At 71.9% G+C, this 55,505-nt stretch carries 55 protein-coding genes (2 of these 55 running past the window's edge); 30 read left to right on the top strand and 25 right to left on the bottom strand.

Going from position 1 to position 55,505, the window contains the following annotated elements; all coding sequences use genetic code 11:
• Positions 1-2,133: the 3' portion of a S8 family serine peptidase gene (locus ACIBST_RS04765; RefSeq protein WP_397169139.1), read on the top strand. It extends 942 nt beyond the left edge of the window; the window shows 2,133 of its 3,075 coding nt (coding positions 943-3,075); its start codon lies off the left edge, out of view; it ends in the stop codon at positions 2,131-2,133.
• Positions 2,134-2,397: 264 nt separating this feature from the next.
• On the opposite strand, the gene ACIBST_RS04760 is transcribed toward ACIBST_RS04765, so the two are convergent.
• Positions 2,398-4,311 carry an aminotransferase class I/II-fold pyridoxal phosphate-dependent enzyme gene (locus ACIBST_RS04760; protein ID WP_397169138.1) on the bottom strand — a complete coding sequence of 638 codons (1,914 nt, stop codon included), beginning with the start codon at positions 4,309-4,311 and terminating at the stop codon, positions 2,398-2,400.
• A gap of 70 nt (positions 4,312-4,381) precedes the next feature.
• On the opposite strand from ACIBST_RS04760, the gene ACIBST_RS04755 reads away from it, so the two are divergent.
• Positions 4,382-4,834: a carboxymuconolactone decarboxylase family protein gene (locus tag ACIBST_RS04755; RefSeq protein ID WP_397169137.1), complete on the top strand. Its 453-nt coding sequence runs from the start codon at positions 4,382-4,384 to the stop codon at positions 4,832-4,834.
• A gap of 105 nt (positions 4,835-4,939) precedes the next feature.
• A complete protein-coding gene (locus ACIBST_RS04750) occupies positions 4,940-6,163 on the top strand; it encodes an MFS transporter (protein ID WP_397169136.1) in 1,224 nt (407 codons plus the stop codon).
• A gap of 106 nt (positions 6,164-6,269) precedes the next feature.
• Here the strand turns inward: ACIBST_RS04750 and ACIBST_RS04745 are convergent, their stop codons facing one another.
• Together ACIBST_RS04745 and ACIBST_RS04740 are read right to left on the bottom strand one after the other, a co-directional pair.
• Entirely contained in the window at positions 6,270-6,887 is a 618-nt protein-coding gene (locus ACIBST_RS04745) for a LysE family translocator (protein WP_397169135.1), read from the bottom strand.
• On the bottom strand, positions 6,884-7,633 hold the full coding sequence (locus ACIBST_RS04740) for a metallophosphoesterase (RefSeq protein ID WP_397169134.1): 750 nt from the start codon (positions 7,631-7,633) through the stop codon (positions 6,884-6,886). The genes ACIBST_RS04745 and ACIBST_RS04740 overlap by 4 nt, the downstream gene beginning before the upstream one ends.
• Positions 7,634-7,704: 71 nt before the next feature.
• Between ACIBST_RS04740 and ACIBST_RS04735 the strand changes: the two genes are divergently transcribed.
• The gene (locus ACIBST_RS04735) at positions 7,705-8,343 is read left to right on the top strand and encodes a CGNR zinc finger domain-containing protein (RefSeq protein WP_397169133.1); all 639 of its coding nucleotides are present in this window, start codon (positions 7,705-7,707) and stop codon (positions 8,341-8,343) included.
• Positions 8,344-8,494: 151 nt separating this feature from the next.
• On the opposite strand, the gene ACIBST_RS04730 is transcribed toward ACIBST_RS04735, so the two are convergent.
• Positions 8,495-9,376 carry a LysR substrate-binding domain-containing protein gene (locus tag ACIBST_RS04730; protein WP_397169426.1) on the bottom strand — a complete coding sequence of 294 codons (882 nt, stop codon included), beginning with the start codon at positions 9,374-9,376 and terminating at the stop codon, positions 8,495-8,497.
• A gap of 127 nt (positions 9,377-9,503) precedes the next feature.
• On the opposite strand from ACIBST_RS04730, the gene ACIBST_RS04725 reads away from it, so the two are divergent.
• Positions 9,504-10,673, top strand: a complete 1,170-nt coding sequence (locus ACIBST_RS04725) for an alpha/beta hydrolase (RefSeq protein ID WP_397169132.1) — start codon at positions 9,504-9,506, stop codon at positions 10,671-10,673.
• 235 nt (positions 10,674-10,908) lie between these two features.
• Here ACIBST_RS04725 and ACIBST_RS04720 read toward each other — a convergent pair whose 3' ends face one another.
• Positions 10,909-11,253, bottom strand: coding sequence for a hypothetical protein (locus tag ACIBST_RS04720; protein ID WP_397169131.1), 345 nt, complete (start codon positions 11,251-11,253; stop codon positions 10,909-10,911).
• A 115-nt stretch (positions 11,254-11,368) separates the two neighbouring features.
• Positions 11,369-11,890: a MauE/DoxX family redox-associated membrane protein gene (locus ACIBST_RS04715; protein WP_397169129.1), complete on the bottom strand. Its 522-nt coding sequence runs from the start codon at positions 11,888-11,890 to the stop codon at positions 11,369-11,371.
• A gap of 328 nt (positions 11,891-12,218) precedes the next feature.
• Here ACIBST_RS04715 and ACIBST_RS04710 point away from each other — a divergent pair, with 328 nt between their 5' ends.
• The 10 genes from ACIBST_RS04710 to ACIBST_RS04665 all read left to right on the top strand — a co-directional run bounded on the left by ACIBST_RS04710 (position 12,219) and on the right by ACIBST_RS04665 (position 19,955).
• Entirely contained in the window at positions 12,219-12,407 is a 189-nt protein-coding gene (locus tag ACIBST_RS04710) for a hypothetical protein (protein WP_397169128.1), read from the top strand.
• A gap of 70 nt (positions 12,408-12,477) precedes the next feature.
• Positions 12,478-13,056 carry a TlpA family protein disulfide reductase gene (locus ACIBST_RS04705; protein WP_397169126.1) on the top strand — a complete coding sequence of 193 codons (579 nt, stop codon included), beginning with the start codon at positions 12,478-12,480 and terminating at the stop codon, positions 13,054-13,056.
• Between the two features lie 22 nt (positions 13,057-13,078).
• Positions 13,079-13,615, top strand: a complete 537-nt coding sequence (locus ACIBST_RS04700; RefSeq protein WP_397169124.1) for a TlpA family protein disulfide reductase — start codon at positions 13,079-13,081, stop codon at positions 13,613-13,615.
• Positions 13,612-15,438 carry an ABC transporter ATP-binding protein gene (locus ACIBST_RS04695; RefSeq protein WP_397169122.1) on the top strand — a complete coding sequence of 609 codons (1,827 nt, stop codon included), beginning with the start codon at positions 13,612-13,614 and terminating at the stop codon, positions 15,436-15,438. Before ACIBST_RS04700 ends, ACIBST_RS04695 begins: the two co-directional genes overlap by 4 nt.
• Positions 15,435-15,947: a S26 family signal peptidase gene (locus ACIBST_RS04690; protein ID WP_397169121.1), complete on the top strand. Its 513-nt coding sequence runs from the start codon at positions 15,435-15,437 to the stop codon at positions 15,945-15,947. The genes ACIBST_RS04695 and ACIBST_RS04690 overlap by 4 nt, the downstream gene beginning before the upstream one ends.
• Before the next feature lie 384 nt (positions 15,948-16,331).
• Positions 16,332-16,667, top strand: coding sequence for an ArsR/SmtB family transcription factor (locus tag ACIBST_RS04685; protein WP_397169119.1), 336 nt, complete (start codon positions 16,332-16,334; stop codon positions 16,665-16,667).
• Between the two features lie 12 nt (positions 16,668-16,679).
• Positions 16,680-17,924 (top strand): GNAT family N-acetyltransferase, encoded by a 1,245-nt coding sequence (locus tag ACIBST_RS04680; RefSeq protein WP_397169117.1) that lies wholly within the window; start codon positions 16,680-16,682, stop codon positions 17,922-17,924.
• 188 nt (positions 17,925-18,112) lie between these two features.
• Entirely contained in the window at positions 18,113-18,454 is a 342-nt protein-coding gene (locus ACIBST_RS04675) for an ArsR/SmtB family transcription factor (protein WP_397169116.1), read from the top strand.
• A 12-nt stretch (positions 18,455-18,466) separates the two neighbouring features.
• A complete protein-coding gene (arsB, locus tag ACIBST_RS04670; protein WP_397169114.1) occupies positions 18,467-19,561 on the top strand; it encodes an ACR3 family arsenite efflux transporter in 1,095 nt (364 codons plus the stop codon).
• The gene (locus tag ACIBST_RS04665; protein ID WP_397169112.1) at positions 19,554-19,955 is read left to right on the top strand and encodes an arsenate reductase ArsC; all 402 of its coding nucleotides are present in this window, start codon (positions 19,554-19,556) and stop codon (positions 19,953-19,955) included. Before arsB ends, ACIBST_RS04665 begins: the two co-directional genes overlap by 8 nt.
• A gap of 368 nt (positions 19,956-20,323) precedes the next feature.
• Here ACIBST_RS04665 and ACIBST_RS04660 read toward each other — a convergent pair whose 3' ends face one another.
• Together ACIBST_RS04660 and ACIBST_RS04655 are read right to left on the bottom strand one after the other, a co-directional pair.
• Entirely contained in the window at positions 20,324-21,544 is a 1,221-nt protein-coding gene (locus ACIBST_RS04660; RefSeq protein ID WP_397169110.1) for a M28 family metallopeptidase, read from the bottom strand.
• An 8-nt stretch (positions 21,545-21,552) separates the two neighbouring features.
• Positions 21,553-21,810, bottom strand: a complete 258-nt coding sequence (locus ACIBST_RS04655) for a hypothetical protein (protein WP_397169109.1) — start codon at positions 21,808-21,810, stop codon at positions 21,553-21,555.
• A gap of 158 nt (positions 21,811-21,968) precedes the next feature.
• On the opposite strand from ACIBST_RS04655, the gene ACIBST_RS04650 reads away from it, so the two are divergent.
• Entirely contained in the window at positions 21,969-22,388 is a 420-nt protein-coding gene (locus tag ACIBST_RS04650; RefSeq protein ID WP_397169108.1) for an ACT domain-containing protein, read from the top strand.
• Here the strand turns inward: ACIBST_RS04650 and ACIBST_RS04645 are convergent.
• The 5 genes from ACIBST_RS04645 to ACIBST_RS04625 all read right to left on the bottom strand — a co-directional run bounded on the left by ACIBST_RS04645 (position 22,372) and on the right by ACIBST_RS04625 (position 26,081).
• Positions 22,372-23,430, bottom strand: coding sequence for an ArsO family NAD(P)H-dependent flavin-containing monooxygenase (locus ACIBST_RS04645; protein WP_397169106.1), 1,059 nt, complete (start codon positions 23,428-23,430; stop codon positions 22,372-22,374). The genes ACIBST_RS04650 and ACIBST_RS04645 overlap by 17 nt on opposite strands.
• The gene (locus ACIBST_RS04640; protein ID WP_397169104.1) at positions 23,427-23,813 is read right to left on the bottom strand and encodes a metalloregulator ArsR/SmtB family transcription factor; all 387 of its coding nucleotides are present in this window, start codon (positions 23,811-23,813) and stop codon (positions 23,427-23,429) included. Before ACIBST_RS04640 ends, ACIBST_RS04645 begins: the two co-directional genes overlap by 4 nt.
• Positions 23,814-23,840: 27 nt before the next feature.
• On the bottom strand, positions 23,841-24,380 hold the full coding sequence (locus ACIBST_RS04635) for an MFS transporter (RefSeq protein ID WP_397169102.1): 540 nt from the start codon (positions 24,378-24,380) through the stop codon (positions 23,841-23,843).
• Positions 24,381-24,486: 106 nt separating this feature from the next.
• On the bottom strand, positions 24,487-25,899 hold the full coding sequence (locus tag ACIBST_RS04630; protein WP_397169100.1) for an FAD-dependent oxidoreductase: 1,413 nt from the start codon (positions 25,897-25,899) through the stop codon (positions 24,487-24,489).
• Between the two features lie 26 nt (positions 25,900-25,925).
• Complete coding sequence (locus ACIBST_RS04625; protein WP_397169098.1) at positions 25,926-26,081, bottom strand: hypothetical protein; 156 nt, start codon at positions 26,079-26,081, stop codon at positions 25,926-25,928.
• Positions 26,082-26,221: 140 nt separating this feature from the next.
• On the opposite strand from ACIBST_RS04625, the gene ACIBST_RS04620 reads away from it, so the two are divergent.
• Together ACIBST_RS04620 and ACIBST_RS04615 are read left to right on the top strand one after the other, a co-directional pair.
• Positions 26,222-26,575: a hypothetical protein gene (locus ACIBST_RS04620; protein WP_397169096.1), complete on the top strand. Its 354-nt coding sequence runs from the start codon at positions 26,222-26,224 to the stop codon at positions 26,573-26,575.
• A complete protein-coding gene (locus tag ACIBST_RS04615; protein WP_397169095.1) occupies positions 26,548-27,030 on the top strand; it encodes a hypothetical protein in 483 nt (160 codons plus the stop codon). The genes ACIBST_RS04620 and ACIBST_RS04615 overlap by 28 nt, the downstream gene beginning before the upstream one ends.
• Before the next feature lie 44 nt (positions 27,031-27,074).
• Here the strand turns inward: ACIBST_RS04615 and ACIBST_RS04610 are convergent, their stop codons facing one another.
• Positions 27,075-28,238: an MFS transporter gene (locus ACIBST_RS04610; RefSeq protein ID WP_397169093.1), complete on the bottom strand. Its 1,164-nt coding sequence runs from the start codon at positions 28,236-28,238 to the stop codon at positions 27,075-27,077.
• A gap of 73 nt (positions 28,239-28,311) precedes the next feature.
• Between ACIBST_RS04610 and ACIBST_RS04605 the strand changes: the two genes are divergently transcribed.
• Positions 28,312-28,902: a helix-turn-helix domain-containing protein gene (locus tag ACIBST_RS04605; protein WP_397169092.1), complete on the top strand. Its 591-nt coding sequence runs from the start codon at positions 28,312-28,314 to the stop codon at positions 28,900-28,902.
• Positions 28,903-29,188: 286 nt separating this feature from the next.
• On the opposite strand, the gene ACIBST_RS04600 is transcribed toward ACIBST_RS04605, so the two are convergent.
• The 3 genes from ACIBST_RS04600 to ACIBST_RS04590 all read right to left on the bottom strand — a co-directional run bounded on the left by ACIBST_RS04600 (position 29,189) and on the right by ACIBST_RS04590 (position 32,115).
• On the bottom strand, positions 29,189-29,590 hold the full coding sequence (locus ACIBST_RS04600; protein ID WP_397169090.1) for a hypothetical protein: 402 nt from the start codon (positions 29,588-29,590) through the stop codon (positions 29,189-29,191).
• Between the two features lie 325 nt (positions 29,591-29,915).
• The gene (locus ACIBST_RS04595) at positions 29,916-31,217 is read right to left on the bottom strand and encodes an aminotransferase class V-fold PLP-dependent enzyme (protein WP_397169088.1); all 1,302 of its coding nucleotides are present in this window, start codon (positions 31,215-31,217) and stop codon (positions 29,916-29,918) included.
• Positions 31,218-31,476: 259 nt separating this feature from the next.
• Complete coding sequence (locus ACIBST_RS04590; RefSeq protein WP_397169087.1) at positions 31,477-32,115, bottom strand: TetR/AcrR family transcriptional regulator; 639 nt, start codon at positions 32,113-32,115, stop codon at positions 31,477-31,479.
• 143 nt (positions 32,116-32,258) lie between these two features.
• Here ACIBST_RS04590 and ACIBST_RS04585 point away from each other — a divergent pair, with 143 nt between their 5' ends.
• Positions 32,259-33,224 carry an NAD(P)-dependent alcohol dehydrogenase gene (locus tag ACIBST_RS04585; RefSeq protein ID WP_397169086.1) on the top strand — a complete coding sequence of 322 codons (966 nt, stop codon included), beginning with the start codon at positions 32,259-32,261 and terminating at the stop codon, positions 33,222-33,224.
• A 249-nt stretch (positions 33,225-33,473) separates the two neighbouring features.
• Here ACIBST_RS04585 and ACIBST_RS04580 read toward each other — a convergent pair whose 3' ends face one another.
• A complete protein-coding gene (locus tag ACIBST_RS04580; RefSeq protein WP_397169084.1) occupies positions 33,474-34,418 on the bottom strand; it encodes a DUF5937 family protein in 945 nt (314 codons plus the stop codon).
• Between the two features lie 136 nt (positions 34,419-34,554).
• On the opposite strand from ACIBST_RS04580, the gene ACIBST_RS04575 reads away from it, so the two are divergent.
• From ACIBST_RS04575 to ACIBST_RS04560, 4 genes are all read left to right on the top strand, one after another.
• Entirely contained in the window at positions 34,555-35,466 is a 912-nt protein-coding gene (locus ACIBST_RS04575; RefSeq protein WP_397169082.1) for an oxidoreductase, read from the top strand.
• A 409-nt stretch (positions 35,467-35,875) separates the two neighbouring features.
• Positions 35,876-36,514 carry a hemerythrin domain-containing protein gene (locus ACIBST_RS04570; protein WP_397169080.1) on the top strand — a complete coding sequence of 213 codons (639 nt, stop codon included), beginning with the start codon at positions 35,876-35,878 and terminating at the stop codon, positions 36,512-36,514.
• 34 nt (positions 36,515-36,548) lie between these two features.
• On the top strand, positions 36,549-36,953 hold the full coding sequence (locus tag ACIBST_RS04565; protein WP_397169079.1) for a DUF4267 domain-containing protein: 405 nt from the start codon (positions 36,549-36,551) through the stop codon (positions 36,951-36,953).
• A 38-nt stretch (positions 36,954-36,991) separates the two neighbouring features.
• Positions 36,992-38,302 carry an FAD-binding oxidoreductase gene (locus ACIBST_RS04560; RefSeq protein WP_397169077.1) on the top strand — a complete coding sequence of 437 codons (1,311 nt, stop codon included), beginning with the start codon at positions 36,992-36,994 and terminating at the stop codon, positions 38,300-38,302.
• A gap of 215 nt (positions 38,303-38,517) precedes the next feature.
• On the opposite strand, the gene ACIBST_RS04555 is transcribed toward ACIBST_RS04560, so the two are convergent.
• Positions 38,518-39,162 (bottom strand): hypothetical protein, encoded by a 645-nt coding sequence (locus ACIBST_RS04555; RefSeq protein WP_397169075.1) that lies wholly within the window; start codon positions 39,160-39,162, stop codon positions 38,518-38,520.
• Between ACIBST_RS04555 and ACIBST_RS04550 the strand changes: the two genes are divergently transcribed.
• Positions 39,161-43,168, top strand: coding sequence for an AAA family ATPase (locus tag ACIBST_RS04550; protein WP_397169073.1), 4,008 nt, complete (start codon positions 39,161-39,163; stop codon positions 43,166-43,168). The genes ACIBST_RS04555 and ACIBST_RS04550 overlap by 2 nt on opposite strands.
• A 402-nt stretch (positions 43,169-43,570) precedes the next feature.
• On the opposite strand, the gene ACIBST_RS04545 is transcribed toward ACIBST_RS04550, so the two are convergent.
• From ACIBST_RS04545 to ACIBST_RS04535, 3 genes are all read right to left on the bottom strand, one after another.
• A complete protein-coding gene (locus ACIBST_RS04545; protein ID WP_397169071.1) occupies positions 43,571-44,455 on the bottom strand; it encodes an NAD(P)-dependent oxidoreductase in 885 nt (294 codons plus the stop codon).
• A 39-nt stretch (positions 44,456-44,494) separates the two neighbouring features.
• Positions 44,495-45,943: an MFS transporter gene (locus ACIBST_RS04540; RefSeq protein ID WP_397169070.1), complete on the bottom strand. Its 1,449-nt coding sequence runs from the start codon at positions 45,941-45,943 to the stop codon at positions 44,495-44,497.
• Positions 45,944-46,011: 68 nt separating this feature from the next.
• Positions 46,012-46,458 (bottom strand): carboxymuconolactone decarboxylase family protein, encoded by a 447-nt coding sequence (locus tag ACIBST_RS04535; protein WP_397169068.1) that lies wholly within the window; start codon positions 46,456-46,458, stop codon positions 46,012-46,014.
• A gap of 126 nt (positions 46,459-46,584) precedes the next feature.
• Between ACIBST_RS04535 and ACIBST_RS04530 the strand changes: the two genes are divergently transcribed.
• A complete protein-coding gene (locus tag ACIBST_RS04530; RefSeq protein ID WP_397169066.1) occupies positions 46,585-47,475 on the top strand; it encodes a LysR family transcriptional regulator in 891 nt (296 codons plus the stop codon).
• A gap of 355 nt (positions 47,476-47,830) precedes the next feature.
• On the opposite strand, the gene ACIBST_RS04525 is transcribed toward ACIBST_RS04530, so the two are convergent.
• Complete coding sequence (locus ACIBST_RS04525; protein WP_397169065.1) at positions 47,831-48,547, bottom strand: MBL fold metallo-hydrolase; 717 nt, start codon at positions 48,545-48,547, stop codon at positions 47,831-47,833.
• Positions 48,548-48,651: 104 nt separating this feature from the next.
• Here ACIBST_RS04525 and ACIBST_RS04520 point away from each other — a divergent pair, with 104 nt between their 5' ends.
• Positions 48,652-49,584: a LysR family transcriptional regulator gene (locus ACIBST_RS04520; RefSeq protein ID WP_397169063.1), complete on the top strand. Its 933-nt coding sequence runs from the start codon at positions 48,652-48,654 to the stop codon at positions 49,582-49,584.
• 52 nt (positions 49,585-49,636) lie between these two features.
• On the opposite strand, the gene ACIBST_RS04515 is transcribed toward ACIBST_RS04520, so the two are convergent.
• Both ACIBST_RS04515 and ACIBST_RS04510 read right to left on the bottom strand, forming a co-directional pair.
• Entirely contained in the window at positions 49,637-50,668 is a 1,032-nt protein-coding gene (locus ACIBST_RS04515; RefSeq protein WP_397169061.1) for a sensor histidine kinase, read from the bottom strand.
• Positions 50,665-51,330 carry a response regulator transcription factor gene (locus ACIBST_RS04510; RefSeq protein WP_397169059.1) on the bottom strand — a complete coding sequence of 222 codons (666 nt, stop codon included), beginning with the start codon at positions 51,328-51,330 and terminating at the stop codon, positions 50,665-50,667. The genes ACIBST_RS04515 and ACIBST_RS04510 overlap by 4 nt, the downstream gene beginning before the upstream one ends.
• Positions 51,331-51,396: 66 nt before the next feature.
• On the opposite strand from ACIBST_RS04510, the gene ACIBST_RS04505 reads away from it, so the two are divergent.
• From ACIBST_RS04505 to ACIBST_RS04495, 3 genes are all read left to right on the top strand, one after another.
• A complete protein-coding gene (locus tag ACIBST_RS04505) occupies positions 51,397-52,428 on the top strand; it encodes a hypothetical protein (RefSeq protein ID WP_397169057.1) in 1,032 nt (343 codons plus the stop codon).
• Between the two features lie 161 nt (positions 52,429-52,589).
• The gene (locus ACIBST_RS04500) at positions 52,590-53,072 is read left to right on the top strand and encodes a nuclear transport factor 2 family protein (protein ID WP_397169055.1); all 483 of its coding nucleotides are present in this window, start codon (positions 52,590-52,592) and stop codon (positions 53,070-53,072) included.
• Positions 53,073-53,832: 760 nt separating this feature from the next.
• Positions 53,833-55,505, top strand: partial view of an excinuclease ABC subunit UvrA gene (locus ACIBST_RS04495; protein WP_397169054.1) — the 5' portion only. The gene runs 841 nt beyond the window's last position; only the first 1,673 of its 2,514 coding nucleotides appear in the window; the start codon lies at positions 53,833-53,835; its stop codon lies off the right edge, out of view.

The following is a 55,505-nucleotide window of genomic DNA, read 5'->3' as shown; positions in this document are numbered from 1 at the left end:
GGCAGCGCCGAGGCGGCACTGACGGTCGGCGCGGTCGACAAGTCCGACCAGATGGCCGAATTCTCCAGCCGCGGCCCAAGACTGGGCGATCACGCGATCAAGCCGGACGTGACCGCCCCCGGCGTCGACATCACGGCGGCGGCCGCGCAGGGCACGGCAGAGGGCCCGTACGCCACCCACAGCGGCACCTCCATGGCGGCGCCACACGTCGCGGGCGCGGCGGCGATCCTCGCCCAGCGGCACCCGGACTGGAACGGAGAGCAGCTCAAGGCCGCGCTCATCGGCAGCGCCGCGCCGCAGGCCGGCGCCACGCACTTCGACCAGGGCGCCGGGCGCGTCGACGTGGTCCGCGCGATAGGCCAGGAGGTGTACGCCAGCCCCGCGAACATCGGCACGGTCTTCCGCTGGGGCGAATCCGGCGAGCGGCAGGCGGCCAAGGAGATCACCTACACCAACGCCGGCGACTCCCCGGTCACGCTCGACCTCACCGCGGACGGCGGCGTGCTGCGCACCTCGGCACAGCGGGTCGAGGTGCCCGCCAGAGGCACGGCGTCCGTCACCGTGACGATCGACGGGACCGGCAGACAACCCGGTGATCACCCGGGCGCCGTCACCGCCCGATCGGGTGACCTGCTCATCCGCACCGTCGCCACCGCGTACGTGGAGCCGGAAGCCTACGACGTGAAGATCAGCGCGCTCGGCGCGGACGGCCGGCCCGTCGACGCGGTCGGGGAGTTCTACAACGGCAAGGGCGAGAGCGTTCGCATGCTCCTCATCGGCGCGCCGGACACCTACCGGCTCCCCGCCGGCGAGTGGAGCCTGTACGTGGACATCTACGAAGGATCGCGCATCACGACCACGCACCTGCCGGTGAAGGTCGGCGAACAGGGCACGGAGGTGATCCTGGACACGCGCAAGGCCAAACCGATCAGGTTCACCCTGGACGAGCCCACGGCTGTCACCAGCGGATGGACCGAGATGTGGGTGATCAACGGTTCATGGTGGCTCGGCTGGGCCGGAGGCAGGCCCGACCCCAGCTCCGTGTACTTCGTGCTCGGCTCCCAGCAGCCCGGACTGAAGTACGTCAGCAGGATGCATTTCCACAAGAAGGACGCCTCTCCCACCCCCGTCCGCTACGACCTGGTGGACGAACGCCAGGACGGCATGCCCGAGGACCCCACCTGCACGGCCAGGGTGAAGGACCTCGACCAGGTGACCACGACCTTCCGCGGCGCCGGAACGGCCGCGAAGGGCACTTACTTCGTGGCGAACGCCGTCGAAGGCGTTTCTGCCGGATTCCTGACCCCCACGAACGATGTGCCGCTGCCGGGCAAGCTGACGGAATATCGGACGCGAGGGTATAAGTGGTCCAGCGCGCTGCGCGTCGGCGATTCCGCGGTCACGGGGGCCACGGAGCCCACCGGCCACGGCCGCGATCGTCGGACGTGGGGCGCCGCCGTGAGCGGTCCGTCCTTCGCCACCTTGGGCGGCTGGCGAGAGGGTGACACCGTGGTGTTCGACGGCGCCCGGCTGTTCTCCGAGGGCGTGCCCGGCCGGGTCGGCACGGATGGCGCGGCCACCGGCACCGTCATCCTCGCCCAGGACGGTCAGGTCATCTCCACGATCGACTACACCGGGTGCGGCCCGTGGGAGCTCGATTCCTGCCGGTTGACCGCCGGCATCCCGGCGAAGCCCGCGACGTACACGCTCAGTGCGACGTCCGACCGGCAGGTGCCGTACTCCACGCTCTCCACGAAGGTGGCATCGACGTGGACGTTCCGCTCGGCGCACACCGCCGGGCGGGAAGCACTCCCGCTGTCGGCGGTCCGCTACGCCCCCAAGGGGCTGGACGAGTACAACCGGGCCAAGCCCGGATCGTCCACCCGGCTGCCCATCTGGATCGAACGCAACCCCGGTGCTCCCGCGGCGGCCGTGACGTCCATCCACCTGCAGATGTCCGTCGATGACGGAGTGACCTGGCGCGACATCCGGGTCAGGGCCGAGGGTTCGGCGTGGACGGCGCAGATCGACAATCCGCGCACAGCGGGCTTCGTGTCCCTGCGCGCCACGGTGACCGACAGCGCGGACAACAGCGTCAGCCAGACCATCCACCGGGCCTACGCGGTCGGATAACCTCCCCAGCCGTGGAGCCGGAGACGACCACCGTCGCCTCCGGCTCCGCACACGTGCGCGCCTGCGATCAGCACCCCTGCGGCGATGGTTTGGCTGGATTCCCCGCGTCGGCGACGGTTGAGGTTGGCGGTGCGCTTGACGGAGGCCGACGGGCGGACCGGTCAGCTCGGGTTCGACCGGCCCGTTCGCCTCGCCCTGCCCTCGATGGATCACAACGGACAGGGGACCGGAGGCTGCGAGGCGTTGTGCGGAGCCGTACGCTGGCTACTGCTGTGGGGGCACGATGCTGGCGTGGGCCGCGACGACCCGCCAGTCACCTGCGGCATCCCTGGTCCAGCTCCTGGTGTAGCGCATCTGGGCGCGGAAGGTCTGCCCGCCGGCCGTGCCCGCGATGGTGCCGAGGAACCAGGTGATGCCGGTCGTGCCGTCAACGAGGACGCGTAGATCCTCCTCCTCCACCTGGGTCAACGACTGGGCGCCGGAACGCTGGATGTCGAGATCGTCCTGCTTGGTGTACAGGGCTCCGTCGATGCCGTTGGTGAAGATCAGCCGATCGTCGAGAAGCGTGTCGAGGGCGTCGGCGTCACCCGCCAGTTGCGCCGCTTGAAGGCGGCGTTCGGCTGCGCGTAGTTCCTCGGTGGAATTGTCCATCCCGACTACCTCCAGGGAGAGTTCTGAGTGCCTCGCGGGGCATGGATCTGCAGGCCGTGGACCGGCCCTCTCGTCCGGACCCCATCTGAGTATCTCGTGATCTCGTAAGGCGAGAGCGGTGCAGCGGCCCTCAGTGATCCTGATGTCATCGGGGCCGGGCAGAGCCAGGCACAGGCCGTCCAGCGCGGCGGCGAACGCGTGCTCGGCCGGTGTGCCGTACCCGATGACCAGGCCGTCGCGTGCCGGCATGGCGCTGTCGGGATGCCGGTAGGGAGCAAGGCCGTCCAGGGCGAGGCCGAGGCGGCGGGCGGCGCGCAGGGTGGCCTCCTCGGTGCCGGGGGGCAGGTCGAGCACCGCGTGCAGGCCCGCGGCGATGCCGCTGACGGTGATGTGCGGGGCGCGCTCGGCGAGCGTGGCCGTGAGCAGGCTGCGGCGGCGCCGGTAGATCGCTCGCATCCGGCGCAGCTGACGGTCGTAGGCGCCGCAGGCGATGAAGTCGGCCAGGGTGAGCTGGTCGGTGACGCTTGACCAGAATTCGCGCGTGCCTTTGGCGGCGAGCACGTCGTCCACCAGCCGGGTGGGCAGCGCCATCCAGCCGAGCCGCAGCGAGGGGGACAGGCTCTTGCTGGTCGAGCCGAAGTAGACGACGCGGTCGGGGTCGAGGCCCTGCACGGCGCCGACCGGTTCGCGGTCGTAGCGGAACTCGCCGTCGTAGTCGTCCTCCAGCACCAGGCTGCCCGTGGCGCGCGCCCAGTCGATGACCGCGGCCCGCCGCCGGGGGTGCAGGGCGCCGCCGGTCGGGTACTGGTGCGCCGGCGTCAGCAGGACCGCCCGCGCGTCCGTGGCGGGAAGGTCCTCGATCCGGGCGCCGTGGGCGTCCACGGTGAGCGGGACGGTCCTCAGCCCTGCCTCGGTCAGCAGGGAGCGGTGGAAGGCGAGCCCGTAGGCCTCGACGGCGACCGGCCCGCGCAGCACCTGGCACAGCAGCCGCAACCCGTGCGCGTATCCCGAGCAGATCACGATGTGCTCCGCCGTGGTGCGTACGCCCCTGGTGCGCGCCAGGTAGTCCACCAGCGCCTGACGCACCTCGGGCCGGCCGCGGGGGTCGCCGACGCCGAAGGCGTCGCTGGGGGCGGCGGTCAGCGCCCGCCGGGCGGAGGTGGCCCAGGCCGAGCGGGGGAAGGCGGCGGCGTCGGGGGAACTGGGCATCAGGTCGTGGACGATCCGCGCCCGGGACGGACGCGCGGGAGCTCGCCGCGGGTCCGGCTCCAGAGGCGCGGCGCGGTGCGCGACCTGGGTGCCCGAGCCCTGACGTGCGGTGAGCCAGCCCTCCTCGACGAGTTCGGCGTAGGCGGCGGCCACCGTGTTGCGGGCGATGCCCAGGTCCACGGCGAGGGCGCGGTAGGGCGGCAGGCGGGTGCCGGGCGCCAGCCGTCCGGAGCGGATGGCCTCGCGCAGGGCCCGCATCAGCCGTACGCGGGCGCCGCCGGTGCCGGTGAGCTCCAGGTGCAGGTCGCTGCCGCTCACGAATTGGCCCAGGAAAGAGTCATCGGAATGCACCATATCGTGGGCCGATCACGCTCCTAGCGTGGTGCCCATGACGAACGTTGCCGTTGCCGAACGGATGAACCTCTCGCGTGTCGCCCCCAAGGTCTTCAAGGCCGTGCTGGCCCTGGACGCCGTGGCCCGCGAAGGGCTGGACCCGGTGCTGGTCGAGCTGGTGCAGATCCGCGCCTCGCAGATCAACCGGTGCGCGTACTGCATCGACTACCACACCGGCGACGCCCGCCGCGCCGGTGAGAGCGAGGCGCGGATCTACCAGCTCAGCGCCTGGCAGGAGGCCGGTCTCTACACCGCGAAGGAACGCGCCGCCCTGGCGCTGACGGAGGCGGTGACCCTGCTGCCGGACGGAGTCGAGGACGAGGTGTACGACGAGGCCGCGCGGCAGTTCGACGACAAGGAACTGGCCCAGCTCATCGCGCTGATCTTCACGGTCAACGCCTGGAACCGCATGAACGTGACCACGCGCAAGACCCCCGGCACCGAGTAGACCCGCCGTTCCCCGCTGCCGGGGGGGGGGGGGGGGGGGGGGGGGCGGCCCGCGCCCCCCCCCCCCCCCCCCGCGCCCTGACCACATCCGGAAAGGCCCACACCCATGACCGCCATCGACGCCGGGTCGCCGGACGCGGCCCAGGACCCCTCGCCGGTCCGGGGCTGGCTCGCGATCCTCGCCGTCACGCTGGGCATCTTCGCCCTGATGACGTCCGAACTGCTGCCCGTCGGACTGCTCACCCCCATCGGCGCCGCCCTCGACCTCTCCGAGGGCACCACCGCGCTCATGGTCACCGTGCCCGGACTGGTCGCCGCCGTCGCGGCGCCGCTGGTCACCGTGGCCACCGCCCGCATCGACCGCCGCCTGGTGCTGGCCCTGCTGATCGGCATCGTGGGGGCGGCCAACCTCGCCTCCGCCCTCGCCACCGGCTTCGCCGTCGTCCTGCTGGCCCGCTTCCTGATCGGCATCAGCGTCGGCGGCTTCTGGTCCCTGGCCGGCGGCATCGCCCTGCGCCTGGTGCCCGAACGCCACGTCGCCCGCGCCACCGCGGTCGTCTTCGGCGGCGTCGAGACCGCGTCCGTGCTCGGCGTGCCCGCCGGCACCCTGACCGGTGACCTCGCCGGCTGGCGCACCGCGTTCGCCGCCGTCGGCGTGCTCGGCCTGATCTCGCTGGCCTGCATGGTCATCGTGATGCCGAAGGTGGCGCCGCAGCGCACCCTGACGTTCGCCGACCTGCCGCGCGTCCTGCGCACCCACCGCGCCCTTCGCACCGGCATCGCCATGACCTTCCTGGCCGTCACCGGGCACTTCACCGCCTACACCTTCCTGCGGCCCATCCTTCTGGACGGCGGCGTCCCCGACGGCATGATCAGCGTGCTGCTCCTCGTCTTCGGCGTCGCCGGCATCTGCGGCAACTTCCTGGCCGGTGCCCTGGTCACCACGCGCCTGCGGCAGACCGTGTGCGGCATCGGCCTGCTGCTCACCGCCGCCATGGTCGCCGTCGCGATCGGCAGCCACGACGTCTGGTCCGCGGCCGCGATCCTGGTCGTCTGGGGGCTGGCGTACGGGGCCGTCCCGGTCACCTTCCAGACCTGGATCCTCGACGCCGCCCCCACCGCCACCGAGGCCGCGTCCTCCCTGTACGTCTCGACGTTCAACCTGTCGATCGCCCTCGGCGCCTTCGCCGGCGGCCTGGCGGTCGACGCAGCCGGGCCGGTGAGCGTGTTGTGGATCGGCGGCGTCCTGACCGTCCTGGTGCCGCCGCTCATCATGATCGCCCGTCGCCGTTCAGCCCGGCCTGATCCGTGCCGTCCGCCTTCAACGTGACAACGAGGACTCCGCTGTGAGCAACAGCCCCGGCACGCAACGTCCTGGCGATCAGTGCCATCGGCACCCAACGCCGCTTTCCGGGATCAGTCGGGCGCGACAGCGCCTACGTCGTGGCGGCCCGGACACCGAGGACGACGAGCACCACCGCCGTCACCTTGCCGACTGCACGCCTGAAGCGGGCCCTGTGCAGAAGGTGTGCCCCTTGGCGAACAAGGGCCGTCCAGGTCAGCAGCCACACCGCCATCAGTAGGGCATGGGCGGTGGCCAGGGTGAGGATCTGCCCGTTGAGGGGACGGTCGGGCACGATGAACTGCGGGACCAGGGTCAGGTAGATGGAGGCGGCCTTGGGGTTGAGTACGTTCGCGAGCAGCGCCTGGGTGTAGACGGAGCCGGTACGCATCGGCTGCTCCGTCAGCTTGGGAGGCGGGGGCAGGGTGGTGGAGCGCCAGGTCCACAGGCCGAGGCCGACGAGGTAGGCCGCCCCGAGGAGCTTGACGACGGTGAAGGCCTGGCTGGAGTGCATGACCAGGGCCGACAGTCCGGCGATGGCCAGGGTGGCGTGGGCGTACAGGCCGCTGACCGTGCCGAGGATGATCGGGAGGGCCTGCCGGTGACCGCCGGCCGTGACGTGCTGGATGAGCAGGGTCAGGCTGGCGCCCGGAGTGGCGATGATGGGCAGGATCGCCGGGAGGAACGCAGCGACCGCGTACGTGTGGGTCATGCCTGGAGCACGACGCGGAAGTGGGTGGTGAGGCGGTGGTCGTCGTCCAGGATGTGGAAGGCGAGGCCGGGCGGTTGGTCGCGGTCGGCGGGCTGGTCGCCCTCCCACGGCAGGCGCAGGGTCCAGGTGACGGCCGGCGCGACGATCAGGGGACGACCGGCGAAGGTGGAAGCGGCCGCGGTGTGAGCGTGGCCGGTGAGCACGGCGACGACCTGCGGATATGCGTCGAGCAGCGTGGCCAGGTCGCCGGGCGCCTCCAGCCGCCCGGAGTCGGGCAACGGGTGGTGGAGCACGACGGGCGGCTGATGGAAGGCGATCAGCGCGGGCGTGTCCGGGGCGAGCCCGTCGAGGGTGGCGTGCATCCAGGCGAGGGTTTCGGCGTCGAGCCGGCCCTCGTCGCGTCCGGGAATGGTGGAGTCGCACATCAGGACGGCGGTGCCGGCGACGTGGTGCACCCGGTTGACGGGGCCGGGCGCGGATCGCTCTCGCAGCAGCGCCTTGCGGTAGGCCGGGCGGACGTCGTGGTTGCCGGGGCAGGTGAGCACCGGGAAGGGGGCGGCCAGGATCCGGGCGGCCTGCTCGTACTCGGCCTCCTCGCCGTGATCGGCGATGTCGCCGGTGACCAGCAGGGCGTCCACCGGGCGGGGCAGCGCCTTCAGGTAGTCCATGACGTGGGTGGCACGTCGGGTCGCCCTGTCGGTGCCGTCAAGGTGCAGGTCGCTGATCTGGGCCAAGAGCAAGGTCATCGTACGATCCCCAAGCTGTCTAATGGTTAAATAAGATTTAGCGTTAGGGACCATAGAGTACGGAAGAGGCCGTGAGCAACCGGGAGGTTCGAGTGGAGCGCTGGCCGGCACTGGAACTGGCGAGCACGATCCGCCACGACGGCGACGGCGGTGTCGCCGACGACCTGGCAACGGCGCAGGGCGCCACCCGCTGGATCCGCCAGCAGGCCGAGTTGCTGGCCGGCCGCCTCGACGTCGCGGAGCTCACGGTGGGCGAGGAGCTCAGGAGCGAGATCGTCGAGCTCCGCCGGTCCGTGCGGGCGCTGTTCGCGCGTGCGGTCAGCCCGGCGCCGCCGAGCCGGGCCGACGCCCACCGGCTGATGCCGGTCGACCAGGCGCTGGCGCACGTCAACGCGGCTGCCGCCCGGGAAGCAATCGTCCCGCAGCTCGACTGGCCCACGAGCGGAGCACCCCGTACGGAGGTGTTGTCGACCGAGCGCGACGCGCGCGTCCAGTTGATCGCAGCCCTGGCGCGGGCCGCCATCGATTTCCTGAGCGGTCCGCAGCGTGAGCAGTTGCGGGCCTGCAACGCGCCGCGCTGCGTACGCTACTTCCTCAAGAGTCACGGGCGGCAGGAGTGGTGCAAGCCGTCATGCGGCAACCGCGCCCGGGCCGCACGCCACTACCAGCGCCACAACGCCACGCCCGCCCCAGAACTGCCGGGCTCCTGACCCCTCGGGATCTTCCGAGGGCTGGGCGCCCGTCGGCTCTCGGTGTTGTGTGGGCGGACGCGTTCGCGGCCCAGTCCCTGTAGGTCGCCGCCCTGGTGCTCCGGTGCCGTCAAGGCCCGGAACGCCGCCGACTCGAACCGCAGGACGCGTGCTACTCAGTCGGTTGCCGGGTGTCGGCTGCTGCGCGGGCGAAGGCGCGGATGAGTGGCGTCTCGCTCGCCGTACGCCAGGCGAAGGCCCACCGGCACGGCGGGGCGTCGCGGATCGGGACGAAGGCGAGGCTGGGCCACGGGTAGAAGGTCGCGGCCTCGGCGGTGACCCCGGCGGTGGCCTGGCCCGAGGCGACGGCGCTGAGGGTCTCCTGCCAGGTGGTGACCTTGGGGCCGCGGCGGACTGGGCGGCCGGAGGGGGTGTGGCAGGGGTTGAAGATCTCCTCCATGCAGGAGGGGATCGACTGGCCCTCGACCACGGTGCAGTCGCCGAGGTCCTCCAGGCAGATGGAGTCCCGTCCCGCGTAGGGGTGGTCGGCGGAGACCATCAACACCACGTCGGAGGCGTACGAGGTCGGTTCGACGGTCAGATCGGGCTCGCGGATCGGCAGCCACAGGTGCGCCACGTCCACCTCGCCCGACTTCAGCAGGTCCAGAGGGGAGGCGGGCTGGATCTCGCGGTGCTGGAGCCGGGCGTTCGGGTGGCGGGCGAGGAACAGGTCGAGAACGTCCTTGATCTGCGTGGAGAGCGGGCCGACCGTGCCGAGGGTCAGGGTGCCCGCGGTGCCGTCGGCGGTGGCCTGAGCGGTCGCGATCCCTTGCACGATCTGCCGGTGGCCGCTCTTGAGCGCCTGGTACAGCTGCTCGCCCAGCGGGGAGAGGCGGACCGCGCGGGTGGTGCGGTCGAACAGGGGAGCTCCGACGCGCCGCTCCTGCTTCTTGATCGATTGACTGACGCGGGCAGGGCTGATGCCCAGCCGCTCGGCCGTACGGCTGAAGTGCAGCTCCTCGGCCAGCGTCAGGAAGATCTCGATCTCCCGCATCTCCACGGGCGGGCCTCCGCATTCTTCATCCCAGGGTTAAAGGACGTTATCGGATCCGTCGTAGATGCGGGGCGGCCGGGTGGGAGAGGCTTGGCGCGTTCGGAGGAAATGCTGATTTGGAGGCTCGGTGCCCGTCGGATATCTGATCCCCGTGGTGCTCGTCGCGATCGGGACGCTGTTCGCGCTGCGGCCGCTGCCGGGGTGGAGTCCGCTCGGCCGGGTGAGCTACTTCTTCGGGCTGGCCGCCAACGAACTGCCGTTCGCGGCCTTCTTCTGGCTGCTGCTGGCCCCGACGGCGCTGGCGTTCGCCGAGGGGGACATCCACACGGCGGGCGGCTGGGCCGTCGTCGGCCTGGCCGCCGTGACCACGATCGGGCTCTCGGTCATCGCCTGCCGCGGCCTGGGGGAGCGGGCCAGGATCTGGCGCGCGATGGACGCCGGCCTGGGCGCGGGCTGGCGCGCCGCCGTCGCCGCCGACCTCGCCGCCGGGCTGCGCCGTCGTCCGCCGTGGGCCCGCATCCTGTTCCTGCCCATCTACAAGCGCCGCGCGGATGTCCGCCGGGTGGCCGATCTCTCGTACGGCGACGCGGGCCGGCGCAACCTGCTCGACCTCTACCACCACCGCTCACGCCCGTCCGGCGCGCCCGTGCTGATCCACGTGCACGGGGGCGGCTACTCCGGGGGCCACAAGAACAGCCAGTCGCTGCCGTTGCTCTACCGGCTCGCCTCCCAGGGGTGGGTGTGCGTCAGCGCCAACTACCGGCTACGGCCTGGGGCCCAGCACCCGGACCACCTGATCGACCTCAAGAAGATCATCGCCTGGGTGCGCGAGCACGGCCACGAGTACGGCGCCGACCCCTCGACGCTGTTCGTCGCGGGCAGCTCGGCGGGCGGGCACATGGCGGCGATGGCCGCGCTCACCCCCAACGACCCCGCCTACCAGCCGGGCTTCGAGCACGCCGACACCTCCGTGACCGGCGCCGTCTACCTGAACGGCTGGTACGGCGCCTACTTCGGTCAGGGGCCCGAGTCCTCGCCGCCGGCCCACATCACCGCGGACGCGCCGCCGTTCTTCGTGGCCCACGGCGACCTGGACCCGCTGGTGCCCGTGGCCGAGGCCAGGAACTTCGCCGACCAGCTCCGCCGTACGTCGGCCTCTCCCGTCGTCTACGCGGAGCTGCGTGGCGGCAACCACGCCTTCGACCTGTACCACTCGGTCCGCTTCGATGCGCTCGTCGATGCCATCGAGGCCTTCACCGCCCTGGTGAGATCGCAGCAGCGGACACCGCAGCCTTAGAGCGCCTGACGCGATGAAGTGAGGCGCCGCCGGCAGCTGAGCGCGCAGGCCGGCTTAAGGGGGTGCCGGTGGCGTCGGTGGTCAGGTGATGCTCGCTGCCGGCCCGCCCTCGATCGACCGGCGACGGCCGGTCTGCGCCCTGTTCGGCGCTCTGATCTGGCAGGAGCTGCGCGCCGCCGACGCGCTCGACTTCTCCCGCGCCGCGGCGGGCTCGGCGTTTCATCGCTGTGGGCGTTCACCAGCCGTCATCGAAATCGTCGGCGTCCACCGGGGGATCGTCGCCCTCATCGGCCCCGCGGTTCTCGCCCGAAGAGGACGAATCCTGCCAGTTGCCGGTCCGGAGGTCGTCCACCAGGCTGATGGTGAGAAAGATGCCGAGGGCCGCAGCGAAGAGCCCCATCAGCACATTCCAAGGGGTGGAGAGGTCCTCGCCCGCAGCGTTGACTCCGTGGATCACTCCAGCGATCGTCAGCAGTCCCTCGACGGTCATTGCCGCCGCGAAGGTCAGACACACCGCTGCGATGCAGCGTTGCCCGGTCGTGAGGCGTGTGCTGGGTGTCTCGTGCCCACGCTGCTTCATGTCGCTCAAAATATGGGCAGGCCGGCGGCCCGCCTAGTGGCTGAAAGGGTGCGAATCGCTGCTGTCGCCTGCCCGTGCGCCCGCGTCGGCGAGCACGCTGCGCCTCTGACCCCGGTCAGCCGCGCAGCAGGGCGGTGAGGTCGTCCCAGCGGGACATGAGCAGCCCGGCGACGGCGCCGAAGACGCCGACGATGGCGGCGAGCGCGAGGTCGGCGGGCTGGGCGGCCGCCGCGCCGGCCAGCCCGAGCAGGGCGACCGCGAGGAGAACGAGGTTGCGCACCACGTGCGGCACCCCCATGGGCGTGGTCGAGGCGCCGAAACAGCGGCACGTCACGGCGGCGCCGCGCCGGACGACCAGCACGATGGCGACCGTGAGGCAGGCCAGCAACCCGGCCGCCAGCACGAACGCCGCCGTCCCCGCCCACGGCAGCGGGATCGCGGCCAGGACGACCACGAGGGCCTCCGCCACGGCGGCCGCGACGGCGACCGGCCGGGCCGCCTCGCCTCGGGCGACCCTCATCGCCCTGACGGACTCGACGAACTCTCTCCAGGCGGTACGGCTGGTCACCTTGCTCGCCAGCGCGAGCGCGAACACGGTGAGCAGCAACAGCCGGCATGCCACGTCGACGTACTGCATGATCACAACCTCACGAATCGGGCAACGGGGAGGACGGGCCGGAGTGCGGCCGGGACCCGTCGGTCGTGGAGTCCCCGGCCCGCGCCGGGCTCGCCAAGGCCAGAGGGACGGATTCTTTCGGTTGATCCCTTACCGCCCGCATGTTGCAGGAGATTCCCGCCCGGCGCAACACCCCGGATCGGCCGGCCGGGCCGCGGCATCCGGCGGACCGGCGCTCTGCCTGGGGCGATGCGAGGCCGATGGGAGGCCGTTGAGAAAGCATTGAGAAATCGTTCAGGCGGGCGAAGCATGCTGCGGCCACCAGGCCACCGACCGAAAGGAAGGCTTCATGCGTGCCATGACCAAATTGGCCGACCGGCTGCTGGAGATGGTCGCCCCGCACACCGTCGCCCGGGCGACCGACTGCGACTACCAGTGTTGCAGGGCGGACTACTGGAAGTACTGCTGCTACTACCCGAACGGCACCTCGCACTGCGGCTCCTGCATCACCAACTCGAGCGCCAGGCAGTGGTGCTGAGACCGACCGGTGCCCGGCTGCCGTCCGGCGGCCGGGCGCCTCGTTCGTGCCCCTCTCCGGGAGTTGGACAGTGTCCTACGCAATCGCCGCGCCGGCTCTCGCCGGCCTTCTCTTCCTGACGAACCTGGTGCTGGCGCTCGCGGTGCTGCGGCGCCTGCGCAGGCACACCGCCCGCATCGACGACCTGTACGAGGTCGTCGCCGGCACCCCCGACCTCGACGGCCCCGCCGCGGGCGACCTGGTCGGCGACTTCTCCGCGACGGACCTGGACGCGGCCCCCGTGACGCGGGACTCGCTGCCGGAGGGCGGCGTGGTGGCCTTCCTGTCGCCCGACTGCGAGGGCTGCCGGGCGGAGCTGGCCGAGCTGACCGCCTGGGCGGCCGGGCAGGACCGGGCGCGGGTCCTGGCGGTCGTGGACGCCCGCGGCGGGGATCCCGCCCGGATGGTCGCGGCGCTCTCCCCGGTGGCGCGGGTGGTGGTGGAGCGCGACCACGCGCACGTCGCCGAGGCCTTCGGGGCGCGGACCGTGCCGACCGTCTTCCACGTGGCCGCGGGCGGGACGGTCCTGTCCCGCGTCCGCAGCGTCACCCGGCTCCCCGAGACCGCCGGGAGCCGAGGGGCCGAGCGGGCGGCGAGCAACCCGTCGTGAACGTCGAACCGGAGGTGAACCCGTGACCCCATTGCTGATCGTCTCGATTCTATTGTGCGCGTTGTGCCTGGCCGGCCTGGTGCTGATGCTGGGGGTGGCCCGGCGGCTGCAGGAGCACGGCAAGCTGATCGACGCCCTGTACGAGGTCGTCGAGCAGCGCGGCGGGCCCGGCGCGAAGGGGCTGGCGGCCGGTGAGGTGGCCGGCGCGTTCGACGTGCGGACGGTCGACGGCGACCGCGTCGCCCGCGACCTGCTGCCCGAGGGCACCGTGGTCGCCTTCCTGTCCTCCGACTGCGGCCGGTGCCGGACCGAGCTGCCCGAGCTGGCCTCCTGGGCGGCCCGGCAGGACCGCTCGCGGGTACTCGTGGTCGTGGACGCCGAGCCGCTGGCCCGCACGCTCTCGCCGGTGGCCCAGGTGGTCGTCGAGCCGGACGGCGGGCCGGTGACCGGCGCGTTCCAGGTGGACTCCTTCCCCAGCTTCTTCCAGGTCGCCGCGGGAGGCGGCGTCCTGGCGCGCATCCGCGGCGTCGCCCAGTTGCCGGCCGGCTCGGCGGCATGACGGACGGGCCGGGCCCGCGCGTCCTGGCCGCGTGCGCGGTGCGGGGCGTCGGGCTGGTGTGGCGGGCCGCGCCGCTGTACGTCCTGGGGTACGTCACGGTCACGCTGGTGAGCGGCGTCACCCCGGTCGTGCTCGCGTGGCTGACCAAGGCGGTGCTGGACGGCGTCGCGAACGGGCGGGTCGCCTCGCTGCTCTGGCTGGCGGTGGCCGTCGCGGCCGTCACGACGCTGGCGGCCGGCGCCGCGCAGGCGGCCCAGTACCTGCGGGCCGAGGTCGACCGGCAGGTGTCGGTGCGGGCCAAGGCCGAGCTGTTCACCGCGGTGTGCGGGTTCACCGGGCTGGCCAGGTTCGAGAGCCCGACCTTCCTGAACCGGCTGCGCATGGCCCAGCAGAGCGCCAGCAACCCCGGCAGGCTGGTGGACACCGCGCTCTCGACGGCCAGCAGCGTGATCACCGTCGCCGGGTTCGTCGGGTCGCTGGTGGTGATCAGCCCGGCCTTCACCGGGCTGGTGCTGCTGTCGGCGGTCCCGGCGCTGCTGATCGAGCTGCGGCTGGCCCGCCAGCGGGTGGACATGATGTGGCGCATCGGGCCGGCCGAGCGCCGGGAGATGTTCTACGCCCACCTGATGTCCACGACCGACGCGGCCAAGGAGATCCGGCTGTTCGACCTCGGGTCGTTCCTGCGGCTGCGCATGCTGGGCGAGGCGTGGACCGCCATCAGGGCCCGCCGGAGCATGGACCGGCGCGAGTTCGCGATGCAGGCGGGCCTGGCGGGCGCGTCGGCGCTGGTCGCCGGGGCCGGCATGGTGTGGGCGATCCTGGCGGCCGGCCAGGGGCGGCTGAGCGTGGGCGACGTCGCGATGTTCGTGGCGGCCGTCGCGGGCGTGCAGGCGGCGCTGAACGTCACCGTCTCGGCCGGGACGATGGCCCACGAGCAGTTGCTGACCTTCCACCACCACGTCACGATCCTGGACTCGGGCCCGGGGCTGCCCTCGCCCGCGCGGCCCGTCCCGCTGCCGGCGCTGCGCCGCGGCGTCGAGCTGCGCGACGTGTGGTTCCGCTACAGCGACGACCATCCGTGGGTGCTGCGCGGCGTCGACCTGTTCCTCCCGTACGGGCACACGGTCGCGCTGGTCGGGCGCAACGGCGCCGGCAAGAGCACGCTGGTCAAGCTGCTGTGCCGGTTCTACGACCCGACCCGCGGCTCGATCCTGTGGGACGGCGTGGACATCCGGGACGTGGCCCCCGAGACGTTGCGCGCCCGCATGGGGGCGGTGTTCCAGGACTTCGTCTCCTACGAGCTGACCGCGGCCGACAACATCGCCGTGGGCGACCTCACCGCGGAGGACGATCGGGAACGCCTGGAGCGCGCCGCCCGCGAGGCCGGCGTCCACGACGCCCTCGCCGCCCTGCCGCACGGCTACGACACGATGCTGAGCCGCGAGTTCGCGCCCGAGCAGGACGAGGAGGAGGACGGCGTGCTGCTGTCCGGCGGGCAATGGCAGCGGCTGGCGCTGGCCAGGGCCTTCCTGCGGCGCGACGCCGACCTGATGATCCTGGACGAGCCGAGCGCCGGCCTCGACGCCGAGGCCGAGCACGAGGTCCACCGGCAGCTCGCCCGCCTGCGGGCCGGACGGACCAGCGTCGTCGTCTCCCACCGGCTCGGCGCGATCCGCGACGCCGACGACATCGTGGTGCTCGGCGACGGCGTGGTGACCGAGCTGGGCACGCACGGCGAGCTGATGGCCCTGGACGGCACGTACGCCCGGCTGTTCACCCGGCAGGCCAGCGGCTACCGGGACGACGTGGAGGTGCCCGGATGATCCTCACCGGCCTGGTCGCCGGCCTGGTCGCCGGGGTCGGGGCGATCGTGCTCGGGCTCGCCTGGCTGCGGCGCGCGTACGTGGTGGTGACCGTGGAGGGGGAGAGCATGCTGCCCACCTACCGGCCCGGCGAGCGCGTGCTGGTGCGCAGGACCGGGCCGCGGCGGCTGCGCACCGGCCAGGTCGTCGTCCTGGCCCGGCTCATGGAGGCGGCCGAGGACGGGCAGGCACGCTGGATGATCAAGCGGCTCGCGGCCGTCCCCGGCGACCCCATCCCCCGCGCGACCGTGCCCGCCCTCCGCACCGCGCCGGGAACGCGGGTCCCGGACGGCCACCTCGTCGTGCTGGGCGACAACCCGCAACGCTCGCTCGACTCCCGCCGCACCGGCTACCTGACCGCCGACCGGCTGCTCGGCGTGGTGCTGCGCAAGGTCGAGAGCCCGGACGCCCCGCCGGCACCCGACGCCCGCCCGGCGCCGCCGACAGCGCCTGGTCCGGGCGGTTTTTGATGATGAGCTGCAGCGGTACTTCGGCCGCCGAGGTGGGTCGCGGCGGAATGGCGCAGCTGGTGCAGATCGAGCCCGGCGTACTTCTCCAGCAGGACGCGGGCGCGGTCGCAGCAGAGGCTGGCGCGGCCGGTGTGCGGGCAGATGTCGGCGGCCCTGCGGGCCGGGACGGGGACACCGTTCGGACAGGGGGGCCGGCGCGCCGACGCCCCACAGCCCGGCGAGCGCGGTGCCGATCTCAGTGTCGGCAATGTCGGCGAGGCTGACACCTCCACCGCAGGGTGGTGATCTTCCGGGCGGCGCTCATGCCGCCCGCCGTTCGATGCCTGCGGGAATCGGGAGGCCAGGCTTCCGCTCGTCTTGTTTATCTACTATCGTCGATTGACGATGGATGAGATGAAGGAGCCGCTGCCGCGCGCGGCGGCCGAAGAGTACGCGAGCTGGTTCAAGGCGCTGGCCGACGCCACCCGCATCCAGATCGTGTCGCTGCTGGCCCGGCGGCGCGCGCCGATGAGCGTGGGCGAGATCGTGGCCGCGTCCGGGGTGGGGCAGTCCACGGTGTCGCACCACCTGAAGATCCTGTCCGACGTGCGGTTCGTGCTGGTCGAGCGGCAGGGCACGTCCAGCCTGTACCGGATCAACGACAACTGCGTGAGCTGTTTCCCCACCGCCGCGGACGTGGTCATGGGCAAGCCCGTACCGGCCGCGCCCACCTGCGAGTGAAGGAGCGTCGCCATGGCGCACGACGAGATCATCGACCGTTACTCGGCCCTGGCCCGTGCCGCGGACGCCGGGCGGACGGTCGCCGACTGCGGGCAGGAGGCGTTCGAGCAGGGCGGCTTCGGCGCGGCCGGCTACGACGACCTGACCGTGCTGCCCGAAGGGGCGGTGCGGGCCAGCCTGGGATGCGGCAACCCGGTCGCCGTCGCCGAGCTGCGCCACGGTGAGACGGTGCTCGATCTCGGGTCCGGTGGCGGCATCGACGTGCTGCTGTCCGCCCGCCGGGTCGGCCCGCGCGGCACCGTCTTCGGCCTGGACGCCGGCCCCGCCATGGTGGACCTGGCCCAGCGCAACGCCGAACAGGCGGGCGCGTCCAACGTGCACTTCCTGCACGGCACGATCGAGGCGATCCCGCTGCCCGGCCACACGGTCGACGTGGTCATCTCCAACTGCGTGATCAACCTGTCCGACGACAAGGCGGCCGTGCTGGCCGAGGCGTTCCGGGTGCTGCGGCCCGGCGGCCGGTTCGGCGTGAGCGATGTCGTCACCGCGCAGGCGCTGGACGAACAGGCGCTGGACGAACAGGCGCGGCAGCGGGCCGAACAGCGCATCGGCTGCGCGGCCGGGTCGCTCACCGTGCAGGAGTACCGGGACCTGCTGGCCGCGGCCGGCTTCGTCCAGGTCTCCGTCACATTGACGGCCGATCACGGAGACGGGGTGCACTCGGCCATCGTCCAGGCCGTCAAGCCCGTCATCGGGCCCGGTCTGGAGATCCGGCCGATGCGCGAGGGCGACGCCCCCGAGGTGCTGGCCATCTACCAGGCCGGCCTGGACACCGGCCAGGCCAGCTTCGAGACCACCGCGCCCAGCTGGGAGGGGTTCACCGCGAGCCGGCTGCCGCACCTGCGGTACGTGGCGACCGACAGCGATTCCGGCGAGGTGCTCGGCTGGGTGGCCGCCTCGGCGGTCTCGTCCCGCCCGGTCTACGCCGGAGTGGTCGAGCACAGCATCTACGTCCACCCCGGCTGCCAGGCCCACGGCATCGGCCGCGCGCTGCTGGCGGCGTTCATCGCCGCCTCCGAGGACGCCGGCGTCTGGACGATCCAGTCGGGCGTCTTCCCGGAGAACGCCGCCAGCCTGGCCCTGCACCAGGCGCTCGGCTTCCGCGTCGTGGGCACCCGCGAACGCGTCGGCCGCCATCACGGGGTGTGGCGCGACGTGCTGCTGATCGAGCGCCGCAGCATCTCGACCGGGACCTGAGTCGCCGCTCGGGACGGCGGCCGGGAACTTGGGGGCCGTCTGATGGTTACGTCCGTCGTGCCCAGTGTCCTCTGGCTTCACCTGTCGCCTTCGCGGGATCACACACAAGCCCTGCCGGCTCCCCCTGGGTTTGACATGTGTCAATATAGAGAGGAATCGATTTCGATGGCTGTCTATATGGAGGAGATGTGGAACCTCTGGAGGTCTTGGAGTGCAGCCCGCGGCTGATGCGCGAGCCGCTCGACGCCGAGCAGGCCGCCGGGGTGGCGCGGGTGTTCAAGGCGCTGGGCGATCCCGTGCGGCTGCGCATCCTGTCCATCGTGGCCAGCCGCGCCGGGGGCGAGGTGTGCGTGTGCGACGTCACCGGCGCGTTCGAGCTGTCCCAGCCGACCATCAGCCACCACCTGAAGGTGCTCAAGGAGGTCGGGCTGCTGACCTCGGAGCGGCGTGCCTCCTGGGTGTACTACCGGCTGGTCCCCGAGACGCTGGGCGAGCTGTCGGCCCTGCTCGACGTGCCCGCGACCGTCTGAGAAGGCAGCACAGTGCCTTCCACGTCTCCGGCCTCGCCGGTCGCCGAGCCCGCGCAGGGCGTCATCGGCGGCCTGTCCACCCTCGACCGGTTCCTGCCGGTGTGGATCATCGCGGCCATGGCCGCCGGGCTGCTGCTCGGACGGCTCGTCCCGGGGCTGAACACCGCGCTGGACGCGGTGAAGATCGGCGACATCTCGCTGCCGATCGCGCTCGGGCTGCTGCTGATGATGTACCCGGTGCTGGCCAAGGTCCGCTACGACCGCCTCGGGGCCGTCACCGGCGACCGCCGACTGTTGCTCTCCTCCCTGGTGCTGAACTGGGTGCTCGGCCCGGCCGTCATGTTCGCGCTGGCCTGGACCTTCCTGCCCGACCTGCCGGAGTACCGCACCGGCCTGATCATCGTCGGGCTCGCCCGGTGCATCGCCATGGTCCTCATCTGGAACGACCTGGCCTGCGGCGACCGTGAGGCCGCCGCCGTCCTGGTGGCGCTCAACTCGGTCTTCCAGGTGGTCGCGTTCGGCGCGCTGGGCTGGTTCTACCTGCAGGTGCTGCCCGGCTGGCTCGGCCTCGCGCAGGCCGCGCTGGAGGTCTCGGCCTGGGACATCGCCCAGTACGTCCTCATCTTCCTCGGCATCCCGCTGGCCGCCGGCTACCTGTCCCGCCGGCTCGGCGAACGCGCCCGCGGCCGGGACTGGTACGAGAGGCGTTTCCTGCCCCGGGTCGGCCCGCTGGCCCTGTACGGGCTGCTGTTCACGATCGTCATCCTGTTCGCCCTGCAAGGCGGCACCATCACCTCCCGGCCCGGCGACGTGGCCCGGATCGCGCTGCCGCTGCTGGCCTACTTCGCGCTCATGTGGGGAGGGTCGTTCCTGGCCGGCAAGCTGATCGGCCTGGGCTACGAGCGTTCCACCACGCTGGCCTTCACCGCCGCCGGCAACAACTTCGAGCTGGCCATCGCCGTGGCGGTCGGCGTCTTCGGCGTCACCTCCGGCCAGGCCCTGGCCGGCGTGGTCGGCCCGCTCATCGAGGTCCCCGTCCTGGTCGCCCTGGTCTACGTCAGCCTGGCCGGCCGCCGCCTGTTCACCAAGGAGCCCGTACGTGCCTGACCAGCCCAGCGTCCTGTTCGTGTGCGTGCACAACGCCGGACGCTCCCAGATGGCCGCAGGCTGGCTCACCCACCTGGCCGCAGGCCGCGTCGAGGTCCGCTCGGCCGGTTCCGCCCCGGCCGAGCAGGTCAACCCGGTCGCCGTCGAGGCCATGGCCGAGGTCGGCATCGACCTCACCGCCGCCCGGCCCAAGATCCTCACCACCGACGCGGTCCAGGCATCGGACGTGGTCATCACCATGGGCTGCGGCGACGCCTGCCCGATCTTCCCCGGCAAACGGTACGAGGACTGGAAGCTCGACGACCCGGCAGGGCAGGGCATCGACGCCGTCCGGACGATCCGCGACGACATCCGCGTACGCATCGAGAAGCTGCTCAACCAGCTGCTGCGATGAGCGACGGTGGTGGCCGCTGCCCGCGTCAGGCCGGTACGGACGGCGATCGGCCGGCCACTGCGTCGGGATGCAGATCCGTATTCAAGTCCTCAGACTGATGGCCATCCCCACGCGCTGACGCTGTCCGAGCGAGGCCGCCGGGCGGTTGAGGCGGGCCGTCAACAATGCGGGCTGCTATCCGGCCTGCACGGTGATGCTCGCGGCCGAGCAGGTCGTTTCCACGCCTTGCGTGACCGTCTGGAGCCGATGCGGCCAGACGCTGCCCGACGACCTGACCATGACCGCCCTGGCTGAGCACTTCACCCAGCAAGCCGTCCGATCATCGGCCGCGCAGCACCACCCGATCCGGTGGTGCCGTCGCGATCTGATCAGAGGGGCTGGGCGGCCAACAGCCCGACCGCGGCGACCAGCAGCCGTGCCGCCGCCATGAGCGTGTCCGGCTGGACGCGGTCGGGGGTTTCGGCGGGGGTCTGGTAGCCGGGCATGCCCATGCCGATGCCGATCGCGGCCAGGCCGGCGGCGGCGTAGCGGCGGTTGTCGGAGGCCATCGCGCCGGCCCGCAAGGGCACGTCGACCAGGCGGGCGGCCTGGTCCAGGGCGGCCAGCAGGGCGTGGGCGGGTCCGCCCGCCTCGACGGAGGCGGCCTGGTGCAGGTGTGCGGCGCCGTCGAGGTTGATCACCAGTGTGTCGGACGGCAGGGCGGGCGCGTGGTGGGCCGAGCCCCATGCCCCGGTCTCCTCGGCGTCCAGGAAGGCCACCGACAGCTCGGCCTGGATGGCCGGGGCAGTCGTCAGGACGCGGGCGGCCTCCAGGACGGCGGCCACGCCGGAGGCGTTGTCGGCGGCTGCGGGCATGCGCTGGCCGGGATCGTCGCCGACGCCGTCGTAGTGCGCGGTCAGCAGTACCCGCGGCCCGGTCCCCGCTGTCCCGGTGGGGAAGCGGGCGTGGACGTTGTGGCCGTCCGCAGTGACCTGCCGGAGCGGCATCGACCCCGTCACCTGCACCGGGCCGGCGGCCAGCGCGTCGGCCAGGCGGGCGTGCAGGTCGGCGCGCAGGGCGATGATCGGGACGGCGCGGGTGGCCGGTCCGGCGATCATCTTGGGCATCCACCCCTCGGCGTCGACGCCGCGCGCGGTCAGCACCCCGGCCGCGCCTTGCGTCTCGGCTCGTTCGCACGCCCGCGCCCAGTCTCCGGTCTCGGCCAGCACCCATCGGCCGCGCAGGTCGGCCTCGGACGCGGCGGCCAGCGGTGCGGTGCGCGGGTCCGGCAAGTCGGCGGTCGCGAGGTGTTCGACGAAGTCCCGGCGGTGCTCCAGGCGCAGCGCCTGGCCGCCTGCGTTCCATTCGAGCACCGGGGTGGCATACAGCTCCCGCACGTCGGCGACGGGGAAGGGGTCGAGCTCGACCTCGGCGCCCAGCTCGCGCAGCCGCTCGGCGAGCCACGCGGCGGCGGCGCGGCCTCCGGGCGTGCCCACGCGTCGCCCTGCGTAGTGGTCGCGGGCCAGCTCGTGCACCGTGGCCAGCATCCGCGCCGCAGACACCCGCTCCACGACGGCGGCCAGGCCGGGCGCCTGAGGGAGGTCCGGCATGGTGGAGGTCATCCGCAGCAGCCGGTGGAAGCCGCCTCGGCGGCCGGGGCGGCGGCCGGGGCCTGACCGCAGCAGCCGTCCTGGGCGGCCTGCTGGGCGGCGGCCGTGCTGCCGCAGCAGGCGGTGGCGGCTACCTCCGCCTGCCGGGCCGTGTCACTGGCCGGGGAGGTGGCGGCAGGGGCTCCGCAGCAGCCACCGGCGGCGGGCGGTGCGAAAGCCTCCGCCAGGTCGCCGATGAAGCCGCCGCTGGTCTGGTTCGTGGTCATGGTGGTTTCCCTTCTGCGGTGCGAGATCTCAATACTTAGATCTACGTCGAATCAGGAATGACGATCTCACGCTGTTTAGACGTTCGTCAAGATAGACGTCAGTCGAAGCAAGGTGGTGCGGCGATGCCGGTGTGCCGGTGCCTGGTAGACACATGCCCATGAACGCCTCCACCGCCCAGCATCTGCGCATCATGTCTCCCGCATTCGCCGTTGAGCACCTGCCGCATGAAGGGACGCCCGAGAACGATTGGCTGGTGCTCGTCCGTGCTCCAGAAGGGCTGACCGTGGTCCGCGAGGCCACAGGCGGGGACGCGGCGGAGCAGTGGATCGGCTTCTACGGAGGTGCCACAGCACATGGCCTGGACATCCCCGGAATGCTGTCCGCGATCGTCAAGCCGCTGGCGGAGGCGGCGATCCCGGTGTTCGTAGCCTCGACCTTCCATGCCGACCTGGTTCTGGTGCCCGCGCCGAGGAAACAGCAGGCCATCGCCGTCCTTGAGGAAGCGGGGCACCAGGTGGAGAGCCAGAGCGGCGAAGCCGGTGAACGTTTCGGCCACGGCGCTAGAGCTGGGCGGTGATCTCCGCGGCCATCTGCCGGGCGGTGCGGCCGGCGCCGATGAGGGTGGCCGAGGCGGGGCCGGTCCAGTCGCCGTAGCCGAGCAGGTGCAGGCGCGGTTCGGCCAGGACACGGGTGCCGTCGGTGGGGATCACGCCGCCGGGGCCGCGCAGCCGTAGCGGGGCCAGGTGGGCCAGGGCGGGGCGGAAGCCCGTGCACCAGACGATCACGTCGCACGCCGCCGTGCTGCCGTCGTCCCAGGCCACGCCGTCGGGGGTGATGCGGGAGAACATGGGCTCGGCCTTGAGCACGCCCCGGTCGCGGGCCTCCCGCACGGGCGGGACGGCGACGATGTCGCCCAGGTCGCCGATGCTGTCGGCGTTCTGTCCGGCCAGGGCGGCCCGGTGGCGGCGGGTGGCCAGGTCGAACAGGGCACGGCCGTCGATCTCGTCGGGCAGCAGCCGGGGCGGGCGCAGCGTCGCCCAGGTGGTCTGGGTGACCTGGGAGAGCTCGGCGAGGATCTGCGCGGCGGAGTTGCCGCCGCCCACGACCATCACCCGGCGGCCACGGAAGGGTTCGGGTCCTTGGTAGCCGGCGGCGTGCAACTGCTCGCCGCGAAAGCACCGGATGCCGGGATAGTGCGGCACGTAGGGGCGCCACCAGGTGCCCGTGGCGCTGACGACGACCCGGGCGTGCCAGGCGCCGGCGGCGCTCTCCACGGCGAGACGGTCACCGGCACGTCTTACGGCCCGCACCGCGGCGGGGCGGACGATCGGCAGCCGGTAACGCTGCTCGTAGTCGGCGAGGTAGGCGACGACGTGGGCGGCGTCCGGGTAGCCGCCGTCGGCCGGGATCGGCATCATCCGGCCGTGCAGGGAGCTGTACTGCGCGGGCGAGAACAGCCGCAGGGACGGCCACGCATGCCGCCAGGCGCCACCCGGGGCCTGCCCGGCGTCCAGGATGACGAAGTCGACGCCCGCCCGCCGCAGGTAGTAGCCGGCCGCCAGCCCGGCCTGCCCGGCGCCGACGATCACGACATCGGCCAGGCGTGCCGTGCCGGTCATACGGTGAGGAGTTCCGCGTCCACCGGGCCGTCCTGCGCCTCGGCCGGGGCGGCGAGCGGCGCGAACAGCGCGCCCAGCTTGTTCACCACCTCGGGGATGATCCGGTAGTAGACCCAGGTGCCGCGGCGTTCGCCGTCGATCAGCCCGGCGGTGCGCAGCACCTTCAGGTGGTGGGAGATGGTGGGGGCGGTCAGGTCGAAGACGCCGGTCAGGTCGCACACGCACGCCTCGCCGCCGGCGTGGGAGCCGATCAGCGACAGCAGACGCAGCCGCACCGGGTCGGCCACGGCCTTGAGCAGGGTGGCCAGCTCGGCGGCCTCGGCCTCGCCGAGCGGCTCGCGGGCGATCGGCGCACAGCACTGGGCGGTGACGGGGGCTGCCATGACGCGACTCCTTAATTCGATGCCGGTCTAAATTATAGGCGGTGGTATGCGACCAGCGCGAACGCCTTGCAGCGTACGGATCGCGGCGGCGACGATGGTCAGCGCCAGGATGCCTCGCGCACGGCCTCGCGCGTCGGCCCCGTACCAGGCGATGATGACGGTGAAGGCGGCCTCGTACAGCACCATCGAGCAGGCGATGCCGATGGCGGCGACGACGAGGTGGAGCTGCCACAGCGCGGTGACCTGCGACCAGGCCGGCACCGCCCCGGCGCCGAGCAGCGAACCGAGCGTCATCAGGGCGCGCCCGCCGTGGGCGTCCAGCCGCCGCCCGGCGAGCGGGGCGCAGACAGCGGTGATCAGCACGGACACGGTGAGCGCGGTGGCGACCTGGGCGTCGGTGGCGTGCAGGTCGTCGGCCATCGGGACGAGGAAGACCGAGAAGGCGTAGTAGAGCACGCCGTAACCGATGGTCTGGGTCACGGCCAGCGCGGCGACGATCCCACGTCCGGAACGCGGCGGACCGCCGCCCTGCTGGTCAAGGGCGGCGGTCCCGGCGGGGGAACTCATGCTGGACAGGCGATCAGCTCGCGGCCCTCAGTCGTGGTCGCAGATGAGGTGCGGGGCTTCCTTCTGGGCGGCGGTGGGGTGGCCGTCGGACATCGGGGGCTTCCGTTCAGCCGCAGCAACTGCCGCCGGACTCCGCCGGAGCTGCGACGGTGACGAGGGGGAGCGGGGCCGTCAGCAGGCCGCCGCTGATGCCGGTGGCCAGGCCCACGCGCTGCTCCTGGGCCTCGGCCAGGTTGGAGGAGCACACGCCGGTCTCGGGCAGGTCGAGCTGAACGTCGCGGGCCGCCTCCCAGTCCCCGGCGATCGCGGCCACGACCGAGCGGACCTGCTCGTGACCGGTGGCCATGAGGAACGTCGGCGCGCGGCCGTAGCTCTTGACGCCGACGGCGTAGTAGCCGGGCTCGGGGTGGGCGAGTTCGTCGACGCCGTGGGCGGGGACGGTGCCGCAGGAGCGCTGATTGGGGTCGATCAGCGGGGCCAGGGCGCGGGTGGAGCCGAGCACCGGGTCGAGGTCGAGCCGGAGTTCGGAGGCGATGGAGTGGTCGGGGCGGTAGCCGGTGGCCGACACGATGCGGTCCACGGTGACGTGCTGCTCGTGGCCGGAGGGGTCGCGGCTGATCACCTCGATGCCCTGGCCGGTGGCGTGGACGCGGTGGGTGAAGAAGCCGGTCAGCAACTGGATGCGGCCGGATTCGACGTGGGCGCGCAGCCGGGTGCCGAGCGCGCCGCGGGCCGGGAGGGCGTCGGCGTCGCCGCCGCCGTAGGTGCGGGTGGCGCTGCCGGCGCGGATCGCCCAGGTGATCGGCGTGGCCGGCAGTTCGGCCAGCGCGAGCAAGGTGGTGGCGGCCGAGTGGCCAGCCCCCACGACCAGTACGCGCTTGCCCTCGTAGCGGTCGCGGTCGGCGCCGAGCACGTCGGGCAGGGCGTGGTCGACGACCACCTCCCCCTCGCCATGGGCGGGCAGGCCGCTCGCGCCGAGCACGTTCGGGCTGGTGTACGTGCCGGAGGCGTCGACGATCGCTCGCGCCCGCAACTCGGTGCCGTCGGCCAGGCGGATGAGGAACGGCGCCTGCTCGCGGCCTGTCGTGCGCACGCGGTCGTAGCCCAGGCGGCTGATCGCACTCACCTTCGCGCCCAGGCGCACCTTGTCGCCGAACAGCTTGGCCAGCGGGGCGAGGTAGTCGTCGATCAGCTCGGCGCCGGTCGGCAGCCAGTCGGGGTCGGGCTCGCTCCAGCCGTCTGCCTCCAGCAGGCGGTGGGCCGCGGCGTCGATGTCGTACTTCCAGGGGCTGAACACCCGCACGTGGCCCCATTGCGCGACCGAGGCGGCGACCCGGTCACCGGCTTCCAGGAGGAGGAAGTCGATGCCGCGCTCGGCCAGGTGGGCGGCGGCGGCCAGTCCGACCGGCCCGGCGCCGATCACGACGACCGGCAGGCCGCTCAGCCCCGGGGCGGCCTGCTGAGGGGCGGTGAACTGCTCGATCTCGACGGCAACGGTGCCACAGCAACTGTCACTCATGACGGCACTCCAGGTGGGCGCGTGGGCTAGCGGAAGGACGGGAACGTGGCGTAGAGGCGGGCGCGCTCGATGGCGGCATCGGCGCGGCAGTCGAGGTCGCACACCCGCGAGGTGGCCTTGTCGACGGTGAATCCGGGCCGCTCGACGGGCGGGCGGCGGCGCCGGGTGAACAGAGCGCGCATCACGCACCCCTTTGGATAGAAGTTCATCTAAGCAGGAGTCATCATGCGGCACTGCTTAGATGGAAGTCAAATTAAGCTGTGGTCGTAGACCCCGGGCCGCCTCGGGATCGCTCCCCGGCGCGCCGGGGAGCGCCGCGCAGGTGACGGGCGAGCATCCCCGCCACGTGCGCGGCGTCCGCGCCGACGCCGCGCAGGCCGCGGGTGGCAAGCTCGTCCGCGGCCGGGGCCGGCCGCGCCCCAAGGACGCCAAGCCGGTCGACAACCACCTGGGCTACGCCTCCCTGGCCGAGACCCTGGCCGACAAGGGCTACATCGTGGTGTCGGTGGCGGCCAACGGCATCCAGGCACAGGAGAAGGACATGGGGCACGTCGCACGCGCGGCCCTGCTGGACAAGCACCTTCACATGTGGGAGCAGCTCTCCGCCGGGGAGGCCCCCTGCGGGAGCTCAAGCAGTTCGCCGGCCATGTGGATCTGGACCGGGTCGGCACGCTAGGACACTCACGGGGCGGTGGCGGTGTCATCGCTCAGGCCCTGGACAGCCACACGCCCCCGTCCGGCGTGCACGTCCGGGCCACCATGGCGCTCGCGCCCGCCATGAACGGCATCAACGCCGACAAGGAACGCATCACCCGCGTCCCGCTGGCCGTGGTCGCCGGAACCTGCGACGCCATGCGGGAGGACGGCAAGGTCGCCGCCACGATGGCCTCGGGCGACTCGGACGCCGAACACCACGACGTACCCGGAGGCAACCACAACTTCTTCAACACGATCTGGACACCCGGCATCGGGCCGGCCTTCGCGACGGACGATGTCGCCGTCGAGAAGCGCAACCGTCCCGGAGGCAGGGGTGAGAGCACCAACGGGACCGCACCGTCCGGCAGCTCAAGCCCGCCGAGCAGCGCGAGACCGCGATCCACTACGCGGCCGCGTTCTTCGACAAGCACCTGAAGTAGCCGGCCCCTCCGGCGGTGCTGGTGCCGGGCAGGCAGTGGTCAGCTTGCGGCCGCCCGCGTTGCAGCGGCGTTCCTGACGGTCAGGGGTGCGAGGACGCCCGCGGTGACGAACAGCAGCGCCAGGACGCCCCAGGTCCAACCGCCCGCCAGTTGGAGCAGGCCGGTGATCAGGACGGGGCCGAGGACGTACCGGCTGACCGAGCGACCCATGCCGAACGCCGCCAGGTACTCGCCTCTCCGGTCATCGGGAGCGAAGGCGTACGACAGCGTCCAGGCCGCGGGGACGGCGATCAGTTCCGCCGCGGTGAGCATCACCAGCGCGGCACAGAACAGTGCAAGGGGCATCGCCTGGGCCGCGTACCAGAACAACAGACAGGCGGCGGCGGCGAATGCCGCGGCGATGGGTTGTGATCGCCGGGCCGCTCCGAGGCTTGTGATGTGGCGTGCGATGAGAGCTTGGAAGCCGAGCGCGAGGACTGTGTTGATGGCGTACAGCGCCCCGAGTAAGCCGTCCGGCACTGTGGTCGCTCGGGCGAGCCACAGCGGAAAGGCGAGGTTGAGGATCGGTTGCCAGAGCTGCAGTACGCCGTCCACACAGGCCAGCGAGAGCAGCCGCAGGTCACGCAGCACGCCCAAGCCGCGCCGGACCGGGGCGGGCTCTTCGGTTCGAACCGGTTGCGGCAGGGTGGCGAAGGCCGCGGTGACCAGAAGATAGGCCGCCGCGTTGGCCAGGATGATGGTCCGGAAGAGCCCGGTGCCGGCCAGCAGCCCGCCGAGTGGACCGCCGATGCTGATCGCCAGGTTGATCACGGTCCGATACGAGGCCAGCACCCTTACCCGGCTGCTTCCCTCGACGATCTCCGCCACGTACGCCTGGGTCAGTGCAGTCGAGATCTGGTCGGCGACCGTGATGATCGTGACGACTACGAGATACCCCCACCAATCACCGACGACGGCGTAAGCGGCGGTTCCGGCAGCGCGTAGGGCGTGCACCAGCACCAGCGCCCGCCGGACCCCGTAGCGGTCGGCCGCGCGACCCAGCGGTATCGCGGTGGCTATGGCCGCGGTACCCGCGATGCTCATGCCCAGCCCGACCTGGCCTGCGGGGAGCCCGACCACGCCGGTGAAGTAGACGGCCGAGAAGGCCAGGAAGAGCCCTGAGCCAAGGAAGTCCACGAAGCTGGCGCCGAGCAGCCGCCGCACCGCTCGTCGCTCGGTGCGGCCAGTATCTTGTGTCATAGTCGCACTATTCTGCACTCTAGGGCAGCATTGCGCCATGACCGATCCAGCCGAGGCCGTAGGCCACACCCTCGCCGCGAACCTGCGCGCCGCACGTCAAGCCCGAGGCTGGCGGCTCGAAGAGCTGGCCACGCGTTCCGGCGTCAGCCGCGGCATGCTCCAGCAGATCGAGACCATGCGCACCAACCCCAGCATCGCGACGCTCGCTCGGATCAGCGCCACGCTCGGCGTCTCGATCGGCGAGCTGGTGGAGCCCCCGGAGGAGCTGGGCCGCGTTTCCCGTGCCGCCGACGCCGTCGTTCGTTCAGAAGGCCGCGCCAGGCTCCTGATCAACGACAGCCAGCCGCCTTTCACCGAGCTCTGGGAGTTCCGGCTGCCTGCCGGTGACAAGATCTCCACGCCCGCGCATCCGCCCGGCACCCGGGAACTGTTGCAGCTCCACTCGGGCAGCGTCGCGGTCACCGTCGGCGGGGCGCTCTTCCAACTCGCCGCGGGAGACGCGCTCCGCATGCGAGGCGACCGCCCGCACGCCTACAGCAGCCAAGGCGCAGACCCGGCCCACTTCACGATGGTCGTCGTCTACGCCGGCGCCCGGGACCCTCGATATGCGAGCCTCGTCCCCGGCTGATGCAACGGTCTGTCGTGCGGCTCCCCGCTACGGCGCTCGATCGTATTCACTGGCCACGGTGCGTTCGCCGTGGCCCTCGATCTCAGCGCCGTGCGGGCGGTCGCGCTGCGCGCCGATCGCGGTGACGCATACGGCCGGGATGCCGCTGATGCGGCCACCGTGGTCAACGACACGGCAGGCAACCCGATGATCGAACAGAAGGGGTGCCGCCAAGGAGCCGCACCCGCCGACCTCCAGTGTCACCGTGCTTCGGCCTGCCCTGTGGACGGCGTTCCTGGAGGGACGTTCAGGAGTGGGCGGCGCGGATCTCCGTCACGATGAACTCGTCGACGATGTGCCGGTTCTGCACCAGGAACCCCACTACCCCCGCCACCGCCTCCGCGCCCAGGGCGGCCCGCACGCGTGCGCTCAGAAGGTAGACGAGGGGCGTCGACGGCTGGGTGAGGGTGAGGTCGCGGTCGTGGCGGTGCACGTCCTGCAGCGCCCTTATGGGGATCGGCCGCTCGGTGGTGAACCACGCCGCGACCTCCCACAACGGCTGTGCCGGATCGACGTCGGCACAGGCGTGATAGCAGTCGACGCAGCCGTGCCCGGCATGCTGTCCGTGCGGGCAGGTCCAGTGAGCGACGTCGGCCGGGCTCTGGTCATGGGCGCTCAGGACGGCTGCTTCGGTGACGCGGCGGCGCACCGGCCTTGGCCGGTCCTCCCACGGAGTGACAGAGTCGCTGCTGATGATCGGATCCCTTCGCGGCTACATCCCAGTACGTCAAAGCCTAGTAGTGCTTTCTCAGATCTGTCGGTGGCTGTTGCGGTGTGACGGTTCAGCTTTTGATGGCAGGTAGGACATGCGCCGGTCCAGGTCGCGAGCAACAGGTGTCACTCGCGGATGACCTGTGGAGGGTCAGACCGGCGCAGCCGCTTTTTGGGGCGCCCCCCGCATGGTGATCAACAGATGCGCGGCGATGCTGGTCGAGGGTCGGTTGTCCGTTGTCGTCGGCGCGATGGGACGCTTGTCAGACGAGGGCGGCCACGGCCTTGACGGCCCGGTCCACCTCCTCGGGGCTGTTGACGATGGTGGTGCCGAAGCGCAGCAGCGTCCCGTTGTAGGGCGTGGTGCCGGCCACCACCTTGCTCCGGCGGAGCGCGTGGACGGCCTGCAGGGGTTCCATGCCGTCGATCGAGCAGCACACCAGCCCGGCCGACAGCGCCGGGTCGATCGGGGTGGCCAGCGTGACGTGCCTGATCCCGGCGAGCCCCGCCTTCAGCCTGCCGGCCAGCTCCTGGACGCGCTGCTGCACCCGGTCGGGCCCGATCGCCTGCTGGAAGGCGAACGCCGAGGGCATCGCCCATCGGTGCTCGAAGGCCTTGAACCCGCCGGGCGTGGCGAGCTCGGCCGTGGTGGGGCCGGGCGGCGTGCCGAGCTGCCAGACCTCGAACGACTTCTGCCCGAAGCTGGTGATGACCGGCGACAGGGCGTCCCAGGCGCGGCCCCACAACACGCCGGTGCCGCGCGGGCCGAACAGCCACTTGTGCGTCCCGCTGGCCAGGAAGTCGCATCCCAGGTCCGCCGCCTTGTCGGCGACGGCGGCGAAGCCGTGCACGCCGTCGACGCACAGCAGGACGCGGTCGTGCTCCTCGCGCCGGGCGTTGACGTCGGCCAGCATGGCGGCGATCTGCCTGACCGGCAGGCGCACGCCGGTTCCGGAGTGCACCCAGGTGATCGCCACCACCCGGGTACGCGGGCCGAGCCCTTCCTTGATCGCGCTGATCATGCGGTCGGCGGTGGCTGTGGCCGGGTCGTCGTACAGGCGGACCTTGCGCACCCGCGCGCCGGTGCGGGCCGCGAGCAGGCGCAGGCCCTCGTGGGTGGCCAGGAAGTCGTGCTCGGTGGTCAGGACGTCCTGGCCGGGGCGTAGCCGCAGGCCGGAGTAGATCAGGCCGAGGCCCATGGTGGTGCTGTCGGTGAGGGCGACGTCCTCGGGCCGGCCGCCGAGGAATGCGGCCGCGGCTTGGCGTACGAGCTGGTCGGGGTCCTGGTCGCGGACCGGCGCGTAGTCGGGGTCGGCGTCGAGGCCGTCGCGGTGCCTGGCGATCTCGGCGCGCACCGGGGCGGGTGCGGGGGCCAGGGTGAAGGCGGCGAAGTGCGCGACGTCCCGGTGGAGGGCGAACTGGGCCCGGACGGAGGCCCAGTCGCGCGGGTCGAAGGAGGGCCCGTGCCGCGGCGGCGACGGGGGTGTGGGGGAGGAGCAGGCCGCCGCCGCTCCGGCCAGGGCGCCCACACCGAACAGGGCTCGTCTGCCCAGTTGCTGACTCACGTCTACCGTCCTATCCCGTGCGAGGTCGTGTTGCCCAGAGGATCGCCCCAGATGTGACGACGGCGCCCGTTCTCAGCGAGATCGCCCCTGAACGGTCGCCCCAGGACCGGGGCGTCGGTGTGAGCAGCGCCACCACGAGGGGGACGTCGGCCGGCGTCCCGGCGTCGGGGATGCGGAACCGTCTGCCTTCCACGCTGCCCTCCCGGCCGGCCGGCACGTGATCGGGCGGGGCACAGGCGGACGCCGGGACCGATTCGGGTCAGGCTCTGGGCGGCCGCTGCCCCTGGGAACTGTCAGCTGCAATGGGGAGGCTGCGTAGTGTCAGCGCAGCCGGCGGAGGCAGCGGTCTGTTGGCCGGGTCGGCCCGGAACGACTGGAGCAGGTAGGCCACCAGGCGCCGGGACGCGGCACCGTCATCCGGTAGGGCGGTCACCAGACCGCAGTGCGCCAACAGGGCCACGGCGAGGTCGGAAGGGTGAAAATCGGCCCGCAGCGCGCCCGACGCCTGGGCCCTGCGTACCAGGGTCGCGAAGTCGCGCTCGGCTCGTTGCCGGTACTGCGCGTGGTCCGACGTGCTCTCCGGGAAGGCCGCGACGAACGCAGCCGGGAACCCGCGTTCCTCCCGTTGCAGGGTGCAAACCGTCTCGACCAGCTGCTGGAAACCCTGCCACGGGTCAGGGGCGGCCAGCGCCTCGGTGAGCGCCCGCGCGCAGGCCTCCGTCTGCTGCGCGAACGCGCCCCGCACCACAGCGTCCCGGGTCGGGAAATGCCGGTACAGCGTCGCCACGCCGACCCCGGCCCGACGCGCCACGGTCGCCATCGGGGCGTCGATCCCGTGCTCCGCGAAGACCGCACGGGCGGCGACGAGGATGCGCTCCCGGTTGCGCCGGGCGTCCATCCGCACCCCGTCCCGGGCTGTGATCCGAGAGGATTCCGCCATCACTGTCTCTCGCTTCCGGTCGAAACGGACGATCTCGTCCGTTTAAGAGCTTACGGTCGATGCCAGACCCCTGTACGGCCCCCGGCGGCAAAGGCGGAACGATGAACGACCGCATGATGAAGGCAGTGCTCTACGACCGCTACGGTGGCCCCGACGTGCTCTACGCAGGCCGCGTGCCGCGCCCCGAGCCGGCCCACGGCGAGGTCCTTGTGCAGGTGCGCGCGTTCAGCGTCAACGGCGGCGAACTGGCGGCCCGGGCCGGCCGTCTCCGTCTCCTGACCGGCCGGAGATTTCCCAAGCGCCTCGGCTTGGACTTCACCGGCGAGGTCGCCGCGCTGGGTGCCGGAGTCACAGAGTTCGCGGCCGGCGACCGCGTATGGGGGGTCTTGGGCCGCACGTCCGGGTTCGGCAGCGCCGCCGAGTACGTGACCGTGCCCGCCGAGCGGGTCGGCCGGCTCCCCGACGGCCTCGACCTGGTGGACGCCGCCGCGCTGCCGGTGGCCACCACGGCCATCACCGCGCTGCGGGACAAGGCCGGGCTGCGCCCCGGCGAACGACTCCTCGTCCGGGGCGCGGCGGGCGGTGTCGGCAACGCCGCCGTCCAGCTCGGACGGGCCTACGGCGCCGAGGTCACGGCCCTCGCCCGCGCGGCCAACCTCGACTTCGTCCGCGGGCTCGGCGCGCACCAGGCTGTCGACCACCGGACCGTGCGGCCGGCGGAACTGGGCCGCTTCGACGTGGTCCTGGACACCGTGGGGACCGACCTGCGGGCCTTCCGGCGCCTGCTGAACTCCGGCGGGCGCATGGTCACCATCGCCTTCGACCTTGAACGGCCCGCCGCGTCGCTCGGCTACCTCGCGGCCAGCGCGGTCCACGGACACGGCCGGGTGCGCTTCTTCAGCGGCAACCCCACGCGGGCGGACTTCGACGACCTCGCCCGCCATGTGGTCGAGGGCAGGCTGAGCCCCGCGGTGGACACGGTCTTCCCCCTGGAGGAGACAGCGGCGGCACACCGGGCGCTGGAGGCGGGCGGCGTCCGGGGCAAGTACGTGGTCAGGGTCGCGTAGGCCCCTGAAGGCGCTGATCACAGCCCTCGTTGACGGCAGTGATGAGGATCGCCTCGTGGCGCACCCCGGCTTGCCGCATCGCGCGGCGGCGGCACGGACCCGGCGGGGACGGACATGGGGCCATGTGCCGGAATCCCGGCGACAGGATCGCGGTGGTTCTCGTGGACCGCTCCGGGTGGACGTCGAGCGGGACGAGAGCCCGGATGAGACCCGGAAGATGCGAGACGCGCTGGTCCGCAACCGTGCGGTTCACGAACCTCGTGCCAAGGATGCGGAGGCGGCCTTGAGGAGGGTTTCGGCGGCGGCGGTGCGGGCGTACAGGACGGAGTGACCGGCGCGGTGGGCGCTGACCAGGCCCGCGTCGCGTAGCGCGGTGAGATGGCGGGAGACCCCGGCCGCGGAGAGCCCGGTGCGGCGGGCCAGTTCAGTGGTGGAGGCCGGGGCCTCCAGCTCGGCCAGCAGCAGGGTGCGCGAGCGGCCGAGTACGGGGGCGAGGGCGGCGGCCCCGACGGCGGGCCGAGCCTCCCACAGCCGGCCGACGCCGCGTGCGGGATAGGCGAGCTGCGGTGGCTCCGGCGGCCTCATCTTCGTACGCAGGCCGGGGCCGGTGAACGCCGAGGGGATGAGCAGCAGCCCAGGGCCCGCTGCCTCCCGGGGCAGGATTCGCTTCCACCGGGCCACCCTCAGCTCGTTGTCGTCCCACCTCACCGAGTCGTGCAGGTCGTTGAGCAGGTGGCCCGCGCCGTGCTCGGCGACCGTGCGGGCCCGGTGGAAGACGTCGGCGTCCAGCACGGCCCGGATCCGCGCCCAGTAGGGGGCAAGGGCCAGGTTCCAGTAGGTCTCGATCTCCTGGGTGAGCTTGGGCAGGCGGGCAGGCGGGTCGGCGTGCAGGGCCCGCAGGCGGGGGCCGAGACGCCCTTGGTGACGGGCGAGGTGATCGAGGTCCTGGCGTACCCGGTCGGCGGGCGAGGCAGTGATCGCCTCCCACTCCTGCGACGGGGCTGGCGCGGCCCCGCCGGGGGACGGGGTGAGGAAGTCCGGCACGTAGCCGGTGGGCGGGATCAGCTCGGCGAGCCACCCCCGGTCCAGCCCGGCGGCCACCATACGCGGCCGTACCTGGTCGATCCAGGCCCGATGGAGCGGGTGGGGCCTGCCGGACGTCAGCAGCCGGAAGCTGGGCGCCACCTCCCACATCGGTGAGACGACGAACCGGACCTGCGCCAGATCGTCCGCCGAGAACGCCAGCTCAGCCAGGACGACCGCTCCTCAATGGATTCCGGCATATGTGAATCAATGGCACGCCAGTCTACCGAGTGGAAATCATGCCGCCATGACCCCACAGACGATCTCCGCGACGGCATCGGGCACCTGGAGGCTCGGCGACCGCACGGTCAACCGGATCGGGTTCGGCGCGATGCGCCTGCCGCAGCACGGCGAGGCGCTCACGCCCGGCGCCGTCCCCCGCGACCGCGAGCAGGCGATCGGTGTGCTGCGCCGTGCGATCGAGCTCGGCGTGAACCACATCGACACGGCCGCGTTCTACTTCTCGTCGCGCCGCTCGGCCAACGAGCTGATCAACAGGGCCCTGGCCCCCTACCCGGACGACCTGGTCATCGCCACCAAAGTCGGGCCGAGCCGCGACCCCGACGGCAACTGGCTGCCGCACGCCACCCCCGGGCAACTGCGCGGCCAGGTCGAGGAGAACCTGCGTCAGCTCGGTCGCGACCATGTCGACGTGGTGAACCTGCGTATCGTCGGCGCCGGCTCCATCGCCGAACGCTTCGGCGCACTCGCCGACCTGCGCGACGCCGGGCTCATCCGCCACCTGGGCCTGTCCAACGTCCACCGCCACCATCTCGCCGAGGCCCAGGCCATCGCGCCGGTGGTCTGCGTCCAGAACATGTACGGCATCGGCGCAACGCCCGAGCAGGAGGAGCTCCTGCGCGTCTGCGGCGAACAGCGCGTCGCGTTCGTGCCGTTCTACTCGATCGCCGGCCACGGACGCACGGCCGGTGCGAGCACCGGCGAGAGCACCGGCGAGGTGCACGCGATCGCCCGCGCCCGCGGGGTGAGCACCGCCCAGGTCCGGCTGGCGTGGACGCTGCACCGCGGCCCGCACGTGCTGGCCATCCCCGGCACCGGCGACGTCGACCACCTGGTCCAGAACGTGGCCGCCGGAGCTCTGCGCCTGTCCGAGGACGAACTCGCCGTCCTGGACTCCCTCCACCACGAAACAGCGTGAAAAGCCCTGCTCGCCGGCCACCACGGTCGAGGCCAGGTGGTCGTTCGCGATCGGGCCTCGGCGGCCCGCCGAGGGTGTGGGCGACCGGGCGCAGCTCCACCGACAGGCTCGCGGCGTCCGGCGGGCCTCGTCGATCAGGCCGTTGGCGTGCAGGGCGAGGACCGGCAGGCCCTCGAACCGTCAAGCGTCCACCGCAGCCGGTCGCTCGGCACGACCTGCCCGCGCGCCGCCGCCGGGGCCCGCCCAGGGGCACGGGCTCGCCGCCGACCTCGGCCCAGAACGAGCCCAGCACCCGGACGAAGACCATGATCCGCACGTCCTGCGTGGACGTTCCAAATCGCTTCCAAATGCCTTCCAAACACCCAGGAGCAGCCTGAACACATCGCAACCGACGAAGGAGCGGGAACAGATGAGCGTCAACACCCAGGACATGGAGATCGTCCACCGCGTGCTCCGCCGTGAGTCACGGCTGCTGGTGGAGCTCGTCGCGGCCGTAGCCCCGGGTGACACCGCTCGCGCCAAGGTGATCGCCGGCCACTTCCGCGTCTACCGGCTGGGCCTGCGCAACCATCACGAGGGCGAGGACGAGCTGCTGTGGCCGCCCCTGCTGTCCCGGGTGGACCTGGAGGCCGACATCGTCCTGCGCATGGAGGCCCAGCACGAGCGCGTCGCGGCCACCCTGAGCAGGCTGGACGCCGCGGTCCCCGCCTGGGAGGCCACCGCGGGCGCCGACGAACGCGACACCCTCGTGGCCGCCCTCGCCGAGCACCGCGCGGTCCTGCTGGAACACCTCGACGACGAGGAGGCCACCCTCCTCCCGCTCGCGGCCAGGCACATCACCTCACAGGAGTGGGCCTCCCTGAGCGACCACCTGGTTGACAACACCCCCAAGCTCACCCTGCTCACGCTCTTCGGCGCCGTCCTGGAAGACGCGAACCCGGCCGAGCGCGCCCTCGTCCTCAGCGGCCTGCCCGCCCCGGTCCGCGCCATCTGGCACGTCGTCGGCCGCCCCCGCTACGCCCGCCACATCCGCCGCGTCCGCGGCTGAACCCCGCCCGTCCGTACGTAAAAGGAGAACGACCATGTCGCTGAAGAAGATCAACACCGTCCTGGCCGCCGTCGTCGTCCTGTTCGCCCTCTACCTCGGGTTGTCCTTCGTCCTGCCCCTCGGGACGACCTTCCCGGGGCTGGCGAACTGGCCCTCCGACGGCAGCGGCTTCTCCATCGTGAAGGGCAGCCGCGAGATCGGGATGGGCCTGGCCATGGGCGTCCTGCTGGTGACAGGCCACCGCCGCCCGCTGGGCTGGGTCCTGCTGATGATGGCCGTCACCCCGTTCGGCGACATGGTCAACGTCCTGGCGCATCACGGATCCACGGCCGCCGCGCTCGGCGTCCACGGCCTGACCGCGGCGCTGATGGCGATCACGGGGTTGCTGATCCTCCGCGAGACCAGCACCACCCCGGCGACCGCCGCGCAGCCCGCCTGACGTCCACACTTTCTGACAACTCGAATGAGGAGACGACAATGACGATCAACGACCTGAGCAGTGTTGTGAAGGGGCGCGTGCTCCTGCCCGGTGACGACGGCTTCGAACAGGCGGCCACCGCGTGGAATCTGACCGTCAGGCAGCCCGTGGCGGCCGTGGCGGAGGCCGCGGACGCCGATGACGTGGCGGCGCTCGTGCGATACGCCCGGCGGGCAGGCATGACGGTGACCGCGCAGCCGAGCGGGCACGGCGCGTCGGGTGATGTGGAAGGCCTGATCCTGTTGCGTACCGGCCGGTTGAACGACGTTGAGGTACGTCCGCAGGAGCGTGTGGTCCGGGTGGGCGCGGGCGCGAAGTGGGGGCAGGTGCTGGCGGCGGCCGGCCCGCTGGGTCTGACCGGCCTGTCCGGCAGCGCGCCGGGTGTCAGCGTGACGGGCTACACCCTGGGCGGCGGCGTCGGCTGGTTCAGCCGCAAGCACGGCTTCGCCTCCGACAGCGTGCGGGCCATCGACATCGTGGACGCCGACGGCGAGCCCGGCCGGGTGACCGCCGAGTCCGACCCAGACCTGTTCTGGGCGCTGCGCGGCGGCGGCGGCGACTTCGCCATGGTGACCGCCCTCGAACTGGAGCTGTATCCCGCGCCGGTCCTGTACGGCGGGCGCGTGATCTGGCCGGAGCACCGGACCAGGGAGGTGTTCGACGCGTTCCTGGAGATCACCGCCGAGGCGCCGCGTGAACTCAGCGTCTGGATCAACCGGTTCCAGCCGCCCGGCGCGCCGCCGATGGTGACGCTGGACGTGGCCTACCTGGGGGAGGCGGCGCAGGGGGAGGTCCTGCTGGCGCGCATCGACAAGATCGAGGGTGCGATCTCCGACAGCCGCGGCGTCGTCCCGATCGCCGACCTGGGCGGCATCACCGCCGAGCCCACCGCTCCGGCCCCGTCCATCGCCCGCGGGGAACTGCTCACCGGCCTGGACGCGGACGCGGTGGAGCTCCTGCTCGCCAAGCCGGTCGAACCGCTCATCAACCTGCAGATCAGGCACCTGGGCGGCGCGCTGGCGGAGCCGGGCGGCGGGGCCGGGGCGAGCGGCGCGGTGGTCGAGCCGTACCTGCTCGGGCTGCTGGGCCTCGGGCTGCCGCACGCGGCCGATGCGACGCGCGCCAGGCAGGCCGAAGTCGTGGCCGACCTGAAGGCATTTATCAGTGGCCGCAAGCCGTACACCCTTCTGTCCCCTGGTGAGACGGCGGCGCAGTCCTTCTCCGGCAGCGCGCTCGCGCGGCTGCGGGAGATCAAGCGGGCCCGTGACCCGCACAACGTGTTCCGCGCGAACTACCCCGTGCTCGGATAGAACGGTTCCCGGCAGACCGCGGCCCCTCCGCCCATCACGGCGGCGGGGCCGCACCACACCCCCGTGGCGGATGCCGCCCGGCATCGCTTGGTGAGCGCCGGCGGAAGCGGCGATCACATGAGAGCCACCTCGGTACGTGAGGCATGCAGCGTGGGCCGGGGGAAGGCGCATCCGGCGCGTGAACCGTCGTGACGGCGGACGCCGGACATTCGCGCTCACCCCAGACTCACGCGCACAGCCCTTCCGAAAGCGACCCGCAACGCCTTGTGCGCCGATCCGAGCATCAAGCTCACCGGCAGAGACACCCCGGACACCTCAGGGCCGCGCGCACCGAGGCGAATCACACCGCCGGCTTCTATCGATCCGCTGAAGAAGTCGATGATGGACTCCACCCGGTTGAGATCCCGATGGCAGGACTCGTCGCACAGGGCCAACAACGCCGGCAGGTACTGCCGGGCCTTCTCCAGATTCGACTTTATCTCCCTGGCTCTGGCCGCGTCCGCGTCGGTGAACTCGCCCTGCGGGTCGAGCTCGGCCACGTATTCCTGAAACTTGGCCTCGGCCTCCTGCACGAGCGCTATGGCAGTCATGTACAAATCAATCTGCTGGTCCAGGCGCCGGCGCTCCCGTTCGAGGTCACGTTCATGACTCCGAGCCCGCCCGGCCCGTGCGTTGTCCTCCGCGATCCTGTCTCGCTCGATCTCCAACTGGCGCTGCCATTGAATCGTGTCGCGTTCTCGCTGCTCATTCCACCGCAGCCTTTCGTGCTTCCACTGCAGACGCGTGATGAGTACGGAGCCGAGCAGGGAACTGACGGACCCCACGATCACCCCGAGAAACGCCATCCAGGCAGCCGTCATGCGGGCCAGTCTAAATTCGGCCCGTTTCGTCGTCATGCTGGGCGCAGCCGCGGCATTCAACCGCACCCTGCTCGACGAATGGGCCTACGCCCAGCCATACGCCTCAGATCGCCTGGTGGAGGGATCGCATACAAGGGATCATGTGTGTGGGCCGGGCTTCTGTCGGGACGCAGGGGGGCAGATCATGAACAGTTCCGACCGGCAGGCGGACGAGGTACGCCGACTACGGTCCGGTCTGCGGGCAGGCTTGGCGCGGTTGGCACGCGGCACTCGCACCGCGACTCCTCCGGCGGTCGTGGCGTTGCTGTGTGCGGGCGCGTTCGCGGAGTTCGGCGCGGGTCTGGGCGAGGCGGGGCTGGGAGTACTGGCCAACGTCGGCGCCAACACACTGACCGATGTCATCAAGAACGCCTTGGAGCGGGTCCGCGGCCGACCCGAGACCTCCTTCGAGGAGGAGCTGGCCGAGCAGTTGGAGGCCCGCCTGACGGCGGGCGACGCCGCGTTGAGCGCGGATATCGCCAAACTCCTGGAGCAGGTCGACGCGGGCAGTCTGGTGCTGGAGGCGATGCGGGCCGAGAACCGCGATGGCCTCGCCCACGCCCTGCAGGTGATGACGGAGCACTTCGGCGACTTGCGCTTCCTGGTCGGCTCGGTCCTGGACGGCTTCGACCGGCTGATCGGCGAGCAGGCCAGTCAGGGAGCGCTGCTACGCGCGGGTAGCCAGACGGCCCAGCAGCAGCTCGCAGAGCTGACGTTGATCCGCGACATGATCGCCCGGCTGCCGCAGTCCGGTCCCACCCCCAACCGCAGGCGCGGTCGTCCATCGCCGGGCCGCTCCGGCTGCCCGTACCGCGGACTGGAGCCGTTTCGGATCAGTGACGCCGACATCTTCTACGGTCGCGAGCAGTTGACCCACGACCTGGTTGCCGAAGTGGCCGCCCGGTCGGCCGGTGGTGTCGTGCTGGTGTCCGGGGTGTCGGGGGCGGGCAAGTCCTCGCTGTTGCGCGCCGGGCTGCTGCCGGCGCTGGCCCGGGGCGCGATCGACGGCTCGGCGCGCTGGCCGCAGCTTGTGCTCACCCCTGGCGGCGACGCGCTGACGGAGTTGGCGGCGCATTTGGCCGCGCTGGGGGGACGGGACGCAGCCGAGGTCCGCCACCAGCTGGCCTGCCGGCCGCACGACAGCGCGCTGACCGTACGGCAGGCGGTGCTGGCAGCAGCCCGGCACAGGCACGCCGACGGCCGCACCCAGGCCCGGCTGGTGCTGGTCGTGGACCAATTCGAGGAATTGTTCACCCACGCCGACGACGACGGCGGTTCGGCCGTGGCGGAGCGCGAGCGCCGCGCGTTCATCACCGCCCTGCACGCGATGAGCTCCAGCGGCGCTCCCCTTGAGCAGCCGCCGCCGGCCGTGGTGGTCGCGGCGGTCCGCGGCGACTTCACCGACCGGCTCGCCCTGTACCCGGAACTGGCCGCCGCGCTCGGCGACGGCCTGTTCGTCGTCGGCGCGATGAGCGAACCGGAGCTACGCCGTGCCATCATCGGCCCCGCCCACGCCGCCGGCCTGGAGATCGAGCCAGGGCTGACCGAGACGATCCTGGCCGACCTGCGCTCAGCCGACCATGGCCGCCGCTACGAGGCCGCCGCCTTGCCGCTGCTGTCCCAGGCGCTGCGCAACACTTACCACGAGAGTGACAAGCGCCACCTGACGCTGCGCGACTACGGCCGGTCCGGCAGCGTGACGGGCGCGGTCCGTCACAGCGCCGAGCACGTCTACCGGCAACTCACTCCCGCTCAGCGGCAGATCGCCCGCAAGGTGTTCACACGACTTGTCACCCTGTCGGCTCCCGGCGGGCCGGCACGCCGGACCGTCCCCCGCGCCCAGCTCGCCCAGCTGGCCCCTGAGGATCCGGTAGCGGTCGACGACGTGCTGGCCGCTTTCGCCGCCCAGCGGCTCATCGCCCTCAGCAAGACCACCAGCCGGTCACCTGCCGAGGACGAGACCGAGCCAGACACGCGGGAGGATCCCACCGAACCGCAGGTGCGGGTCGAGCCCGACTCCGCAGAGATCTCCCACGAGGTGATCCTGACCGCCTGGCCCAGGTTGCGCGACTGGCTCGATCCCTACCTGGACGCCAAGATCCTCATGGACCAGCTCGACAAGGACGCCGACGACTGGTCCGCCCACCCTCCGGGCGCCGGCAAACAAGCCCTGCTGTATCGCGGCCCCCGCCTGAGCGCGCTGCTGCAGCTCGAGCAACGCGCCCAGGCCGAACCGGACACCTTCCCCACCCCGCACGCCACCGGCCAGGCGTTCCTGGCCGCCAGCACCGCCCAAGCCACCCGCGCCACCCGCCTTCGCAGGGCCGCACTGACCGCCCTGTCGACCCTGCTGATCCTGGCCATCACCGCAGCCGCCGTGGCGGTCCGCGCCCAGCGGAACGCCGACCTGCAGCGCGACGCCGCCGTGTCCCGCCGCCTGGCCGAGCGAAGCCAGAGCCTCGCCGCCGACCACACTCTCACCAGCGACCCTGCCCTTCCCGCGCTGCTCGCTGCCGCCGCCGGGGTGATCAGCCGCACCCCAGAGGCCCGGGCCGGCATGCTCAACATCCTCCGTCACCCCTACCGAGGGAACTTGGAGGTGCGGGCCGACCATGTGGCGTTCAGTCCCGACGGCCGCATCTTGGCCTCCGCGTGTTACGACGGCACCGTTCGGCTGTGGGACGTGACCACCCGAGCCCCGATCGGCGCCCCCATCAAAGCCCACACCGGAAGGGTGCAGTCGGTGGCGTTCAGCGCCGACGGCCGTACCCTGGCCTCCGGCGGCGTCGATGACGGCATCGTACGACTGTGGGACGTGACCACCCGAGCCCCGATCGGCGCCCCCATCAAGGCCCACACCAGGGTGTGGTCGGTGGCCTTCAGCGCCGACGGCCGTACCCTGGCCTCGGCCGGTGTCAATGACGGCACCATACGACTGTGGGACACCACCACCCAAGCCGCTGTCGGCAACCCCGTCAAAGCCCGCACCAGGGGGTGGCCGGTGGCCTTCAGCCCCGACGGCCGTACCCTGGCCACCGCCTACGGAGATGGCATCGTACGGCTGTGGGACGTGACCACCGGAGCCCCGATCGGCAATCCCGTCAAAGCCCATACCACGTCGGTGACGGCGATGGCGTTCAGCGCCGACGGCCGCACCCTTGCCTCCACTGACGGAGACACCGCCATAAGGCTGTGGGACACCGGCACCCGAGCCCTGATCGGCCCTCCCATGGAAGACGCCACACTGTGGGTGTGGTCGGTGGCATTCAGTCCTGACGGCCGTATCCTGGCCTCCGCGGGTGCCGACGGCACCGTACGGCTGTGGGACACCACCACCCATACCCCGATCGGCGCCCCGATCAAGGGGCACGCCGGGATGGTGTCGTCGATGGCGTTCAGCCCTGACGGCCGCACCCTGGTCACCACCGGCTACAACGGCATATGGCTGTGGGACACCACCATCCGAACCGCCGTCGGCGATCCCGTCAAGGCCCACACCGGGTCGGTGTGGTCGGTGGCGTTCAGCCCTGACGGCCGCACCCTGGCCACCACCGGCGGCGACGGCATCGTACGGCTGTGGGACACCGTCACCCGAGCCGCGGTCGGCGATCCCGTCAAGGCCCACACCGGGTCGGTGTGGTCGGTGGCGTTCAGTCCTGACGGCCGAACCCTGGCCACCGCCGGCGATGACGGCATCGTACGGCTGTGGGACACCGCCACCCGAGCCGCGGTCGGCGACCCCATCAAACCCCACACCGGGTCGGTGCGGTCGGTGGCGTTCAGCCCCGACGGCCGCACCCTGGCTACCGCCGGCGACGGCAGCACCGTACAGCTATGGGATGTGTGGCTTCCTGATGATTCGCATCTTCTCGCGGCCGTGTGCGGCGTTGCCGCTCACTCACCCACCCGGGACGAATGGGCCAAATACATACCCGAGCTGAGCTTCCGGCCCGTCTGCCAGAAGTAGACACCTGATCCGGCCACACGGAAGGGCCAAGCGGGCGCAATGGATCAAGATCTCTATCTCCGGGCTGGGCCCACTGCCAGACGTGGGGCCAGGAGCGGAGGGGCATGCCCACCGTGACCGGCGGTGGATCTGAGCGGCCTGGCGTTGCGCGACTCGATGAGCATCGGCGTGCGGGTGCTGCTGCTTCGCCAAAGCCCCTGGGCTGCTTCAGAGGAGCGGCGGGGGTGGTGCTCGGCAGCGTGTTCAGGCGGTTGCTGACGCTGCCGAGCGTGTCCGGGACGATGGCGGACCCTTCCTGGGCCGTGCCGTCGCTGTCTTGTCCGGTCGGTGGCTCCGGTGAAGAGGCGAGCCCACCGGTTCGATCGGCCCCGGGGCAGTTCGATGACCTCGCCCCCTCCGTTCTCAGCCGGCGGGTGAGGCCGGCTTGCCGAGCACCTCGGTGAGAGCCGAGATGCTGTGGTCGCCGTGGCCCGCCTCGGCGGCTCGCCTCAGCAGGTCGTTCAGCGGGCCGAGCCAGGCCACGTCGACGTTCGTCTCCCGGGCGAGGTCCTCGTCGTGGGCCGCTCCGGCCAGGAAGAGGTTCACGGAGGAGGCGGCGTCGCTGTAGTCACCGCTGTCGATCTCGCCGGCGTACACCGGGAGCAGGGACTTGATCATGTCCAGCCACTTGCCGGTGAAGCGCACCATGCTGCCCGCCGGAAGCCCGCGCGCCCGCAGGGCGGCGGCGCCCTGGAAGAAGCCGACGAGGGCGGGCAGCAGGAGTGCGCCCACCGCCATCTCGTACAGGGCGGCCAGGTCGATCTCGTCGCCCAGATGGACGGTGTCGCCGCCCAGCACCGTCAGCGTCGGCTCGCAGGCATCGAAGACGGCCCTATCCCCGCTGTAGTAGACCAGGGTGTCCGGCGCCCCCACCGCCGCGGGCACGTTCTTGACCGCGCCGTCGAGGTAGCGGGCCCCGTGGGCGCCGGCCCAGGCGGCCGTCTCCCTGGCGCCGGCCGGGGAGCCGCTGTTCAGGGTGACCAGGGTGCGCCCCGGCAGGGCGGCGGCGACCGGTTGCAGGAGCTGGCGGGTGTCCTCGTACGTGGTCAGGCAGGTGATGATCAACGGGCTCGCCGCCACGGCGTCCTCGATCGTCTCCGCGTGGATCGCGCCCCTGGCGGCCAGGCGGGCGGCCCTGTGCGGCGTACGGTTCCACACCGTCGTGGGACGCCCTGCCCTGATGAACGCCTCGGCGATGGCCGTACCCATGGAGCCCAGCCCGATGACGGTCACCTTGTCGTCTGTCATTGCGTGTTCCTCTGGTGATGCGTGGTGCGTGGTGGTTGGTCAGTGGTGAACGGTCACCGCGTGCTTGCCGGCGCCCTGCGGGGACGTCTTCCTGTCCCGGTGCAGCAGCAGGAGCAGCGCCGTCGCGAGCCCGGCCAGCGCGAAGACCGCGGTGGCCAGGAAGCCGGCCTGGAATCCGTCGTTCAGGCCCTCGGCGTCGGCGCCCGTCGTGGAGGCGAAGGCGACGGACGAGGCGATCGCGATGCCGAGCGCGGCCCCGATCTGGAAGACGGCGTTGTTGATGCCGGAGACCAGGCCGGACTCCTCGGGCTTGGCGCCGGTGAGCGAGGCGATGGAGGCGGCGACGTTCGTGCTGCCGATGCCGGAGCCGAAGATGACCAGGCCGAAGAACAGGTCGCTCCAGTAGCCGCCGTCGGGGTCGATCCCGGTCAGCAGCAGCAGGCCGCCGGCCAGCAGCGTCATGCCCACGATCGCGATGGGCTTGTAGCCGACCTTGGCGACCAGGCGGGCGCTGACGTTCGCGCCGATGATCGACATGACCGCGTAGACCGCGGTGCTGAGCCCGAACTTCACCGCGCTGTAGCCGAGCACCTGCTGGGCGTAGAGCGAGGTGATGAGCGCACCGCCGTACACCGCCATGGCGACGATGAGCATCAGCATGTTGCCGCCGACCACGGTCGGCGAGCGGAAGATCCGCAGCGGCACCAGCGGGGCCTGCGACCGGTTCTCGATCACGGTGAAGATCACCAGCAGGACGGCGGCGCCGACGAGCATGCCGATGGTCTGACCGCTGCCCCAGCCGACCAGCGGCGCCTCGGAGACGGCGTAGACCAGCAGGGCGATGGCGGCGGTGACGGTCACCGCGCCCGCCGGGTCGAAGCGGCGGCGGCCTTCCCGGACCGGCGTCGTCCTGAGCAGGCGGGGGCCGAGGACCAGGACCGCCACGACGACCGGGACGTTGATGTAGAAGATCCACTCCCAGCCGAGCCCGTCGGTGATCGGGCCGCCGATGAGCAGCGCCGCGGTCGCGCCGAAGGCGCCGACGCCGGTCCAGATGCCCAGCGCCTTGTTACGCTCGGGCCCCTCGGCGAAGGTGTGCATGAGCACCGCCATCGCGGTCGGCGTCATGATCGCCGCGGCGACGCCCTGGACGATCCTGGCGGTGATCAGCACCGAGTCGTCCCAGGCCAGGCCGCACAGCACCGAGGCCAGGCCGAACAGGGCGGTGCCGAACAGGAACATCCGACGGCCGCCGAGCAGGTCGGCGGTGCGCCCGCCGAACATCAGCAGGCCGCCGAAGCTCAGCAGGTACGCGCTCATCACCCACTGGGCGCCGCCCGGGGAGAAGCCGAGTTCGCTCTCGATGGAGGGCAGGGCCAGCATGACGATCTGGGAGTCGACGATGACCATGAAGAAGGACGCCACCAAGAGGGTCAGCGCCAGCCATCTCCGTGGATCGGGGGCTTCCAGAGGTTCGAGAGGTGTCATTTTTCCTCTTCTGAGATGTATCAGGGCAGCGCGAAGCCGCCCCGTGGGGATGTCGAGCCTGGTGAGGGCTACTGCGGAGGGGCGATCCTCGCGGCCAGGCACATGCGATCGAGCGCGTTCGCGACGGACACGGCCATGATCAGATTCGCGAGGTTGTAGGGACCGAGCAGGTTCTCCGCCACGCCGTACACGTCGTCGGGCACGCCGTCGGCCGGGAGCTTGGTCATGGTTTCGGCGAGGGCCAGGGCCGCCCGTTCCGAGTCGGTGAACCGGGGCGAGTCGCGCCAGCCCGCCAGCTCGTTCAGCCGCTCCTGCCGCTCGCCCAGGCGGATCGCCTCCGCGGAACGCAGGGCCAGGAAGTACGCGCAGCCGTTGAGCTGGGCGACCCGGATGCGCGCCAGTTCGCGCAACCGGTCATCGCACAGTCCCTCGCGCCGCAGCACGTCCTCCAGTTCGGTGATCAGGCTGACGGCTCGTGGCGACGCTGCCGCCAGTTCGATGCGCTGCCTGGTCATCGTGTCGTCCAGTCCTTCGTCGTCGGTAGGTCGTCCGCCTGAAGCAGTGTGAATCCGGCAGACGGTCATGAACAACGGCAAAGTTCTCACCTTTCGGTAAGGTGCCCTTACCGAAAGGGGGCGCCGGTGAACTGGCAGGAGCTGGAGACGTTCCTGGTGCTGGCCGAGGAGCTGCATTTCGGCCGTACGGCCGACCGGCTGCACGTGTCACGCGCCCGGGTCAGCCAGATGACCCAGGCCCTGGAACGCCGGGTCGGCGGCGCCCTGTTCGAGCGCACCAGCCGCCGGGTGGCGCTGACCCCCTTGGGCAGGCAACTGCGTGAGGACCTCGGCCCGCACTGCCACGGGGTCCTCGAAGCCCTGGCCAAGGCGTCGCAGACCGCGCGCGGCACCCGCGACGTGCTGCGCGTGGGCTTCTCCAGCCCGCTGGCCAGCGAGCGGGTCATGGCCGTGGTCGAGGCCTTCCGGGCCTCGCATCCGGGGTGCGAGGTGCAGATCCGCGAAGTCCACCTGTCCGACAGGTACGGCGCGCTGCGCCGGGGCGAGCTGGACCTCCAGGTGATCGAACTGCCCGTGGACGAGCCCGACCTGACCGTGGGCCCGGTGCTCGTGCGCGACCCGACCATGCTCGCCGTCGCCGCCTCGCACCGCCTGGCCGGCCGTACGTCGATCTCCATCGAGGATCTCGCGGGTGAGAATCTGCGGCTCATCGACGGCATGCCGGGCTATTTCCAGGCGCGTCACCTGCCTGATCGCACCCCGGCCGGGCGGCCCATCCATCACTCGACCACGACGAAGTACTGGCAGGAACTGCTCGCCCTCGTCGCGGCGGGGGAGGGCGTCACGATCGCCGCCGCCCAGGGCACCCGCTACTATCCCCGGCCCAACCTGGTCTACGTCCCCTTCCACGACGTCGGGCCGTTCGAGTACGCGCTGATCTGGCGTACGGCGAGCGTCTCCGCCAAGGCCCGCGCCTTCACCAGGGTGGCGGTGGAGACGCACGCCTCCAAGGCTTGACCGGCGCACGCCGTGCCGGGGTGTCGGCGGTCAGCGTTCTGAGGACGCCTGGAAGGCAGGTCACGGTCTGCGCAGTCAGCCCCGCCCCGCGCCCGCCGCAGGCAGTGACCCGCGACGAGCCGCATTCGGCAACCGAGCTTGCGGGGGCGTCGCCGTCCCTCCACCACCGCCGCCATGGCCGGCACCTACCTCGGCGCCACGAGCGCGCTCAAACGGGGACGAGGAGCCCCGGGACGGCGACCCGTGCCGACCCGTGCGGCGCCGACGCCGAGGGCATGGCCGCCGCGCTCGACGCCTCGCTGACGGCCAGGCTGGAACGCCTGAAGAGGACGGCTGAGAACGCCTGAGCAGCGGGTCAGGCGAGGATGTCGGCGGCTGCCTTCCGGAGGGCCTCGCCGGCGTTCGTGACGGGGTCGCCGTGGCCCACGCAGGCCGTCCGGACGTCCAGTTCGGCCAGCCGCCGGAACGAGCGGAGCATCTCTTCACGGTCCATGTTGAACACTCCGGGCATGACCAGCCCGGACACGTGCGCCACGGTGTCGCCCGTGAAGAGGATTCCGTGCTCCGGCAGGTGGAGGGCGATGCTGCCGGCGGTGTGCCCGGGGGTGGCGATCACCCGGGCCCCGCCCCCGAAGGCGATCACGTCGCCGTCCTCGAGCTCGCGGTCCACCCGGCACGGCGGCGCGGGCGGCAGCAGGTCGGCGCCCAGACTGCGATGCAGGGCCCGTTCCTCGTCGGTGAAGTTCGGCGGAGGGGCGGGCGCGTCCCCCCGGATCACCGGGGCCTCCAGGCGATGGGCCAGCACCGTGACCTCGCCCCACGCCGTCACGTCCGCCGCGCCGCCGCAGTGGTCCTCGTGGTAATGGGTGAGGACGACCCGCCGGACGGCGTCGGTGCGCAGCCCGAGCCGGCCGATCGCCTCGGCGATCTCCCCGGCCGAGGTGGCGATGCCCGTGTCCACCAGGGTGAGCACACCGTCGTCGTTCCACAGGTACGCCTGCCCGAACGTCAGCCGCAGCAGGTGCAGGCGCCGGTCGACCTCCACGACCTCCATCGCGGGACCCCCTCTCATCAGCACGGATGTCAGGGAACAGGTAACCGGTCCACCGGCGGCACTGTCCAACACCCATGGGACCGCGGATTGACAACCGATGGTTGTCGATGCAGGGTCTGGGCGTGGAAGCAGACATCTCCGGCGTACGCGCCTTCATCGCGACCGCCGAGGAACTGCACTTCGGCAGGGCCGCCGCGCGCATGTTCATCACCCAGCAGGCGTTGTCGAAACGCGTCCGCAGGCTGGAGGACGCCCTCGGCACGCCGCTGTTCGAACGGACCACCCGGTCCATCGAGCTGACCGCCGCCGGAAGGCGGTTCCTGCCCTTGGCCGTGGCCGCGGTGGCGGCGTTCGACGAGGCCGTGGGGGCGGTCCGCGTGGTGGACAGCCCCGTCCGCGTGGACGTCTACGACGAGCGCTTCACGCCCCTGCGCATGGTCAGGGAGGCGAGCGAGCGCGACCCGCGGCTGCGCGTGGAGGTGAGCATGCGGCAGGGGCTGGCGGTGGCGCTGCCGGCGCTGCGCCGCCAGGAGATCGACGCGGCCTTCGGACGGGCGCGCGACCTGCCGTGGCCAGAAGAGCTGGCCCAGCGGCTGGTCCACCTGGAGCCCCTGGCCGCGTTCGTCCCGGAGGATCACCCGCTCGCGCACCTGAGAGAGCTGCGGCCCGCCGACCTGCGGGCGGGCGGTATCGCGATGCCTGATCCGGCGGGCGCCGCCGAATGGCGCGCCTACCTGAGACGCCTCGCCGACCGCCTCGGCGTCCCCTTGCGCTTCACCGAGCCCGCCATCGGCCAGGGGCACCTGGTCCAGCAGTTCCTCCGCGAGAAGAGCGCCGTCGGCCTGGGGGAGTGGAGCATCGACGCGACGGGGAGCGGGCTGCGCCGCATCCCCATCGTGGACCCGATCCCCCTCCTGCCATGGTGGGTGGTCTGGCACCGCCGTAACCCGCACCCGCTGCTCCGTACGCTGCTCGGTCAGCTCCCACGCGTGAGCCCGCCGGGCCCGTCGGAGGGGCGGTACTGGATCCCCGACGCCGACCGTGCCCTCCCGTAGGGTCGCCCGGCGCCTCTACGGGCGGACTCCGGCCAGCGGTCCGCCTGACCGGTCAGGGGAAGCGTGCGGTCACGGTCAGTCCGCCGCCGGGGCGCGGGACGGCGGACAGGTCCGCGCCGTGGGCCTCGGCGACGGCCCGGACGATCGCCAGCCCCAGGCCGTGGCCCCCGGCGGTGTGGGTGCGCTGGGGGCTGAGCCGCTGGAACGGCTGGAACAACCGGTCCAGGTCGTCCGCCCGGACGGCCGGGCCGGTGTTGCCGATCGACAGACCGTCGGGCCCGGTGGCGATCGTGACGCTCCCGCCGGGGATGTTGTGGAGGAGGGCGTTGTCGACCAGGTTGCCGATCATGCTGGCGAGGAGGTCCGGGTCGCCGCTCACCGGCGCGGGGTCCAGGGACGCCTCGACGGTGAGGCGCGTCGGCCGGGAGAGCAGGACTTCGCGGGTGATGCCGGCCAGGTCGACCGGCTGCCGGTGTTCGAGGCCGCGCTGCCCTTCGGCCAGGACGAGGAGGGCGTCGATCAGCCGCTCCTGCCGTACGCCGAGGTCGAGGGCCTCCTCGCACACCGCCCGCAGCCCATCGGCCGTCGCGCCGGGGTCGGCGAGCGCGACCTGCAGGACGGCCCGCTGCCCGGCCAGCGGGGTCCGCAGTTCGTGCGAGGCGTTGGCCACGAAGTGCCGCTGCGCCGCAAAAGCGGAGTCCAGTCGCGCGAACAGGTCGTCCAGCGTGCGGGCCAGCCTGGTCAGCTCGTCGTCGGGTCCCCGCAGGCCGAGCCGCCGGTTGAGGTTCGTCGCGGAGATCTCCGTGGCGGTCACGGTCATCGCGCGCAGCGGCCGCAGGAAGCGCCCGGCCAGCCACCACGCGGCCACCACGGAGAGGGCCGCCACGACGGCCGCGGTGACGGCGAGCGCTGCGTCGACCTGCTGCGCGCCCGTGTCGGGCGGCGGTACGGCGTCGCCCGCCCGCAGCCGGTCCTGACCCCTGCCGAACAGGAACCCGACCAGCAGCAGCATCGGAACCGCCACCGCCAGCACCAGCCCGGCGTACAGCGCCGTGAGCTGGACCCGCAGGGAGGGCCGGCTCATCGCGGGAGTCCGATCCGGTAGCCGCCCTCGCGGACGGTCTCGATCACCGGCGGATCGCCGAGCTTGATCCGCAACCGCCGCACCGTCGTCTTGACCGCCGTGGTGAACGGGTCCGCCTGCTCGTCCCAGACCCGCTCCAGAAGCTCCTCCGCCGGGACGACCCGGCCGCCGGCGGCCAGCAGGCAGCGCAGCAGCGCGAACTCCTTCGGCGTCAGCTCCAGAGGGCGCCCGCCACGCGAGGCCACCCGCCTGCCGGGGTCCAGCGTGAGCTCGCCCATCCGCAGCACCGGCGGCACGGCGGGCGCGGAACGCCGGCCGAGCGCGTGCACCCGGGCGACCAGCTCGGCGAAGTCGAACGGCTTGGGCAGGTAGTCGTCGGCCCCCAGCCCCAGCCCCTCGACCCGGTCCCGCACGGTGCTCGCGGCCGTGAGCATCAGCACCCGCGACCCGGCCCCGCCTGCGGCGATCTCGCGGCAGACGTCGTCGCCGTGGGTGCCGGGCAGGTCGCGGTCGAGCACCACGACGTCGTAGCGGACCACGGCCAGGTGGGCCAGCGCGTCGTCGCCGTCCAGCACCACGTCGACCGCCATGCCCTCGCGGCGCAACCCGGTGCCGATCGTACGGGCCAGCACCTCGAAGTCCTCGACCACCAGAACGCGCATGCCGTTCACGATGCCAGGGATCCGGTGTCACCGGGGTGACACCGGGCCTGCCGTACAACCGTGGGCATGACAGACGCACGATGGACGCGGCGCAGGGCGCTGGCCGTGACGGGAGCCGGTGCGGCGCTCGGCGGGCTGCTGCCCGCCGGGCGGGCGGGGGAGAGCAGCAGGCCGACGTCGGCCACGGACTTCGCCCGTGGGGTGCTCGCGGGCTTCGACCATCACCGGCTCGTGGCGATCGGTGAGGCGCACGGCCAGCAGGAGCACGGCGACGCGCTGCAGCTCCTGCTGGCCGACCCGCGGCTGCCGGAGGTGGTCGACGACGTCGTCGTCGAGTTCGGCAACGCGCGCCACCAGCCGGTCGTCGACCGGTTCGTCGCCGGCGGGGCGGTCGACGACGCGACGCTGCGCAAGGTGTGGCGCGACACCACGCAGTCGCCCGCGGGCACCGGCGACCAGCCGATCAGGGAGCAGTTCTTCCGCACGGTCCGCGCCGTCAACTGGACGCTGCCGCCGCAGCGGCGGATCCGGGTGCTGCTCGGCGATCCGCCGATCGACTGGTCCAAGATCAGCACGCAGGCGCAGGTGGACGCGCTCCTTGAGCAGCGCGACGCGTTCGCGGCGTCCCTGGTGGAGCGGGAGGTGCTGGCCAAGGGGCGCCGGGCGCTGATCTGCTACGGCAGCGGGCACGTCCTGCACGGCAGCGCGGACCACGTGGTCGCGCTGATCGAACAGCGCACCGGCAGCCGCGTCCACGTCATCGTGTCCGGCACGCATCCCCGCCTGGCGGGGCATCCCCGGCGCACGGTGATCCCGTGTGCGGGCACCTGGCTGGCATCCGTCGACGCCGGGCAGTTCATGGACGCGCCGCCACTGTGCGGGCAGCCGCTGGGGAAGGTCGCCGACGCCGTGCTGTACCTCGGCCGGCCGTCGGACCTGACCCGGTCGCTGTGGAATCCCGCGATCTTTCTCGACCCGGTGTACTGGGCGGAACTGCGGCGGCGCAACGCGATCAACGGCAACCACCTCGACCTGGAGCAGTACCGGCGACAGCAGCCGATCGGCTGGTCCGAGGGGCCGCCCGCGGGCTGCGGTTAGGGAGTGTCCCGCCGATCATTTCCTGGTCTGGCGGACGATGTCGCGGCGCCGGTCCCCCTGGCAGGGCAAGGGGCAGGTCGAGGATCGTCGGTGGCGAGCTTGCCGCCTACGGGTCCGATTTCCGCCGGATGCATTCTGTCCGGAGCGGACATGATGAGCGCATGACGGCAGAAGCGATGACGAATGACGGTCCGGTTTCGGGTGGCGACGAGGGCAGGAGCTCACTGGCGGTGCTGGAGAGGTTCTACCGGGCGGAGGTCGCCTACATCGCCGCAGGGGGCCTCGGCAAGGCCGACTTCGGCCGGCTTGCCGAGTGCCTGGACCCAGAGGTCGTGATGTACCAGGCGGACTCCCTGCCCTACGGGGGCATCTGGCGCGGGCCGAGCGGCATCGAGCAGTTCATGGCCGCCATGAGCGAGGCATGGCAGTCCCTGGAGTTCCTGGAGCAGAAGTACGTGGTCGACGGCGGCAGTGTCGTGGTCTGGAACCGCGGCATCCTGCGCGCCCGCGCCACCGGCCGGGCCTTGGAGACCTCGGTGATGCAACTCATGACGATCAAGAACGACCGCATCACCGAGATACACCCGTTCTACCTGGACACTTCTGCGGTCCTGCACGCCCTGCGCCCGGACGGCGACGTCTAGCCCGGCTGCTGAGCGGGCGCGGCCGGGGCGGTGGCGATCTCGCCCGCTTGCCACCACTGCTGGAGAAGGGGTGTGAAGACACCCGAGCTGAAGATCGTCGCCGATGCTGCCGCGATCGTGGCACGGGGAGTCCGGGAACGAGGTCTTCGGCCGTCTCACGCATCTCGGGTCATGAGTGCCAATGGCCTGGCTGCGTTGTGCGCGGCGGCCGTCCTGACTGCGCCGTGCCCCCGCCGCGAGGTGCGTCCGCGCCGACTCCCACCTCTCCAGTCGTCGCCGCGGCAAGCCCCGAACCCTCTCCAGTACGTACGGCCCAGGGGCGCGGGTGGCGGCTTGAGCACGTCGGCGCCCAGCGCGGAACCCGGCTGAAGGCGGTCGCGGATCGTCCGGCGTCAGCGCGTCCGGCTCCGGCGGCAGGGACGGAATCGTTCTGGTCGACGGGGACGCCGTCCAGGCCGGCTTGAGCGGGACCGTTCAGGAGTCTCCGCGGTGAGCGCGCTGCCCGGAACGGCACGGTCTACGCAGTCGGTCTCGCCTATGGCAACGCCGGTTCGCCATCCCCGCAAGACGAACGACGGATGAAACATGACACAAGGCGTCGGGTTTCCGGGCGATCATCAACGCACCGGTCCGCGCCGATGTGCGCGAAGCCCCGGAGAGATCTGATCAAGCGGCCGCGTAGTGGCGGAATCAACGTGTTCGACATGGGCGGGAGTTCGTCCGCCTGTGTTCTGTTGTGTTGCGAGAGGGTGGATCAAGGTTGACTGCGTTCGTACGGGACGTCGCCGGCATGGGGCGAGAGGCCATCGAGGTGGTGGGGGCTCGTACCAACAATCTGCGGGACGTGTCGGTGAGCATCCCCAAGGGGTGGCTCACCGCCTTCACCGGGGTGAGCGGCAGCGGCAAGACGTCGCTGGCCATCGACACCCTGCACAACGAGGCCCAGCTGCGCTATCTGGAGGGGCTTTCGCCGTTCGTGCGGCAGTACATCACCCAGCGCAACCGGCCGAAGGTCGACCGCATCCTGGGACTGGGCGCGACGCTCGCCGTCGACCAGCGCCGCCTGAACCGCAACCCCCGGTCCACGGTCGCGACGATCACCGGCATCGACGGACACCTGGGACTGCTGTACTCGCGCCTTCCGGCGATCGGCGCGGACCCGGCGGCGCAGAGCGTCAACGGGCATCTGACGACCGCCCATTTCGACCGCAACACCCCGGAAGGCAGCTGCCCGGACTGTCACGGCGTGGGCGGGCGCTGGCAGGCGCAGGAGGACCTGATCATCACCCGTCCGGAGCTTCCCCTCTTCGAGGGGGCCTCGCCCTGGTACGCCAAGTGGCGGTCGGGGGAGCACGCGTTCGTGCCGGCGCTCGCCGACAAGCGCGGCGTGGACCTCGGCCTGCCATGGCGGTCGCTGCCGGAGGAGTTCCGCCACTGCGTGCTGTACGGCACAGGTGAGGAGAAGGTCGAGGCGACCGTCGACATGACCAGCAAGAAGGAGACGGTCTCGGTCACCTACACCTCCAGCCAGCCGCTGCGGGGCGCGCTGGCCGAGGTGGAGCGGGTGTTCCTGAACGCCCAGACCGCCAGCGCCAAGCAGCGCTACCTGCCGTACATGCGCAAGCAGCCGTGCGGCACCTGCGGCGGCAGCGGGTACGACGAGGTGGCCCGGTCCGTACGGCTCGGCGGGCTGGCCTTTCCCGACCTGCTCCAGGTGGACGTGCGGGAAGTCCGCGGCTGGGCCGAGCGGGTGGCCGGCGACCTGGACGCCCGGCAGCGCGAGGTGGGCGAGCCGCTGCTGCAGGACCTGGGCCGCAGACTCGGCATCCTCGACCGCCTCGGCCTGGCCCACCTCCAGCTGTCCCGGAGCGCGGCGACACTGTCCGGGGGCGAGTTGCAGCGAACCCGGCTCGCCGCGCAGCTCAGCACCGAGCTGAGCGGCATCGTCTTCGTCCTGGACGAGCCCGGCACCGGGCTGCATCCGGCGGACAAGGCGCACCTGCTCGACATCGCCCTGGAACTGCGCAAGGCCGGCAACACGGTGCTCCTGGTCGAGCACGACCCCGAACTGATCGCCCGCGCCGACTGGGTGATCGACATGGGCCCCGGCGCGGGCCGCCTGGGCGGTGAGATCCTGGTGTCGGGGCTTCCCTCCGACGCGGCCGCCCACCCCACCTCACTGACCGGACGCTACCTGGCCGGTGAGGGGCCACGGCTGCGCCGGACCCGCCGTCCGGCCGGGGATGACACCGGCTGGGTGGCGCTGCACGGCCTGCGCGCGCACAACGTGACCGCAGACCTGGTGCATTTCCCCGCCGGCCGGCTCACCTGCCTGACCGGGGTGAGCGGCAGCGGCAAGAGCAGCCTGCTCGCCGCGCTCGCGGCGAGCGTGGAGGCCGCTTTGAACGGGACGACGGTCGACACCGTGCGGCA

This window comes from Nonomuraea sp. NPDC049684, from assembly GCF_044465345.1.
Classification (GTDB): domain Bacteria; phylum Actinomycetota; class Actinomycetes; order Streptosporangiales; family Streptosporangiaceae; genus Nonomuraea.
Note: the sequence above shows the minus strand (reverse complement) of the source record. Positions and strands in the feature narration are given on the sequence as shown.

Coding starts and splice junctions, on each gene's coding strand:
- ACIBST_RS04710 (WP_397169128.1), top strand. CDS start 12,219: ATGCGTGCCATGACCAAATTGGCCGACCGGCTGCTGGAGATGGTCGCC.
- ACIBST_RS04560 (WP_397169077.1), top strand. CDS start 36,992: ATGACGATCAACGACCTGAGCAGTGTTGTGAAGGGGCGCGTGCTCCTG.
- ACIBST_RS04695 (WP_397169122.1), top strand. CDS start 13,612: ATGACGGACGGGCCGGGCCCGCGCGTCCTGGCCGCGTGCGCGGTGCGG.
- ACIBST_RS04515 (WP_397169061.1), bottom strand. CDS start 50,668: ATGAGCCGGCCCTCCCTGCGGGTCCAGCTCACGGCGCTGTACGCCGGG.
- ACIBST_RS04535 (WP_397169068.1), bottom strand. CDS start 46,458: ATGACCAGGCAGCGCATCGAACTGGCGGCAGCGTCGCCACGAGCCGTC.
- ACIBST_RS04640 (WP_397169104.1), bottom strand. CDS start 23,813: ATGGCAGCCCCCGTCACCGCCCAGTGCTGTGCGCCGATCGCCCGCGAG.
- ACIBST_RS04715 (WP_397169129.1), bottom strand. CDS start 11,890: ATGCAGTACGTCGACGTGGCATGCCGGCTGTTGCTGCTCACCGTGTTC.
- ACIBST_RS04740 (WP_397169134.1), bottom strand. CDS start 7,633: ATGACCTTGCTCTTGGCCCAGATCAGCGACCTGCACCTTGACGGCACC.
- ACIBST_RS04570 (WP_397169080.1), top strand. CDS start 35,876: ATGAGCGTCAACACCCAGGACATGGAGATCGTCCACCGCGTGCTCCGC.
- ACIBST_RS04655 (WP_397169109.1), bottom strand. CDS start 21,810: ATGACCACGAACCAGACCAGCGGCGGCTTCATCGGCGACCTGGCGGAG.
- ACIBST_RS04590 (WP_397169087.1), bottom strand. CDS start 32,115: ATGGACGCCCGGCGCAACCGGGAGCGCATCCTCGTCGCCGCCCGTGCG.
- ACIBST_RS04755 (WP_397169137.1), top strand. CDS start 4,382: ATGACGAACGTTGCCGTTGCCGAACGGATGAACCTCTCGCGTGTCGCC.
- ACIBST_RS04505 (WP_397169057.1), top strand. CDS start 51,397: ATGACAGACGCACGATGGACGCGGCGCAGGGCGCTGGCCGTGACGGGA.
- ACIBST_RS04690 (WP_397169121.1), top strand. CDS start 15,435: ATGATCCTCACCGGCCTGGTCGCCGGCCTGGTCGCCGGGGTCGGGGCG.
- ACIBST_RS04720 (WP_397169131.1), bottom strand. CDS start 11,253: ATGAAGCAGCGTGGGCACGAGACACCCAGCACACGCCTCACGACCGGG.
- ACIBST_RS04540 (WP_397169070.1), bottom strand. CDS start 45,943: ATGACACCTCTCGAACCTCTGGAAGCCCCCGATCCACGGAGATGGCTG.
- ACIBST_RS04635 (WP_397169102.1), bottom strand. CDS start 24,380: ATGAGTTCCCCCGCCGGGACCGCCGCCCTTGACCAGCAGGGCGGCGGT.
- ACIBST_RS04545 (WP_397169071.1), bottom strand. CDS start 44,455: ATGACAGACGACAAGGTGACCGTCATCGGGCTGGGCTCCATGGGTACG.
- ACIBST_RS04660 (WP_397169110.1), bottom strand. CDS start 21,544: ATGCCGGACCTCCCTCAGGCGCCCGGCCTGGCCGCCGTCGTGGAGCGG.
- ACIBST_RS04685 (WP_397169119.1), top strand. CDS start 16,332: ATGGATGAGATGAAGGAGCCGCTGCCGCGCGCGGCGGCCGAAGAGTAC.
- ACIBST_RS04625 (WP_397169098.1), bottom strand. CDS start 26,081: ATGCGCGCTCTGTTCACCCGGCGCCGCCGCCCGCCCGTCGAGCGGCCC.
- ACIBST_RS04630 (WP_397169100.1), bottom strand. CDS start 25,899: ATGAGTGACAGTTGCTGTGGCACCGTTGCCGTCGAGATCGAGCAGTTC.
- ACIBST_RS04525 (WP_397169065.1), bottom strand. CDS start 48,547: ATGAGAGGGGGTCCCGCGATGGAGGTCGTGGAGGTCGACCGGCGCCTG.
- ACIBST_RS04750 (WP_397169136.1), top strand. CDS start 4,940: ATGACCGCCATCGACGCCGGGTCGCCGGACGCGGCCCAGGACCCCTCG.
- ACIBST_RS04745 (WP_397169135.1), bottom strand. CDS start 6,887: ATGACCCACACGTACGCGGTCGCTGCGTTCCTCCCGGCGATCCTGCCC.
- ACIBST_RS04585 (WP_397169086.1), top strand. CDS start 32,259: ATGAACGACCGCATGATGAAGGCAGTGCTCTACGACCGCTACGGTGGC.
- ACIBST_RS04680 (WP_397169117.1), top strand. CDS start 16,680: ATGGCGCACGACGAGATCATCGACCGTTACTCGGCCCTGGCCCGTGCC.
- ACIBST_RS04565 (WP_397169079.1), top strand. CDS start 36,549: ATGTCGCTGAAGAAGATCAACACCGTCCTGGCCGCCGTCGTCGTCCTG.
- ACIBST_RS04500 (WP_397169055.1), top strand. CDS start 52,590: ATGACGGCAGAAGCGATGACGAATGACGGTCCGGTTTCGGGTGGCGAC.
- ACIBST_RS04645 (WP_397169106.1), bottom strand. CDS start 23,430: ATGACCGGCACGGCACGCCTGGCCGATGTCGTGATCGTCGGCGCCGGG.
- ACIBST_RS04580 (WP_397169084.1), bottom strand. CDS start 34,418: ATGTGGGAGGTGGCGCCCAGCTTCCGGCTGCTGACGTCCGGCAGGCCC.
- ACIBST_RS04605 (WP_397169092.1), top strand. CDS start 28,312: ATGACCGATCCAGCCGAGGCCGTAGGCCACACCCTCGCCGCGAACCTG.
- ACIBST_RS04575 (WP_397169082.1), top strand. CDS start 34,555: ATGACCCCACAGACGATCTCCGCGACGGCATCGGGCACCTGGAGGCTC.
- ACIBST_RS04730 (WP_397169426.1), bottom strand. CDS start 9,376: ATGCGGGAGATCGAGATCTTCCTGACGCTGGCCGAGGAGCTGCACTTC.
- ACIBST_RS04650 (WP_397169108.1), top strand. CDS start 21,969: ATGAACGCCTCCACCGCCCAGCATCTGCGCATCATGTCTCCCGCATTC.
- ACIBST_RS04510 (WP_397169059.1), bottom strand. CDS start 51,330: ATGCGCGTTCTGGTGGTCGAGGACTTCGAGGTGCTGGCCCGTACGATC.
- ACIBST_RS04555 (WP_397169075.1), bottom strand. CDS start 39,162: ATGACGGCTGCCTGGATGGCGTTTCTCGGGGTGATCGTGGGGTCCGTC.
- ACIBST_RS04550 (WP_397169073.1), top strand. CDS start 39,161: ATGCGGGCCAGTCTAAATTCGGCCCGTTTCGTCGTCATGCTGGGCGCA.